50 protein-coding genes and 1 other annotated feature (1 of these 51 running past the window's edge) are annotated in these 57,334 nt (G+C 40.3%); of the genes, 42 read left to right on the top strand and 8 right to left on the bottom strand.

Annotation, left to right across the window (positions count from 1 at the left end; translation table 11 throughout):
• Positions 1-419 precede the first annotated feature (419 nt).
• Both H7U04_RS01635 and H7U04_RS01630 read right to left on the bottom strand, forming a co-directional pair.
• A complete protein-coding gene (locus H7U04_RS01635; RefSeq protein ID WP_201059255.1) occupies positions 420-1,676 on the bottom strand; it encodes a bifunctional folylpolyglutamate synthase/dihydrofolate synthase in 1,257 nt (418 codons plus the stop codon).
• Positions 1,677-1,720: 44 nt separating this feature from the next.
• Positions 1,721-2,182: a DUF6556 family protein gene (locus tag H7U04_RS01630; RefSeq protein WP_002890074.1), complete on the bottom strand. Its 462-nt coding sequence runs from the start codon at positions 2,180-2,182 to the stop codon at positions 1,721-1,723.
• A gap of 108 nt (positions 2,183-2,290) precedes the next feature.
• Between H7U04_RS01630 and H7U04_RS01625 the strand changes: the two genes are divergently transcribed.
• The 13 genes from H7U04_RS01625 to H7U04_RS01565 all read left to right on the top strand — a co-directional run bounded on the left by H7U04_RS01625 (position 2,291) and on the right by H7U04_RS01565 (position 15,212).
• Entirely contained in the window at positions 2,291-3,436 is a 1,146-nt protein-coding gene (locus tag H7U04_RS01625) for a cysteine desulfurase family protein (protein WP_073689966.1), read from the top strand.
• Positions 3,437-3,490: 54 nt separating this feature from the next.
• Complete coding sequence (gene thiI / locus H7U04_RS01620) at positions 3,491-4,714, top strand: tRNA uracil 4-sulfurtransferase ThiI (RefSeq protein ID WP_073685651.1); 1,224 nt, start codon at positions 3,491-3,493, stop codon at positions 4,712-4,714.
• A 104-nt stretch (positions 4,715-4,818) separates the two neighbouring features.
• The gene (gene gtfA, locus H7U04_RS01615; protein WP_201059253.1) at positions 4,819-6,330 is read left to right on the top strand and encodes an accessory Sec system glycosyltransferase GtfA; all 1,512 of its coding nucleotides are present in this window, start codon (positions 4,819-4,821) and stop codon (positions 6,328-6,330) included.
• The gene (gene gtfB / locus H7U04_RS01610; protein WP_002890082.1) at positions 6,323-7,642 is read left to right on the top strand and encodes an accessory Sec system glycosylation chaperone GtfB; all 1,320 of its coding nucleotides are present in this window, start codon (positions 6,323-6,325) and stop codon (positions 7,640-7,642) included. The genes gtfA and gtfB overlap by 8 nt, the downstream gene beginning before the upstream one ends.
• A 4-nt stretch (positions 7,643-7,646) precedes the next feature.
• Complete coding sequence (locus tag H7U04_RS01605; RefSeq protein WP_060973347.1) at positions 7,647-8,183, top strand: GNAT family N-acetyltransferase; 537 nt, start codon at positions 7,647-7,649, stop codon at positions 8,181-8,183.
• A gap of 112 nt (positions 8,184-8,295) precedes the next feature.
• Positions 8,296-8,370, top strand: a sequence feature (ribosomal protein L21 leader region).
• A 40-nt stretch (positions 8,371-8,410) separates the two neighbouring features.
• The gene (gene rplU, locus H7U04_RS01600; RefSeq protein WP_002885597.1) at positions 8,411-8,725 is read left to right on the top strand and encodes a 50S ribosomal protein L21; all 315 of its coding nucleotides are present in this window, start codon (positions 8,411-8,413) and stop codon (positions 8,723-8,725) included.
• A gap of 35 nt (positions 8,726-8,760) precedes the next feature.
• Positions 8,761-9,051 (top strand): 50S ribosomal protein L27, encoded by a 291-nt coding sequence (gene rpmA / locus H7U04_RS01595; protein ID WP_002885483.1) that lies wholly within the window; start codon positions 8,761-8,763, stop codon positions 9,049-9,051.
• Positions 9,052-9,108: 57 nt separating this feature from the next.
• On the top strand, positions 9,109-9,804 hold the full coding sequence (locus tag H7U04_RS01590) for a GNAT family N-acetyltransferase (RefSeq protein ID WP_195414090.1): 696 nt from the start codon (positions 9,109-9,111) through the stop codon (positions 9,802-9,804).
• Between the two features lie 198 nt (positions 9,805-10,002).
• Positions 10,003-10,377, top strand: a complete 375-nt coding sequence (locus tag H7U04_RS01585; RefSeq protein ID WP_002885550.1) for a DUF1149 family protein — start codon at positions 10,003-10,005, stop codon at positions 10,375-10,377.
• Position 10,378: 1 nt separating this feature from the next.
• A complete protein-coding gene (locus H7U04_RS01580) occupies positions 10,379-11,221 on the top strand; it encodes a DegV family protein (protein ID WP_021144637.1) in 843 nt (280 codons plus the stop codon).
• Positions 11,222-11,281: 60 nt separating this feature from the next.
• Positions 11,282-12,049, top strand: coding sequence for a 4-hydroxy-tetrahydrodipicolinate reductase (gene dapB, locus H7U04_RS01575; RefSeq protein WP_049545670.1), 768 nt, complete (start codon positions 11,282-11,284; stop codon positions 12,047-12,049).
• A complete protein-coding gene (locus H7U04_RS01570; RefSeq protein WP_201059251.1) occupies positions 12,046-13,248 on the top strand; it encodes a CCA tRNA nucleotidyltransferase in 1,203 nt (400 codons plus the stop codon). Before dapB ends, H7U04_RS01570 begins: the two co-directional genes overlap by 4 nt.
• An 83-nt stretch (positions 13,249-13,331) precedes the next feature.
• A complete protein-coding gene (locus H7U04_RS01565) occupies positions 13,332-15,212 on the top strand; it encodes an ABC-F family ATP-binding cassette domain-containing protein (RefSeq protein ID WP_201042949.1) in 1,881 nt (626 codons plus the stop codon).
• 85 nt (positions 15,213-15,297) lie between these two features.
• Here the strand turns inward: H7U04_RS01565 and H7U04_RS01560 are convergent, their stop codons facing one another.
• The 3 genes from H7U04_RS01560 to H7U04_RS01550 all read right to left on the bottom strand — a co-directional run bounded on the left by H7U04_RS01560 (position 15,298) and on the right by H7U04_RS01550 (position 17,796).
• Entirely contained in the window at positions 15,298-15,801 is a 504-nt protein-coding gene (locus H7U04_RS01560; RefSeq protein WP_002886681.1) for an HdeD family acid-resistance protein, read from the bottom strand.
• A gap of 68 nt (positions 15,802-15,869) precedes the next feature.
• On the bottom strand, positions 15,870-16,631 hold the full coding sequence (locus H7U04_RS01555; RefSeq protein ID WP_201042948.1) for an NUDIX domain-containing protein: 762 nt from the start codon (positions 16,629-16,631) through the stop codon (positions 15,870-15,872).
• A 58-nt stretch (positions 16,632-16,689) separates the two neighbouring features.
• Positions 16,690-17,796: an AAA family ATPase gene (locus tag H7U04_RS01550; RefSeq protein ID WP_201059250.1), complete on the bottom strand. Its 1,107-nt coding sequence runs from the start codon at positions 17,794-17,796 to the stop codon at positions 16,690-16,692.
• Between the two features lie 357 nt (positions 17,797-18,153).
• Between H7U04_RS01550 and gdhA the strand changes: the two genes are divergently transcribed.
• From gdhA to metG, 20 genes are all read left to right on the top strand, one after another.
• Entirely contained in the window at positions 18,154-19,506 is a 1,353-nt protein-coding gene (gene gdhA / locus H7U04_RS01545; RefSeq protein WP_037597452.1) for an NADP-specific glutamate dehydrogenase, read from the top strand.
• 285 nt (positions 19,507-19,791) lie between these two features.
• On the top strand, positions 19,792-21,333 hold the full coding sequence (locus H7U04_RS01540) for a YfhO family protein (RefSeq protein ID WP_257056752.1): 1,542 nt from the start codon (positions 19,792-19,794) through the stop codon (positions 21,331-21,333).
• 157 nt (positions 21,334-21,490) lie between these two features.
• Positions 21,491-21,901, top strand: a complete 411-nt coding sequence (locus tag H7U04_RS01535; RefSeq protein WP_002886693.1) for a peptide deformylase — start codon at positions 21,491-21,493, stop codon at positions 21,899-21,901.
• A gap of 188 nt (positions 21,902-22,089) precedes the next feature.
• Positions 22,090-22,533 (top strand): MarR family winged helix-turn-helix transcriptional regulator, encoded by a 444-nt coding sequence (locus H7U04_RS01530; RefSeq protein WP_064523740.1) that lies wholly within the window; start codon positions 22,090-22,092, stop codon positions 22,531-22,533.
• Between the two features lie 3 nt (positions 22,534-22,536).
• A complete protein-coding gene (locus H7U04_RS01525; RefSeq protein WP_183135721.1) occupies positions 22,537-24,351 on the top strand; it encodes an ABC transporter ATP-binding protein in 1,815 nt (604 codons plus the stop codon).
• Positions 24,341-26,119: an ABC transporter ATP-binding protein gene (locus H7U04_RS01520; protein WP_110981069.1), complete on the top strand. Its 1,779-nt coding sequence runs from the start codon at positions 24,341-24,343 to the stop codon at positions 26,117-26,119. The genes H7U04_RS01525 and H7U04_RS01520 overlap by 11 nt, the downstream gene beginning before the upstream one ends.
• A gap of 107 nt (positions 26,120-26,226) precedes the next feature.
• Entirely contained in the window at positions 26,227-26,850 is a 624-nt protein-coding gene (locus H7U04_RS01515; RefSeq protein WP_110981068.1) for a GNAT family N-acetyltransferase, read from the top strand.
• Positions 26,851-26,998: 148 nt separating this feature from the next.
• The gene (locus H7U04_RS01510; protein ID WP_110981067.1) at positions 26,999-27,622 is read left to right on the top strand and encodes a GTP pyrophosphokinase family protein; all 624 of its coding nucleotides are present in this window, start codon (positions 26,999-27,001) and stop codon (positions 27,620-27,622) included.
• Position 27,623: 1 nt separating this feature from the next.
• A complete protein-coding gene (locus H7U04_RS01505; protein WP_110981066.1) occupies positions 27,624-28,301 on the top strand; it encodes a response regulator transcription factor in 678 nt (225 codons plus the stop codon).
• A 13-nt stretch (positions 28,302-28,314) separates the two neighbouring features.
• Complete coding sequence (locus H7U04_RS01500) at positions 28,315-29,538, top strand: sensor histidine kinase (protein ID WP_110981065.1); 1,224 nt, start codon at positions 28,315-28,317, stop codon at positions 29,536-29,538.
• 236 nt (positions 29,539-29,774) lie between these two features.
• Complete coding sequence (gene pyrH / locus H7U04_RS01495) at positions 29,775-30,512, top strand: UMP kinase (protein WP_002885551.1); 738 nt, start codon at positions 29,775-29,777, stop codon at positions 30,510-30,512.
• 14 nt (positions 30,513-30,526) lie between these two features.
• Positions 30,527-31,084 carry a ribosome recycling factor gene (frr, locus tag H7U04_RS01490; protein ID WP_002885567.1) on the top strand — a complete coding sequence of 186 codons (558 nt, stop codon included), beginning with the start codon at positions 30,527-30,529 and terminating at the stop codon, positions 31,082-31,084.
• Between the two features lie 90 nt (positions 31,085-31,174).
• Positions 31,175-32,032 carry an RNA-binding virulence regulatory protein CvfB gene (gene cvfB, locus H7U04_RS01485; RefSeq protein ID WP_080610280.1) on the top strand — a complete coding sequence of 286 codons (858 nt, stop codon included), beginning with the start codon at positions 31,175-31,177 and terminating at the stop codon, positions 32,030-32,032.
• An 8-nt stretch (positions 32,033-32,040) separates the two neighbouring features.
• The gene (locus H7U04_RS01480) at positions 32,041-32,256 is read left to right on the top strand and encodes a YozE family protein (RefSeq protein ID WP_002885591.1); all 216 of its coding nucleotides are present in this window, start codon (positions 32,041-32,043) and stop codon (positions 32,254-32,256) included.
• Between the two features lie 238 nt (positions 32,257-32,494).
• Positions 32,495-33,760 carry a LysM peptidoglycan-binding domain-containing protein gene (locus H7U04_RS01475; protein ID WP_110981064.1) on the top strand — a complete coding sequence of 422 codons (1,266 nt, stop codon included), beginning with the start codon at positions 32,495-32,497 and terminating at the stop codon, positions 33,758-33,760.
• Positions 33,761-33,839: 79 nt separating this feature from the next.
• The gene (locus H7U04_RS01470; RefSeq protein ID WP_080610282.1) at positions 33,840-34,901 is read left to right on the top strand and encodes a PhoH family protein; all 1,062 of its coding nucleotides are present in this window, start codon (positions 33,840-33,842) and stop codon (positions 34,899-34,901) included.
• A gap of 126 nt (positions 34,902-35,027) precedes the next feature.
• Positions 35,028-35,726 carry a hypothetical protein gene (locus H7U04_RS01465; RefSeq protein ID WP_080611226.1) on the top strand — a complete coding sequence of 233 codons (699 nt, stop codon included), beginning with the start codon at positions 35,028-35,030 and terminating at the stop codon, positions 35,724-35,726.
• A 152-nt stretch (positions 35,727-35,878) separates the two neighbouring features.
• Entirely contained in the window at positions 35,879-36,967 is a 1,089-nt protein-coding gene (locus H7U04_RS01460) for a hypothetical protein (RefSeq protein WP_002885565.1), read from the top strand.
• 130 nt (positions 36,968-37,097) lie between these two features.
• Complete coding sequence (locus H7U04_RS01455) at positions 37,098-37,976, top strand: hypothetical protein (protein WP_002885540.1); 879 nt, start codon at positions 37,098-37,100, stop codon at positions 37,974-37,976.
• Between the two features lie 109 nt (positions 37,977-38,085).
• Positions 38,086-40,089: a methionine--tRNA ligase gene (metG, locus tag H7U04_RS01450; RefSeq protein ID WP_110981063.1), complete on the top strand. Its 2,004-nt coding sequence runs from the start codon at positions 38,086-38,088 to the stop codon at positions 40,087-40,089.
• Between the two features lie 204 nt (positions 40,090-40,293).
• Here metG and H7U04_RS01445 read toward each other — a convergent pair whose 3' ends face one another.
• The 3 genes from H7U04_RS01445 to H7U04_RS01435 all read right to left on the bottom strand — a co-directional run bounded on the left by H7U04_RS01445 (position 40,294) and on the right by H7U04_RS01435 (position 43,026).
• Positions 40,294-41,139, bottom strand: coding sequence for an aldo/keto reductase (locus tag H7U04_RS01445; protein ID WP_084869777.1), 846 nt, complete (start codon positions 41,137-41,139; stop codon positions 40,294-40,296).
• Between the two features lie 10 nt (positions 41,140-41,149).
• The gene (locus H7U04_RS01440; protein WP_002885507.1) at positions 41,150-42,046 is read right to left on the bottom strand and encodes a LysR family transcriptional regulator; all 897 of its coding nucleotides are present in this window, start codon (positions 42,044-42,046) and stop codon (positions 41,150-41,152) included.
• A 239-nt stretch (positions 42,047-42,285) separates the two neighbouring features.
• Positions 42,286-43,026 (bottom strand): CPBP family intramembrane glutamic endopeptidase, encoded by a 741-nt coding sequence (locus H7U04_RS01435; protein WP_048790168.1) that lies wholly within the window; start codon positions 43,024-43,026, stop codon positions 42,286-42,288.
• Between the two features lie 410 nt (positions 43,027-43,436).
• Between H7U04_RS01435 and H7U04_RS01430 the strand changes: the two genes are divergently transcribed.
• From H7U04_RS01430 to H7U04_RS01390, 9 genes are all read left to right on the top strand, one after another.
• Positions 43,437-45,374: a GbpC/Spa domain-containing protein gene (locus H7U04_RS01430; RefSeq protein ID WP_110981062.1), complete on the top strand. Its 1,938-nt coding sequence runs from the start codon at positions 43,437-43,439 to the stop codon at positions 45,372-45,374.
• 1,299 nt (positions 45,375-46,673) lie between these two features.
• Entirely contained in the window at positions 46,674-47,633 is a 960-nt protein-coding gene (locus H7U04_RS01425) for a competence protein CoiA (protein ID WP_201059248.1), read from the top strand.
• A gap of 10 nt (positions 47,634-47,643) precedes the next feature.
• Positions 47,644-49,449, top strand: coding sequence for an oligoendopeptidase F (pepF, locus tag H7U04_RS01420; RefSeq protein ID WP_101799650.1), 1,806 nt, complete (start codon positions 47,644-47,646; stop codon positions 49,447-49,449).
• A 217-nt stretch (positions 49,450-49,666) separates the two neighbouring features.
• Positions 49,667-50,887, top strand: a complete 1,221-nt coding sequence (locus H7U04_RS01415; RefSeq protein WP_037600476.1) for an OFA family MFS transporter — start codon at positions 49,667-49,669, stop codon at positions 50,885-50,887.
• A 71-nt stretch (positions 50,888-50,958) separates the two neighbouring features.
• Positions 50,959-51,666: an O-methyltransferase gene (locus H7U04_RS01410; protein ID WP_014633986.1), complete on the top strand. Its 708-nt coding sequence runs from the start codon at positions 50,959-50,961 to the stop codon at positions 51,664-51,666.
• Positions 51,667-51,727: 61 nt separating this feature from the next.
• On the top strand, positions 51,728-52,870 hold the full coding sequence (locus H7U04_RS01405) for a peptidyl-prolyl cis-trans isomerase (RefSeq protein WP_002890136.1): 1,143 nt from the start codon (positions 51,728-51,730) through the stop codon (positions 52,868-52,870).
• A gap of 338 nt (positions 52,871-53,208) precedes the next feature.
• Positions 53,209-53,694 carry an LURP-one-related/scramblase family protein gene (locus H7U04_RS01400; protein ID WP_037600473.1) on the top strand — a complete coding sequence of 162 codons (486 nt, stop codon included), beginning with the start codon at positions 53,209-53,211 and terminating at the stop codon, positions 53,692-53,694.
• 24 nt (positions 53,695-53,718) lie between these two features.
• A complete protein-coding gene (gene alaS / locus H7U04_RS01395) occupies positions 53,719-56,337 on the top strand; it encodes an alanine--tRNA ligase (RefSeq protein WP_013990152.1) in 2,619 nt (872 codons plus the stop codon).
• A 178-nt stretch (positions 56,338-56,515) separates the two neighbouring features.
• A protein-coding gene (locus H7U04_RS01390; protein ID WP_037600468.1) for a helix-turn-helix domain-containing protein crosses the window boundary here: on the top strand, positions 56,516-57,334 show its 5' portion. It continues 105 nt past the right edge of the window; 819 of the gene's 924 nt are visible here — the first part of the coding sequence; it begins with the start codon at positions 56,516-56,518; the stop codon falls past the right edge of the window.

Raw genomic sequence — 57,334 nt, 5'->3', positions numbered from 1 at the left:
GTCTGTCTACCTAAATGGATAGACTTTTCTTTGTGTCTGAATGGCCTCAATTGAAAGTGATCGCAAGGAAGTCCCTTACGAATTTCCATAGCCTTTTTGGCTATGGAAACCATTCATCCAACCGGCTCAGAAGAATTTGTAACGATGAGATAAAAAGGTGAAGTCTGTCTACCTAAATGGATAGACTTTTCTTTGTGTCTGAATGGCCTCAATTGAAAGTGATCGCAAGGAAGTCCCTTACGAATTTCCATAGCCTTTTTGGCTATGGAAACCATTCATCCAACCGGCTCAGAAGAATTTGTAACGATGAGATAAAAAGGTGAAGTCTGTCTAGCCAAATAGATAGACTTTTCTTTGTGTTCAAATAACAACCTATATATTTTGTGTGTAACTGTATATTGTCTAAATAAAAAAGACCTTTAGGCCTTTCTTTCGTTTAATAAGTAGTTTCTTACTTCTGAGATAAAGTAAAGGGATCCTGTAACAACAAATAGGTCATCAGGATTTGCTGATTCAGCTTGTGCTAGCCAGTCTCTATAGTCGGCCGCACGTTTGAAGTCTTGGGGATAGTCATCCAAGGGCAGTGCTTCAAAAAAGTCAAAGCTGGTTACCGTTATGTCATACTCTTTCAGTTCTCCTAGTAAGTTTGCTAAAGGTTTTCGTCTAAGTCCTGCAAAGAGGATATGGATTTTACGATTGGCAAAGTTATCTTTTAGTACCTGTTTTAAGCTAGCAATTCCTTGAGGGTTATGGGCACCGTCTAGATAAATATTGTTTCCTATCCACTCACTACGACCAGGCCAGTGTGTGTCACAAATACCATCTTGAATGCTCTTATTAGTAATCTTAGGAAATGCTGGAGTCAAGAGATGGGCAGCAGTGACAGCTAACCCAGCATTGTTTTCTTGATGTCGTCCTAGCATTGGTAGCTTAAGATCTGGACTTTCCCAATGGTCATAAGAAACTTGGATCGTTTGGTTGTCTTTCGGAAGCAGCTGAATTTCCCTATCAATGACGGCTAAAGGAGCTTGTAGGTCATGTGATTTTTGGTTGAAGAAATGTTCAACTTCTGCAGAGACACGACCAAGTAAGATAGGTGTGTTTTCTCGCATGACGCCTGCTTTATGATTGGAGATGTCCAAAAGGCTATTGCCCAAGGTTTCAGTGTGATCAAAGCCAATTGAAGTACAGATGACAAGCTCTGGCGAAAGGACATTGGTCGAATCAAGGCGTCCACCAATACCTGCTTCAATGATAGCCATATCAACCTGTTTAAGGTCGAAGTAGAGGAACATGAGTAAGGTGACCAACTCGAATTCCGTAGGTCGGTCAAAAGCAGTGTGCTCTTCTAAATCATCAAGAAGAACCTGAGCTTTCTCGACAAGGCTAATCAAATCCTTATCAGGGATTTCTGTGCCGTTTATACTAATACGTTCGTTGAAACGAGTAATATAAGGTGAGGTAAAGGTCCCGACCTGATAGCCTGACTTTGTTAGGATATTTTGTAGGTAGCTTGTTGTTGATCCCTTACCGTTGGTACCGACAATATGTACCGTTGGAAAGTGAATCTGAGGATTTCCGGCTTGTTTCAAAAGCCAACGCATACGTTCGAGTTGAGGGCGACGGCCATTGCCCTTGAAAGAATGGATAAAATTTAGAGTTTCTGTATAGTTCATAGGATTATAGAAAAAAGGCAGGGTTTCCTAGCCTTTTACATGTCTTAGTTAGAAGCGGCGTCACCAGTTGTTGCGCCACCAGTAGTCGCATTGCCAGATGTTGTGTCTGCAGTAGCTGCTGATGAAGAGGTAGTCGTATTGCCACCCGTTGTTGTGTCTGCAGATGACGAATAGGTGTTAGTTCCTGCTTGGCTACTTGTTTGTGTTTCTGAATCAGTCGCATTGCCATAACTAGATGAAGCGGCGCTTGATTCTTGAGTCTTATTATTGCCTTCTTTGATGACTACAGTTGATTGATTGGCTGATGAATCAGAAGTGTCCTTATTTTTAGAGGCTGTGAAATTCATGATGGTGATTGAAGCCACGATGATTGACAAAATTGTCCCGACGGCAGTAAGGACTTTTTGGAAGGCAGTGAAGCCTTTTGTAACGTGTTCAGTTACCTTTGGGGCAGATTTTTTTTCTTCTTTTGATGAATGATTACGGCGTGAGTAATTTTCAGACATGATGCTCTCCTTAAAAATATTTCGTACTTTCTATTATATGATTTTCTCGCAAAAATTGCTAAAAAAATTATGCTATAATAAATAGTAAATAAAAATCGAGGAAAAATCATGATTTATTTTGATAATTCAGCCACTACGGTGCCTTATCCAGAGGCACTTAGAACCTATCAAGAAGTGGCTACTAAAATTTTTGGGAACCCATCCAGCCTGCACCAATTAGGAACATCTGCGACACGTATTTTGGAGGCTTCTCGTAAGCAAGTTGCGGACCTCATTGGAAAATCAGCCGATGAGATTTTCTTTACGTCTGGAGGAACCGAAGGCGACAACTGGGTCATTAAAGGAGTTGCTTTTGAAAAAGAGCCTTACGGCAAACACATTATTGTTTCTGATATTGAACATCCTGCGGTGAAAGAGTCTGCCAAATGGCTTTCAGAGCATGGTTTCGAAGTGTCCTATGCACCAGTTAATGAGCAAGGATTTGTGGATGTTGAAGCTCTTGCTGGATTATTACGCCCCGACACGATCTTGGTTTCGGTCATGGCCGTTAATAACGAAATCGGATCAATCCAACCTATTCAAGCTATCTCGGATATATTGGCTGATGAGCCGACGATATCTTTCCATGTGGATGCTGTTCAGGCTATTGGGAAGATTCCTGTATCAGCTTATTTAACAGACCGTGTTGACTTTGCAACTTTTTCTGGTCACAAGTTCCATGCTGTTCGAGGTGTCGGTTTTGTCTACAAAAAGGCAGGGAAAAAGATTACGCCACTCCTAACAGGTGGTGGTCAAGAAAAAGACTTTCGTTCAACGACTGAGAATGTTGCTGGCATTGCGAGTATGGCTAAGGCCTTGCGCTTAGTTACTGACAAAGAGGCGTTTTCTCTTCCGAAAATTGCCAAGATGAAAAAAATTATCTTTGACGAATTGGCTAAGTATGAGGACATTACTATTTTCTCAGGTGAGGGTGAAGACTTTGCGCCCAATATTTTGACCTTTGGAATCAAGGGTGTTCGTGGTGAAGTTATTGTCCATGCTTTTGAAGAGCATCAAATCTATATTTCAACGACATCTGCATGTTCATCTAAGGCGGGAAAACCAGCAGGGACTCTCATTTCTATGGGTGTTCCGACTAAATTAGCTCAAACGGCTGTACGTATCAGTCTTGATGATGACAATGATATGGGACAGGTAGAACAGTTTCTCACAATTTTCAAGCAGGTCTACGCCAAGACACAAAAAGTGAGATAGTAAGATTTAAGCAATTAAACAATAAAACTAAATTCAAATTTAAAAGGAAAAGGAATGACACTAACATATTCAGAAATTATGGTTCGCTATGGTGAATTGTCTACCAAGGGCAAAAACCGTATGCGCTTTATCAATAAACTTAGAAATAACATCAAGGATGTTCTATCCATCTATCCAGATGTTAAAGTGACTTTTGACCGAGACCGTGGTCACATCTACCTCAACGGTACAGACTATGAGCCAGTAGCAGAGTCTTTGAAGCAAATTTTTGGTATTCAAGCCTTTAGTCCTGTTTACAAGTTTGAAAAAGATGTCGAGGTCTTGAAAAAGGCTGTTCAAGACATTATGACTGGGCTCTATCGTGATGGTCTTACCTTTAAAGTGACTGCTAAACGTAGTGACCATGATTTTGTTCTCGATAGTCGTGAGCTCAATCTTACTTTAGGAAATGCAGTTTTTGATGTATTGCCTGACATTAAGGCTCAGATGAAGGGCCCAGATGTCAACCTTAAGGTAGAAATTCGTGCCGAGGCGGCTTATATTTCTCATGAGGAGATTAAAGGAGCTGGTGGCTTGCCTGTAGGGACTGCGGGTAAAGGAATGCTCATGCTTTCAGGTGGGATTGACTCACCAGTGGCAGGCTATCTTGCCCTTAAACGTGGTGTAGATATCGAAGCTGTCCACTTTGCAAGCCCTCCTTATACCAGTCCTGGTGCACTGAAAAAGGCTCAAGATTTGACCCGTAAGTTGACCAAGTTTGGTGGTAATATCCAGTTCATCGAAGTACCATTTACTGAAATCCAAGAGGAAATCAAAGAAAAAGCGCCTGAGGCTTATTTGATGACCTTGACGCGTCGTTTTATGATGCGTATTACTGACCGCATTCGAGAAGAACGTCGAGGTCTTGTGATTATCAATGGTGAGAGTCTTGGTCAGGTTGCTAGTCAGACTATGGAGTCTATGCAGGCGATTAATGCTGTTACATGTACGCCAGTGATTCGTCCAGTTGTCACTATGGACAAGTTGGAAATCATTGATTTGGCACAAAGAATTGATACCTTTGACATTTCCATCCAACCTTTTGAGGATTGCTGTACTATCTTTGCACCTGACCGTCCAAAGACTAATCCAAAAATCAAAAACGTTGAACAATATGAACGTCGTATGGATGTTGAAGCCTTGGTTGAACGTGCGGTTGCGGGAATCATGGTGACTGAAATCACACCTATTGAAGAAGCGCAAGACGAGGTGGATACACTTATTGAAGACTTGCTCTAGTCTAGGAGGATATATACTAACATAGTAGTATTTAGGTGCTACTAGAGTTAGGTATGTCCAAAAAGAAATGTCGATGTTGAGCTTTTACCCAGAAAGGAAAATACATGACTGTTTATAACATCAATTTAGGAATCGGTTGGGCATCAAGTGGTGTTGAGTACGCCCAGGCCTATCGTTCTACAATTTTCAAAAACACAGGTATTAAGGCCAAATTTGTCTTTATGGATATGTTCCTGCAGGACAATCTTTCAGATTTGACCCGTAACATGGGGTTTGAAGATGAAGACGTCATCTGGCTATACAGCTATTTTACAGACCTGAAAATTGCTCCAACGACCTATACTGTCAAGGATTTGGAAAAGGAAATCCCTTATGATATCACGCGTCGTGAGATTAATGGCAAGGTGGTTAAGCTCTTTTGTGCCAAGGAAGATATTTTCTACGCCGCTTATTTGCGTAAAGAGGGTGAAGATATCGTTCACCGTGTGGAAAAAGTATCGCGTGGTTGCTTAATTCGTAAAGACTTTTACTCTTACACTAAGATGTTCACGGAGTACTACACCCCTGTAGATAACAAGGCCCACCTCTATCAACGTCGTTTCTTCAATGAGGATGGTAGTGTTGCTTATGATGAAATTGTTGATGGTAAGGATAGTGTCTTCCGTTTCCCAGATAAGATTTTGTCATCTAAACATGAATTTATCGCCTACTTCATGTCGCAACTTGGTCTAACTGACCAGGATATCGTTATCTTGGACCGTGCCACTGGTACGGGACAGGCTGTTTTCCGTAATACCAAACCTGCTAAGCTTGGGGTTGTGGTCCATGCAGAGCACTTTAGTGAAAATGCTGTGACAGACAAGACTATTCTTTGGAATAACTTCTATGAGTACCAATTCAGCAATGCAGATAAGGTTGATTTCTTCATCACAGCGACAGAACGTCAACGCAGCATTATGCTAGATCAGTTCAACAAATACACACCATTTACACCTAATATCGTAACGATTCCTGTGGGAAGTTTGGATAAACTGAGAGAGCCTGAGGGAGAGCGTAAACCATTCTCAATCATCACAGCTTCACGTTTGGCCAATGAAAAACACGTAGACTGGTTGGCCAAGGCTGTTGTTAAGGCTAAAGAAAGTCTGCCACAAGTGAACTTTGATATCTTTGGTACAGGTGCTGAAGAAGCTAAGCTTAAGGCAATTATTGAGGAAAATCACGCTCAGGATTACATCCATCTTAAGGGTCACCAAGATTTAACAGAAGTCTACAAGGATTACGAACTTTACCTATCAGGTTCTAAGAGTGAAGGTTTTGGCTTGACACTTCTAGAAGCTGTTGGATCGGGCCTTGGTATGATTGGTTTTGATGTCCGTTATGGGAACCAAACTTTTATCAAGGATAATGAAAATGGTTACTTAATCCCTCGATTTGAAAAAGATGACGAGCTTGCTATTGTGGCTGCCTTGGCAGAGAAAATTGTAGCTTTCTTCAATCGTTCAGATTTAAATCATGTTCATCAAGTCTCTTATGATATCGCCAAAGGCTTTTTGACAGAGGAAATCGAGCAGAAGTGGCTTAACTTAGTAAAGGAGATGACTAATCATGATTAATTTATTTGAGAACTATAGTCAAGGTAGTTGGGATCTCCATTACTCGCTGATTGTCGCTGGCTATGTAAATACAACAGTTTGTCTTTCAGATGATGGCTTTCTGCCTAGTGACGTGACCTCACCTTACCTTTATTTCACTGGTTTTGACAAGGTTCAAGGTTCTGCACTTTACTTTAATCAGGTTCCTGTGCCTGACTACTGGGAAATTTTAGGAACAAATAGCAACGCGGAAATCTTCCGTTTTGATAAGAAACGTGGTCATATTCACTATGCGCACCCTGCTCATCAGCGTCTAGTTAAAGCTGTGGATTGGTATGATGAGTCAGGTCGCCTGCGTGTGACTGATCGCTACAATAATAAGGGGTATCGTTTCTCACAAACAACTTACAATGTTAAGCAAGAAGCGACCATTACTAGTTATTTCACTCCAGACAACAAGGAAGTTATCGTCATTAACCATTTGACCAAAGACGTTATCTTGAATTGGAAAGACAAGGTCTACATTTTCAAAAACAAATCGGAGTTTGTAGTCTTTTATCTTAAAGAAGCTGGCTATGATTTGCGACGTATCCTTTATAACTCCTTGTCAACGCCTTTCTTGACAGCTATGAATCTTCCGAATTCTGGTCAAGATGTCCTCTTCTGGCAAGAGCCTATCACTGATTCAGTCCCTGGGAATATGCGCCTCCTTCTTGATAGCAATCACCGTCAAACTAAGATTGTAGTGCAAGAATACACGGCATATACGAATCTTCTAAAGTTGGTTAGTCCAGAGCAGGCTTCTCGCGTGGCCTTTCTCGGATTCATGTATCCATTTGCTCGTCAGAATAATTTCCAAAATCAAGCACTGATCTTGACCAACTCAGATCAGATTGAACACTTGGAAAACATTGTTAGTGAAGTGCCTACCATGCACTACCATATTGGTGCAATCACTGAAATGTCAAGTCGTTTGATGGATTTAGCTAAATATAGTAATGTTAGCCTTTATCCGAATATTACAACAGAACAGGTTAAACGTCTCTATCAAGAGGCTGATTTCTATTTAGATATTAATCACCAAAATGAAATCCTGTCAGCGACACGTGCTGCCTTTGAAAATAACCTGCTTATCCTGGCTTTCACGAACACAAGCCATGGTCCAGATTATACTGCACCAAGCAATATTTTCTCAGCTATGAATGCTGGGCAATTTAAACAAACCCTTAAAGAAGCCTTGGGCAACCGTGACTTCCTTAGTCACTTGCTTGATCGTCAACGTGAGCATGCTCATGTGGCGACACCAGAAGATTATAAGAAGGTTATTGGTTAGGGAAATGACACTAGAGATTCGTAACATTTATCCTCTGACACCAACATTCAAGAAGGTCGCTTCACTTTATGAAGCGGCTTTTCCTGTGGAGGAGCGTCTCCCACTTTGGCAATTGTCTTGGAACAACTTGAAAAGAGGACAATCTTTCTTGGCCTATTTTGATCAGGGAGTCTTCGTTGGCTTGACCTATACCATTTATACTGACAACCTGGTCTACCTACTTTTTCTTGCAGTTGAGGAAAGTAAACAATCTCTGGGATATGGCAGTCAGATTTTGGCACAAGTTAAGAAAGAAGCAGGGGTACGACCGTGTGTGCTTACGATTGAACCCATGGATGAGAAGGATGCTTCTAATCGTAATCAGCGCTTAAAACGTTTGGCATTTTATGAGCGAAATGGCTATCAGTTATTGAATCACTTCTATTTCGAAGGGACTGAACGCTATCAAATTTTGACAACGGATAGGAGCCTTTGTTTAGCTGATTTGGAGCAGGATCTAGCTAAGACCTTCTTAGGAAAATATGGTATAAGGGTTGAGTAGGGGAATCATTACTTGGTTAAAGGTCAATGAGCAGAATAAGAATAATCAAAATAACTTTTTCTCTTGTCATTAGAGGGAAAAAATGATAGAATTGTAACGTTGACTAAATGCACGTCCTGTGCAACCGCACGACTACTGTTTGCAAGTGGGTTCGTCCCCGCAGTACTAGGCGAGTCTTCACAGAGGGAAACCTCAGACACATTAAAAATTTTAATAGGAGGTGCATCATGAGCACATACGCAATCATCAAAACTGGTGGAAAACAAGTTAAAGTTGAAGTAGGTCAAGCAATCTACGTTGAAAAAATCAACGCTGAAGCAGGATCAGAAGTAACTTTTAACGAAGTTGTTCTTGTCGGTGGTGATAAAACTGTAGTAGGTACTCCAGTTGTTGAGGGAGCTACTGTTGTCGGAACTATCGAAAAACAAGGTAAACAAAAGAAAGTTGTTACTTTCAAATACAAACCTAAAAAAGGTAGCCACCGTAAACAAGGTCACCGTCAACCTTATACAAAAGTTGTTATCAACGCTATCAACGCGTAAGTTAGCGACTAATCACTAAGAAAGGACACAATCTTATGTTGAAAACTCTTGAAAACTTGCAACTTTTCGCCCACAAAAAAGGTGGGGGTTCTACTTCCAATGGTCGTGATTCACAAGCTAAACGTCTTGGTGCTAAAGCAGCTGATGGACAAACTGTATCAGGTGGATCAATCCTTTACCGTCAACGCGGTACACACATCTACCCAGGTGTAAACGTAGGCCGTGGTGGTGACGATACACTCTTCGCTAAAGTTGAAGGTGTTGTACGTTTCGAACGTAAAGGTCGCGACAAAAAACAAGTATCTGTATACCCAGTTGCTAAATAATTAAGCTAAAGTCTGCACTTTTGTGTAGGCTTTTCTTTATAAAAAAAGGAGAATCCTATGCCTTTAAATCACTACCAACAAGAAGTGGGGCCAAGTCTCGCGGATGCTAGTCCGGGGAAGATGCCAGATGTTGCCCTATTAGAAGGCCGTTATTGCAGCGTTGAACATTTGACGGTGGCAGAGCATTATGAGGACATTTTAGACTTTTACTTTACTAATCAGATTCTTTCGGATTGGACCTATATGTATGCGGACCCTTTTGAATCTGAAGAAGCTGTACGTCAGTGTTTAGAGGATTATGAGCAATCCCAGAATCCTTATTTCTTTGCCATCAGAGATAAGGCTTCAGGTAAGGTTCTAGGAACCTTTTCACTCATGGCTATTACACCGAAAAATCGCAGTGTTGAGATGGGGCGAGTGATTTTAGCACCTGCCTTACAAAAGACTCGAGCAGCTACAGAAGCTCAATACCTGCTTATGAAATATGTCTTTGAAGATCTTAACTATCGTCGTTATGAGTGGAAATGTGATAGTCTCAACCGCCCTTCTGCCAATGCAGCCATGCGTTTAGGGTTTACCTATGAGGGGCGTTTTCGTAACCATGCTATCTATAAGGGACGTAGCCGTGATACGGACTGGTTCTCGATTATTGACAGTGAGTGGCCAGTACTTAAGAAACGATTTGAGAATTGGTTGTCTCCTGAGAATTTTGATGAACAGGGACAGCAGAAACGTTCTTTGAGGGACTGTTAGCTGTCAATGTAAGGCTCTTTTCTGATGAAGGAGCCTTATTTTAGTGTTCTTAGACCTAAATCAAAGCTCCTACTTTTCTAGTGATTATTATTGCTGTCAAACTCAGTCTAAATACTCATTTTTCTGTCAATAATATTCCCATAATAAAGCATATTTATGCTATAATAAAGAGTAATTGTATCAAGGAGAATATGACTAATGGATTTAATTCGCGAAAAAGTATTTGTTAACCGTTACCACTATGATGTTCGTAACCATGAGTGGGAAAAAGAGAATGGTGTGCCTAAAACAAATGTTGAAGTAACTTTCCAGTTGCACAATAAAGATGAAGAAGCTAACAATACGTCTGTTGTAGCTGTTTTGCAATTTATGATTGTCCGTGATGAGTTTGTTATCTCAGGGATTGTTTCTCAAATGGACCATATTCAAAACCGTATCGTTAATGAACCAAAAGACTTCTCACAAGAAGAAGCAGAAGCCTTGGCTGCACCGCTCTTGGATACGCTTCAACGTTTGACTTATGAAGTAACTGAAATTGCCTTGGATCGCCCAGGTATCAACTTGGAGTTCTAAGATGTCTCTTGCAGTTATTACGGATTCATCGGTTAATCTCCCTGCTGAGATTCAGGGCCATGCTGATGTTTATGTTTTAGATATTCCAGTCATCATTGAGGGGCAGCCTTTTGTTGAAGGAAAAAACTTGGATGTCAATCAGTTTTATGAACAAATGGCAAACTCTGAGGAACTGCTCAAGACGTCACAACCAAATCTAGCTGACTTGGATAACTTGCTTATGGAGTTGGAGGCGGAAGGTTATACCCATGTCATTGGGCTTTTCCTTTCTTCAGGAATCTCTGGTTTTTGGGCCAATAGTCAGTTTTTGATTGAGGACCATGCCAAGTTGAAGATTGCTTTTCCTGATACAAAAATCACAGCAGCTCCTATGGGAGCCATGGTGAGAAACGTTTTGCATTGGTCAGCCCAAGGAATGTCTTTTGAGAACATTTTGAAGAAGCTTGAGGAGCAAGTTGACCAAACGACGGCCTATATTCTTGTGGATGATCTTAATCATCTGGTTAAGGGTGGTCGTTTGTCGAATGGTTCGGCGATTTTAGGAAATCTTTTGTCTATCAAACCTATTTTGAATTTTAATGACGAAGGAAAAATCGTTGTTTTTGAAAAGGTGCGTACAGAGAAGAAAGCTGTGAAACGTTTGGTTGCCCTAGCTGAGGAAAATCGTGAAATGGAGCTTAGTATCCTTCACACTAATGCTCCTGAAAAAGCTGAGGAATTTAAAAGACAGCTAGAAGCACAGGGAATTAGCGTTTCAACAGTGGTATCCTTGTGTGCCGTAATTGCGACACACTTGGGTGAAGGAGCACTAGTGTTAGGTCTAACACCTAAATTTACCAAATAAGTACTATCCATCTGGGATGGGGCTTGTCTATGATTAAGATCAATAGAGAGGAAAAATGACATGTCTATTAAAGTTATTGTTGCTGGATTTAAAGGAAGAATGGGTTCAACTGCGGTTGAGATGGTCAAGGGTGATGATGAATTGACTTTGGCTGCCTTACTTGACCCATTTGCGACAGAAAAAGAAGTGGACGGTATTCCTGTCTTCACAGATAAAGCGGATTTGGTTGGCTTTGATGCAGATGTCTGGGTGGATTTCACTATGCCTGCTGTTGCCTATGAAAATACTCGTTTTGCTTTGGAGAATGGTTTTGCACCAGTTGTGGGTACAACAGGATTTACTGAAGCACAAATTCAGGAATTAACAGACCTTTCTAAAGACAAGTCTATTGGTGGTTTGATTGCTCCTAACTTTGCTATCGGTGCTATCTTACTTATGAAGTTTGCGGCAGAAGCTAGCAAATATTTCCCAGATCTTGAAATCATTGAGCTTCACCATGACAAGAAAAAAGATGCGCCATCAGGTACAGCAGTGAAAACGGCTGAACTTATTCGTGAGGTTCGCGAGACTAAACGTCAGGGAGCTGAGGATGAGGTGGAAACACTTGCTGGGGCACGTGGTGCTGAGTTTGATGGTTTCCGCATTCACAGTGTGCGTTTGCCAGGTCTTGTGGCTCACCAAGAGGTTATCTTTGGTGCCCAAGGAGAAGGATTGACCTTGCGTCACGACTCTTACGACCGCATTTCCTTTATGGGTGGTGTTAATCTTGGGATTAAAGAAGTTGTTAAACGTAATCAGCTTGTTTATGGTTTGGAACATTTACTATGAGATTAAGTTATTTGCCTTCTGAATTTCAGAAGGCTTTACCAATATTAGAGAAAATTAAGGCTGCAGGGTTTGAGGCTTACTTTGTTGGTGGATCGGTACGCGATGCCCTTCTCAACCGTCCTATTCACGATGTTGATATTGCTTCGTCTTCTTATCCTGAGGAGACTAAACAGATTTTTGAGCGTACGGTAGACATTGGTATTGAGCATGGGACCGTTTTGGTCTTGGAAAATGGCGGTGAGTATGAGGTGACGACCTTCCGAACAGAGGACGTCTATGTGGATTACCGTCGTCCGTCTAGCGTGTCCTTTGTGCGTTCATTGGAAGAGGATCTTAAGCGTCGTGATTTTACAGTCAATGCTTTTGCTCTTAATGAAAATGCTGAGATTATTGATAAGTTCAATGGTCTTGCTGATTTGGACAACCGTGTCTTAAGGGCTGTTGGTAAGGCTGAGGAACGCTTTAACGAGGATGCTCTTCGCATCATGCGGGGCCTACGTTTTGCAGCGAGTTTAGACTTTGATATCGAAGAAAAGACTTTTCAGGCTATGGCCAGCCATGCTCCTCTTTTGGAAAAGATTTCGATTGAGCGAAGTTTCATCGAATTTGATAAGTTGCTCTTGGCACCACATTGGAAAAAAGGAATCAAGGCACTTCTAGCAACTAAGGCTTATCAGTATCTTCCAGATTTTCAAGAGACAGCAGAGAAATGGCAGTCTTTTGTATCAGATTATGCTGATGACTTTAGATTTACAAGTTCTGAGCAGGCCTGGGCGGCAACTCTTCTGGCTCTCAAGCACGATAATCCACGCTCTTTTCTTAAAAAATGGAAGACATCTGTTAATTTCCAAAAGACAGTTCAGTCCCTGGTTGACATTTTCAATTTCCGTTTGGAGAGAGCTGTGACCAAGCAAGATGTTTATCAGTATGGTAAGGAACTCTTAGAGGAGGCTGAAACCTTGAGACGGGCTCAGGGCTTGGACGTCGATTATGAGCGTATTGCCGAGTTGGATGGCCAGTTGCTCATCCATGATAAGCACGAAATCGTTGTGAATGGTGGCACACTGATGAAGGAGCTGGGATTCAAACCTGGTCCAGACCTTGGTCGTGCACTTAAGGCTATAGAAAATACCATCGTTGATGGGAAGCTAGCTAATGACAAGGAAGCCATTGTAGCCTTTGTTCAAGCTATGAAATAAGTCTAGAGACGTGATAAAAATGACACACCGCTACAGAGCATGCGTAGGATCCGTAGCGGTGTTATTTGTAAGAAGGAAGTAAGATGTCAGATTTTATTGTTGAAAAATTAACCAAGTCCGTTGGAGATAAGACGGTTTTTAAAGAGATTTCATTCATTATCCATGATTTGGATCGTATTGGGATTATTGGTGTCAATGGGACAGGTAAGACAACCTTGCTAGATGTTGTATCTGAGCGTATTGGTTTTGATGGTGATGTGTCACCTTTCACCAAGGCTAATGGCTATAAGATTGCTTATTTGACTCAAGAGCCAGAATTTGATGATAGCAAGACGGTGCTTGAAACTGTCTTGTCATCAGACCTTCGTGAGATGGCTTTGATTCGAGAATATGAAACCCTTATGGCAGAATATTCTGAGGAGAATCAGGCTCGCTTGGAGAAGGTTATGGCTGAGATGGATAGTCTAGATGCTTGGTCCATTGAGAGCGAGGTTAAGACAGTCTTGTCTAAGTTGGGATTGTCAGACCTCTCGCAAAAGGTCGGGGACCTCTCAGGTGGTCTTCGTCGCCGTGTGCAGTTGGCTCAGGTTCTCTTGAATGATGCAGATCTCTTGCTCTTGGATGAGCCAACTAACCATTTGGATATTGATACTATTGCTTGGTTGACTAATTTTCTCAAGTCTTCTAAAAAAACGGTCCTCTTTATTACCCACGACCGTTATTTCTTGGACAATGTGGCCACACGTATCTTTGAGCTAGACCAGGCTAATCTGATTGAATACCAGGGAAATTATCAAGACTATGTGCGTCTAAAGGCTGAACAAGATGAACGAGATGCAGCGGCTCTTCACAAGAAAAAGCAACTCTATAAGCAGGAGTTGGCATGGATGCGAACGCAACCACAGGCACGCGCGACCAAGCAACAAGCTCGTATTAATCGCTTTAAGGAGCTTAAGGGTGAGGTTCACCAAACGGTTAATAATGACGATCTTGAAATTAATTTTGAGACTAGCCGTATTGGTAAGAAGGTGGTTAACTTTGAGCATGTCGATTTTGCTTATGAAGATGGCAAACAAATTCTCAGTGATTTCAATCTTATCATGCAAAACCGTGATCGTATCGGTATTGTTGGGGATAATGGTGTCGGGAAATCGACCTTGCTCAATCTGATTAATGGCGACCTTGTGCCCACAGCTGGTGTTCTGGATATTGGTGAGACGGTACGTATTGGTTATTTCTCGCAGCAAATTAAGGACATGGATGAAAGCAAGCGTGTCATTAACTACTTGCAAGAAGTGGCAGACGAGGTTAAGACAACGGTTGGAACAACTAGTATCACAGAGCTCTTAGAGCAATTCCTTTTCCCTCGTTCTACCCATGGAACACAGATCTCCAAGCTCTCTGGTGGGGAAAAGAAACGTCTTTATCTACTTAAGATTCTGATTGAAAAGCCTAACGTTCTGCTCTTGGATGAGCCGACAAATGATTTGGACATTGCGACTTTGACAGTTTTGGAAAACTTCCTCAATGGTTTTGGCGGCCCTGTCGTTACCGTAAGTCACGACCGCTATTTCTTGGACAAGGTGGCGAACAAGATTCTAGCCTTTGAAGAGGGTGGTGTGCGAGAGTTCTTTGGTAACTACACTGACTACCTTGATGAAAAAGCCTTCTTCCAAGAGCAAGCAACCCTCTTAGAGAAGGAAAAAGAGCAAGCTAGCGCTAAAGTTGAGAAAGTCAAAGAAGACAAAAAACGCATGAGCTACTTTGAAAAACAAGAGTGGGCGACCATCGAGGATGAGATTGCTGACCTTGAAGCCAAAATCGAAGAGATTGAAGCAGCCATGCTTGAAAATGCTAGCGATTATGGACAGTTAGCCACCCTCCAACGAGACTTGGATGCTGCTAACGAAACCTTGCTTGAAAAGTATGAACGCTATGAGTATTTGAGTGAGCTAGAAGGATAAGCTCTTTAGTAATCAAAGTATGACAAAAGCCCTGCAAATGTGAATTGCAAGGCTTTTTTATGTTTATGTAGTGACTATTTTCTTCCTACCACAAGCGGAACGAAAAGGAGAGGACAGAGACCCCCGCGAAGATAATTAAGGAAGCTACCAAGCGCCCAATAAGAAAGGCTGAGAAAAACGGAGCACTAAAGAGCAGGAGTCCAAAGACTAGACAAATCAAGGCGATTGATAGGGCAGGTTGACCTGAGAAGCCGAATTGACGTTGGCGATAAGCTTGAAAGCCTTGCGTAAATGCTGAGACAAGAAGCCACCAAGCGATAATGGTTACAGCTACGCCCGAGAGCACCCATGCTGATGTTGATAGCAGAATAATACCAAAAACGATGGAAATGATACTCTGAAGCAGTTGGAAGAAGGAGCGGTTTTCGTTATCTCGTTTAAAATAAACCATGAGACTTGAAACACCAGATACTAGCATCACTAGGGCAAATAGCCAACCAACGATGGCAAGAAGATTTGTAGGATTAGCGAAGAAAAAGACACCCAAGAGTGTAATGAGAATTCCACTAATCAATGTAAAACTTTTCATAGGATACCTCTTATTAATTTTCTTAATACTACTATGTAAGTATCAAATTGTCAAACAAAGACCTTACTTTAGAGTGGCTTGATATGATATGTGTAGGTGGCAGCCTTTCTGGTTCTAGTAGCTACCTGACGACCTGTTTTTTGGAAGAGGTGTTTAAAGCGACGCAAGAAATTTGTGGAATCCATCTTGAGGTAGTCTTCATTGAAGGTACCAAAAAGTTGGCGGTAGGTGGTCAAGGTGTTTTCCTCGGGCATAATGGAAAGGATAGTTGGATAGTATTCGAGTCGCCCCTTGATACGTTCCATAGCTGTTAAGAGAATTTCCCAATGGTCAAAGGCAAGGTCATCATGTGACAGCGTCTTATCACCATCAACAAGTTGCAGTTGACCGTCTACCATGGCAATGTCTAACCAATGCGTAGACGCAGCATCGTCGGCAGCCTTTTCCGCTTGAATGTCATTGAAGGTCATGAAGCAGAGGTAAGCCACTGTAATGGTCCACATTCGAGGATCCCGATAAGGTGTTCCCACAGTAATGAGTTGCTCAATATGATCAGGGTTGAGTGTAATGGATGTTTCCTCCTGTACTTCGCGACAGACAGCTAGATTGAGATCTTCTTGCTCCTGAACGAAGCCACCACTGAAGGCGTATTTCCCCATGAAGGGATGGTTTTTTCGCTTGATAAGTAAGGTTTGGACTCTTCCTTCATAATAGCGGAAGATGACCGAGTCAACGGTCACTGAGGGCTTAACGTACTTATCCATTTCCTCTCGCTGATAGATGTCCAAAAATTCCTTTTCGCTACCAGAGTTTTCGAAGGTTCTAGTCATATGTTTCCTCCATGTTTGTATTGTAAGTTTTAAGTGATGATTACGTTGGATTGGTCTTTTAAATCTCTATGTATAGACGTTCTTTGATTGCTTTTTTGGCATTGTGGTAGTTGTCTGCAAAGAAGCTGTCACTATTACTATTTTCCCCTAAAATAACGATTTTATCCTTGAATGGTGATAGGAGGTCTAAGAGATGCTTGGTAAACCAGTCACGTGTTTGGCTATCAGCCATAGTCATGTCACGGAAGCCATCATCCACATAGTTTGATTTTGGCAGAATTATAAAAATCAAATCCCATCTTTCACGAGCTTGAGTTACCTGATAGAGCCGATCCAACATATCAAATTCTTCTTTAGAAATATTTTCTTTCAAATAGTAGTCGATATAAACTTTTGTGACTGTTGAGTTGGTATCGGCAAAGATAAGTCCTGAGTGCTGCCCTTTATCAATGATATCAGAGGTCTGGGCATATTGATCTGTCAGGAGGTGAATATAATCGTTAGTATCTAACTCGTCATCTCGTACATTATACTTTTCTTGATACTCCCTAGCATATTCAAGAGAGCAGGGAGCGTTGTAAGTTCGGGCCAAATCTTTAACAAGAGTAGTTTTTCCACCGCTAGCAGAGCCCACGACAAGAACCTTATGAGTAAAGTGACGACGGAAAGGCTTGGTGATAAAACGCCAATTTTCCATTGGATTGTCGCGAATCTCGGTAGCAGAGATGTTGATAATAGAGCGTTCGATGAGTTCTACCTGAGCTTGAGGATAATAGCGATTGAGCTCGGTCACGTACTCTGGCTCTCCAACATAGAAGGTAATCTTTTCAGGATTATCCGTATTTTTAGAGATAAGCTCTTTGACACGATTAACCCAAGGTACCCATCCCTCGGGATAGGCTGGCATCCCAGCCTCATCCAGTTTATCCACAACGACTAATTCATCATCATAGAAAACTTCTCGAACATAACGGAAACGGCGGTTGAGTGATAGGCCTGCGCGTGTCCCCCGATCTTCTTGTGTGTTGCTGCCACTTACGATGACGAGCACATTGTCATTAGCGCGTTTTGCCTTGGTAATAAGGTCAACGTGCCCAACATGCATTGGAGCGAAAGTTCCAAAAACAATGCCGATGTGCTTTCCTGATAATTGCTTTCTTTTCATAAAAAATGATCCTTTTCAAGATTTAGTAAAATTACTAAATTCATAATAACATAGTTGGGGATATTTGTAAATGTAAAAATAGTAAATTTACTAAATTGTTTTTAGGCTATTTTAGCTTTAAAGTTGAAAAAAAGTTTAAAAAATTTTGGAGAAAAACTAGAAAAATAGAATTCGCTTACATTGTTGAATTGATAACTTTTTAGGAGTAGCTTAAAAAAGATAGATCACTTGCTATGTCATAAAACCTAACATAAAAATCAAAAAAATAGCAGAAAATACTTGACAAGAAGATTCTGAAAATTTATACTATTCATGTAATTAAATTACTAAGGTAATTATTTGAAAGGAAACATTGATATGACAACAGGTAAAGAGTACGTTGCTAGCGTTTTTGAAAAAGTGAAAGCTCAAAATGGCCATGAGGCTGAGTTCCTTCAAGCAGTTGAAGAAGTTTTCGATTCACTTGTTCCTGTCTTCGATAAATATCCTAAATATATTGAAGAAAACCTTTTGGAACGTTTGGTTGAACCAGAACGTATCGTTTCATTCCGTGTGCCATGGGTTGACGATAAAGGACAAGTACAAGTAAACCGTGGTTTCCGTGTACAATTCTCATCAGCTATTGGTCCTTACAAAGGTGGTCTTCGTTTCCACCCATCAGTAAACCAATCAATCATTAAATTCCTTGGTTTCGAACAAATCTTTAAAAACTCATTGACTGGTCAACCAATCGGTGGTGGTAAAGGTGGATCAAACTTCGATCCTAAAGGTAAATCAGATAACGAAATCATGCGTTTCTGCCAAAGCTTCATGACTGAATTGAGCAAACACATTGGTGCAGATACAGACGTACCTGCAGGTGATATCGGTGTTGGTGGACGTGAAATTGGTTACCTCTATGGCCAATACAAACGTCTTCGTAATGAGTACACAGGTGTTCTTACTGGTAAAGGTTTGAACTGGGGTGGATCACTTGCTCGTACAGAAGCAACTGGTTACGGTGCTGTTTACTTTGCAGAACAAATGCTTAATGCACGTGGTGAAAACTTTAACGGTAAAACAGCAGTTGTTTCAGGTGCTGGTAACGTTGCCATCTACGCTATTGAAAAATTGCAAAGCCTAGGTGCTAAAGCTGTAACATGTTCTGACTCATCTGGTTTTGTTTATGATCCAGACGGAATTGACGTTGACTTGTTGAAAGAAATCAAAGAAGTTAAACGTGAACGTATCGTTAAATATGCAGAAGCTCGTCCAAATGCAACCTTCACACCTGCTGGTGGTGAAAAGACAGTTTGGTCTATCAAAGCTGACTTGGCATTCCCATGTGCAACTCAAAATGAATTGGATGAAACAGATGCAGAAACACTTGTAGCAAATGGTGTATTGGCTGTTTCAGAAGGTGCTAACATGCCTTCAACTTTGGGAGCTATTGATGTCTTCCTTAAAGCTGGTGTATCATTTGGTCCTGCCAAAGCTGCTAACGCTGGTGGTGTTGCTGTATCAGCTCTTGAAATGGCACAAAACAGCGGACGTACACAATGGACATTCGAAGAAGTTGATGCTAAACTTTACGATATCATGAAAGGTATCTACGAAAATGCTGCAGCAGCTGCTAAAGAATTTGGTCATGAAGGTAACCTTGTTGTGGGTGCCAACATCGCTGGATTCCTTAAAGTTGCAGACGCTATGTCAGCTCAAGGTATTGTTTAATTAACAGCCTTGCCCTGATTAATAAGCCTCTCGATAAAATAAAAAAAGAAGCCTGCGGGTTTCTTTTTTTGTTTAGACAGACTTAGGAGGAAGAGGTGTTCCGTGCTTTTTTTGGTATAATACCTTGTAAGAAATCTCTTTCTAGAGCAGATTTTTATGAATTAGAATACAAGAGGAATAATTTTGAGTGTTGGAAAGGGTCCCTGTGGGCTAAAAAAGAAGAAGTATACTAATCAGACAATCATTCTAATAAGTTTCTTAATCAGTATGGTGTCAATACTGCCTATGTTCTTTTTTAGGGACAAGCTTTATGGTGATGATATTGTCTTTCACATTAACCGACTGTTATCTTTGGATACTGTCTGGAAGAGTCCTATCAATTTTACGACTAACGGAGGGACCGGACAATTAATCAATACCTTTTATCCCTGGTTAACTTATTATCCTATTTTCATAATCTATAAGCTGACTCAGTCGGTCTTTGTAGCCTGGATGAGTTTTCAGTTTCTTGTTCGCTTTGTAACTTGTTTGCTTAGTTTTTACGGATTACGTTTATTGAAATATTCTGATAAACAGGTGATGATATTTTCTACCTTTTATCTCTTTTCGGGGTATTTCTTGCACAATTCTTATTACCGGGCGGCCGTTGGCGAAACGCTAGCGATGATTTTTCTACCTCTAGTTTTCGTTGGCGTTCGTTTGATAACTTTTGGAGATTACAAGAAATGGTGGATCTTGACTCTTGGGATGCTTGGTTTAGTTTATTCCCATGTCTTATCGGTCCTCTTGGCTTCTGTTGGAATTTTCTTTGCGGTGGTAACTAGTTTTTGGATTTGGGATAATAAAAAAGAACGTGTCCTAGGATTTCTTAAGGCCACCCTTGTCACTCTTAGTATGTCTCTAGCTTTCTTTGTTCCTATGATAGAGCAATTCAAGTATGTCACTCTACGAACGACTTTTAAACCGCTCCTATCAAAGACAGCTTTAAGTCTGGCAGACAACTGGGAGTCGATTCTAAAAAGTGATTTAAGGACTCCATCAGTAAATCTTCTCTATCTCCTGGGCTTATTGCTAAGCCTTATCTTTGCTAAGCGTTTTGTTAAGGTTAGGGAAGCTAGAATTTACCTTTTTATTTCTCTTATTTTAGCTTTTTTAACCTTGAAAAGTTTTCCTTGGCAGTTCTTACAGTCAAGTCCAGTGTCCAACCTTCAATTTCCTTGGAGATTATGGAGTTTTGCTCTGCTTTTCTTCAGTTTAGCTTTGACGAATATCTTAGAAAATATTTCTATAAAGGCATCGACAATACTTGTCTTGTTAGGTCTTTGTCTAAATATGTTTCAGATTGTTACTGTTCAAGATAAGATGACTAAAGCAAAGAATATATTGCCAAGTCATACAAAAGTCACGAGAGAAATGCTGGCCAAGGGAACTTATAAAAATATAAATGGGGATTATACCAATAAAGAAGTGCCTTTTGGCTTTATCTTTGACAAACACCTTTTCTTGGATAATCAGGAAATCAAGCCATTCATCAGCCGTTCCCCCAACGAGCTAGTACTTACGGTGACCAACGAGTCTAAAGAATCTAAGGTCTTGTCGTTGCCAGTTTTCTACTACAAAGGGCAAGAAGCAAGGATTGATGGGAAGCGAGTAACCACTTACTTAGCTAAGGAAAAGAATCCAACTAATCTAGTCTTACCACCAGGTAAACATGGTGTTGTTTTGACCTATAGCTATACTACAGTTGCTAAAGTGGCAATGAGTGTTTCAACTATTAGTCTTTTGGTTTTTATTGGTTATTTGTATAGAGTGAAGAAAGATGACTAAAAAGGAGCCTGCGGGTTTCTTTTTTTTGTCAGTTTTACTAGAGGGCGGGCCTTTTGATATAATAGGTCAAGGTGATTTATTTGAAATGAAAACCTTTGGTTCCGATAAAAGAAGGATATATTATTTCATAGTTTAGATAAGAAAAGGGAGTAAATAGATGATAAAAACTATCGTAAAGGATGTCTTTTTCCTTGGACAAAAATCGACAGAAGCGACTAAAGAAGACCTCTATTTGGCTAAAGATTTGCGTGATACATTGGAGTTTCATAAGGATGCCTGTGTGGGTATGGCTGCCAATATGATTGGAGTTAAAAAGCGTGTCATTATCGTAAATATCGGTTTTGTTAATCTAGTCATGTTTAATCCTGTTTTAGTCAGCAAATCCTCACCTTTTCAAACAGAGGAGTCTTGTTTATCTTTAGAAGGAAGTCGTCCAACCAGACGTTATGAGTCGATTGAGGTAGCTTATTTAGATGAACAATGGATGCCTAAACAGTTAAGTTTTTCTGGCATGCCAGCCCAAATTATTCAACATGAATTGGACCATTTGGAGGGTATTATTATTTAGATAGCCTAGCTCAAGCGTTGTTAGGTTTTAGAGTCCAAAGCCTTAATAATCACAGTTACGGGAGTGAGAGTGGAAAGCAATATTCTTTTTCACTCTTTTTTAGTTCTCATAAGAACTTTTCTTCTTGACAATAGTTCTCATAAGAACTAAAATAGTTTCCATGAGAATTATTTAAGGAGGAACTTGTGATGCATGGAAAAGATCCTTTTAGTGACTTCAGAGAAATCATCAATGCTATGGAATCTCGCGTGCAAGAGTTAGGGAAGGTCCACGGTGTTGAACATTTAGCCGGCCCACAAGGATTTGCTGTCAGGTACTTGTTTGAGAACCAAGATAAAGAAATATTTATCAAAGATATCGAGAAAAGACTATCTATTTCCAAGTCTGTGGCTAGTAATCTGGTCAAACGTATGGAGAAAAATGGTTTTGTTGAATTGGTGACATCGGACAAGGACAAACGCTACAAGTATGTTCATCTGACAGACTTGGGTAAAAAGAAGGCCCAAGATGTTGGACATTTCCGAGAGGCTATCCATGAACAGTTATTAGAAGGCATTTCGAAAGAGGATGCTGAAACAGCTTTTCGGGTCTTTCACCAAATTCATAAGAATTTAGAAAAAAATAAGGAGTAACTTATGTTTAAAATTTTTAAACGTTTGACAGCAAAAGAGTTAAGCATGATTATCTTAGCTGTGATATTTGTTTGTTTGAACGTCTATCTAAACTTGAAAATTCCAGACTATATGTCTGACATTACGACCCTCTTATCAACCAAGGGGACTAAGGCGTCGGATATTTTTGCCTGGAATACAGATGCCCCAGGGATGCGAATGCTTTTAATGTCTTTTGCGGGGTTTATGGCCTCAGTAGTGGTTGGTTTCCTAGCTGCCAGAACAGCAGCAAGTTTTACAACCCGTCTTCGTGATGATATCTTCCATCAAGTTCTAGATTTTTCGGATGCCGAGATTAAGAAATTCTCCATTCCTAGTCTTTTGACCCGCACGACAAATGATATTACCCAATTACAGATGGTACTGACCATGGGACTACAGGTCATTACACAGGGGCCTATCATGGCCATTTGGGCGATTACAAATATTGCCGATAAAAATGGAAATTGGCTCCTTGCCTTGCTTGTCGCTGTGGCAGTGATTGCTATTCTCATGCTTTTCCTCTTAATTATGGTTATGCCTAAGCAACGCTTGATTCAAACTCTGACCGATAAACTGAATAGCGTAACGCGTGAATCTCTTACAGGAATTCGTGTGGTGCGTGCCTACAATGCCGAAAGTTATCAAGAGGATAAATTTGAAAAGGCAAATACTGATTTGACCCAAAACAACCTATTTATCGGTCGTTCTTTTGCTTTGCTAACACCGGTAATGACTGCTGTATCCAGCGGTTTGACACTGGCTATTTATTGGATTGGTGCGCATCTGATTGAAGATGTTAAGATTCCAACAGATCCAACGAAAATTGCTGGTGCCATGGAAGACAAGGTCCATCTCTTCTCAGATATGGTTGTCTATTCGTCTTATGCCATGCAGGTTGTTATGGGATTCATGATGATGATTGTCGTTTTCTTCCTTCTTCCACGTGCCGTTGTAGCAGCTGGCCGTATCAATGAAGTTCTAGATACCCAATCTTCAGTCTCTTACCCTGAAAATAGTTCTGAAAAACCTAAAGACGTGGGCACTGTCGAATTCGATGATGTTTCCTTCCGTTATTCTGAAACTTCAGAGCCTGTTTTGGAGCATGTTAGCTTCAAAGCTAAAAAGGGTGACACGGTTGCCTTTATTGGTTCGACTGGATCTGGTAAATCAACGCTTGTCAACCTTATCCCACGATTTTATGATGCCACGCAAGGAACTATCAAGGTTGACGGTGTGGATGTACGACATTATGACCACGAAACCTTGCACAATATAGTCGGTTATATTCCACAAAAGGCTGTGCTTTTCTCAGGTAATATCACGTCAAATATGACAATGGGAACGAGCAATAATAGTCCCCTAGATGACGCTAAGATTTGGGAAGCTCTCGAATTGGCTCAAGGAAAAGACTTTGTTGAAAATAAAGAAGGCCAACTTAAGGCAGAAGTGGCTCAAGTGGGGTCTAACTTCTCAGGTGGCCAGAAGCAACGTTTGGCTATTGCGCGTGCACTTGCCCGTAAGCCTGAAATCTTGATTTTTGACGATTCCTTCTCAGCTTTGGACTATAAGACCGATCGTAAACTGCGTCAAGAATTGTCTGAAAAAACACAAGATATGACCAAGTTGATTGTTGCTCAACGTATCTCTACTATTATGGATGCTGATCAAATCTTGGTACTTGATCAAGGTAAAGTAGTCGGGCAAGGAACCCACAAGGAACTCTTGGCTAACAATGAGGTTTACCAAGAAATTGCTTATTCACAATTGTCTAAGGAGGAGTTAGAAAATGGAAAATAAGCCAAAAACATCGTCCTATAAACGCTTAAAACCCTATATTAAAGGTTTCCCAATTCCCTTTGTCCTTGCGATTGTTGGAGCAATTATTTCAGCAGTCATTACAGTTATTGGACCAGATAAGCTTAAAGAAATTACCAATACTATTACTGAAGGTATTACACCTACCAAAATGGGGACGATTCCAGGTATTGATTTGGATAAGGTGACAAGTATTGCTATGACCTTGGCTATTCTCTATGCTATTTCAGCGATTGTGGGTTACTTACAAAGCTTTACGGTTGCGACGGTTACACAACGCTTTTCACAACGTTTTCGTACAGCTATCCAAAAGAAAATCAATAGTGTTCCCCTTAATTATTTTGACAGTCATTCTCAAGGGGACACCCTCTCTCGTGTGACTAATGACGTTGACCTTTTGGGACAATCTCTTAGTCAAGGTCTGGGTACCCTAATTACTTCAAGTGTTCTCTTGGTCGCAGCCATTATTATGATGTTTTACTCAAATGTCACTATGGCTTTCACTGCGATTGGTTCTGTCTTGATAGGATTTGTTCTAGTAGCCTTCATCATGGGTTTCTCACAACCCCTTTTCAAACGTCAACAAGAAAATTTGGCTAACATTAATGGATATATTGAAGAAATCTACACAGGTCAAGCAGTTGTAACGAGTTACAATGCATCTGAAGAAAGTAGTCAAGCTTTTAAGGGGCTTAATGATAAACTCTATAAATCGATGTGGCAATCACAGTTTATCTCAGGTATTATGATGCCACTTATGATTTTCATTGGGAACTTTGGTTATGTCATGGTCTGTCTTGTAGGTGCTATCAAAGTTATTGATGGTAGCTTGACTATTGGTGATGTGGTAGCCTTCATGACCTATGTTCGTATCTTCTCACAACCTCTTTCTCAAATTGCCCAAGGAATTACACAACTCCAATCAGCTACTGCAGCCATTGGTCGTATCTTTGAATTTTTGGAAGAAAAAGATATGGACGACGAGTCAGCTAAGACAGCTGAGTTGACAGATACTAAAGGTCAAGTAGTCTTTGACCATGTTTCCTTTGGTTATACTCCTGAAAAGACTATTATTCATGACTTTTCAGCTCTTGCTAAACCAGGTCAAAAGATTGCGATCGTTGGTCCAACGGGTGCTGGTAAGACGACTATTGTTAACCTGCTTATGAAGTTCTATAACATCGACCAAGGTCGTATCACCATTGACGGTGTGGATACTAACGACATGAAGCGTGAAACCGTTCATGACCAATTTTCTATGGTGCTTCAGGACACTTGGCTCTTTGAAGGTACTATTCGTGATAATTTGATTTACAACCAAGAGAATATTTCTGACGAGCAAGTTATTGCTGCAGCCAAGGCCGTCGGTGTTCACCACTTCATTACCACACTTCCAAAGGGTTATGATACTTATTTGGATGATTCTGTGACCTTATCAGTTGGACAGAAGCAGCTCTTGACCATTGCACGTGCGCTTCTTAAGGATGCCCCTCTTCTTATCTTGGATGAAGCGACATCATCGGTTGATACCCGAACAGAAGAATTGATTCAAAAAGCCATGGACAAGCTTATGGAAGGGCGAACTTCCTTTGTTATTGCCCACCGCTTATCAACCATTCGAAATGCTGACCTTATCCTTGTGATGAAAGATGGTAACATTATTGAACAGGGCAATCATGATGAGCTCATGGCAGCAGATGGTTTCTATGCTGATCTTTATAATAGTCAATTTACAGAAGAAGTTGCCTAAACTTTTCTTATAAAATTATAAGATTTTACAAAAATCCATAGAACGTATGACTGTCAGTCATGCGTTTTGTGTTATACTGAAAAAAACAGACAGATTAGGAGATTATGATGCAATATCGCAAAGCAAGACTAGACGAAGTTCAGGAAGTTGCACAAGTATGTGCCGATGCCTTTGAAGATTACCCCTATCTTTCAATGATTGCCAGTAATTTAAAGAAGCCTGAACAGTATAAGGAATTTGTCTTAGCCTTGCAGGAAATATTGGTGCGTTTGGCGATTAAACGGGACTCATGTTTGGTGGCTGAAAAGGACGGTCGCATTGTTGCGGCAGCTATTTTACAGCATCAGACGATTTCTATGCTTAATTATCTTCAAAATGGGGCGACCAAGCTTTTCCGTTTTATAAGCATCACCAAGTTGTTCAAGTATTTTAACTTTGTTGAAGAGTCCGAAAGACATCTGGAAGATTCTGCAGAATACGACTGGTACTTGATGATGTTGGCGGTGACTCCAGATTATCAAAGAAAAGGGATAGGGAGTCGTTTCTTGCTTGAAGGGGTTGAACCTTTTGTACGTAGTACAGGCGGTCGCAGTCTTGGTTTGATTACCAATCGTGATTACAATGTACCTTTCTACGAGAAAAATGGCTACAAGCAATGTGGTTATAAGGTCTTGACCTATGAAACACACAAACTAGGCAACTGGCCTTTTGTTAAATCACTTGATGCATAGCCTTGCGTTAATTAAACTTAGATAAGCAAAATAAATCTGGCTTCGGCTGGATTTTTTTCTTAGCTTTAGAGTCCTTCTTGTCTGGCTCATTCCTTATTTTTAAGCCTAACTATGCTATAATTAGGAAACGCTATTAGAGGAGGTTTATATGTCAACTCCAAGTATTTATGGGGAATATGCTCAGTATCTCCCCAAGATTTTACAAGAAATAACAGACCCGATTATTGCGGCTAATATAACTAGCAAAAAAGAAACAGGCTTTAAACTCTATGAACATTTTATTTCACGAATCAAAGAAAGCGATTCTATGCGTGAAAAGTGTCGTAGGAAAAATTTGCCTGAAACCAGCCAATCTGCTCTCAAGGAAATTCGTGACAGTATTGGGATTCGAATTATTTGTGGTTTTGTCGATGATATTTACAAAACTATTGATGTTATCAAGGATATCCCTGGCGTTTCTATTTATAACGAGAAAGATTACATTTTAAATGCTAAGCCCAATGGCTATCGTTCTTACCACCTCATTTTGGAAATCGAAACCGAGTTTCCAGATGTGCTAGGAAATGAGAGAGGGACCTATTTTGTTGAGGTTCAGCTTCGGACCATCGCTCAGGATTCGTGGGCCAGTTTGGAGCATCAGATGAAGTACAAGCATGACATCAAGAATCCAGAAATGATTACCCGTGAGCTTAAGCGTTGTGCGGATGAATTAGCTTCATGTGATTTGACCATGCAGACCATCCGTAACTTAATTCAAGAAGGAGGGGACTAGAATGGCTTTGAAAATTCTACTAGCTGAGGATGAAGAGGCTCTTTCTCGAGTTTATAAGGCAGCCCTAGAGCATCAAGGTTATGAGGTAGATCAAGCATTTAATGGGCAAGAGGCTGTTGATTTAGCTGCACAGAATGCCTATCAAGTAATGATTATGGATATTATGATGCCTATCAAAACAGGTATTGAGGCCCTGGAAGAGATTCGCTCCTCTGGGAACAGGACGCATGTCATTATGTTGACAGCTATGGCTGAAATTGATGATCGCGTGACCGGGCTTGATGCTGGGGCAGACGATTACTTGACCAAGCCTATTTCCCTTAAGGAGCTTTTGGCACGTCTGCGCTCATTAGAGCGTCGTGTGAGTGAGAGCTTCACTGCCAAAATTTTGACACTTGGTTCTGTACGTTTGGATCAGGAGGAACAGGAGTTGGTAGCTGGTAACGCCATTAGACTTTCGAGCAGAGAGACCAAGTTAATGGCTCACTTCATGCTCAATCCTGCCAAGAAATTAACGACTGAGCACCTTTTTAAGACCATCTGGGATGATGAGGAAGATGTGGACGAATCGATTGTCTGGGTCTATATTTCCTATTTGCGTCAGAAATTGCAAGCCATCCAGGCTGATATCAGCATTCTTGGTGAAAAGGGTGGTGACTTTTGCCTTTTTGCCAATTAGAGAGGAGTAGTTCATGTTTAGACGTTTACGACTTCAATTTATTACGATTGCTTCCTTGGCTATTCTCTTTATCTTGGTTTTTACAGTGGGAATCATCAATACTGTGAGGTCCTTTCAAACAGAACAGGAAATTAGTAAGGTTCTCAACACGCTTACAGAAAATAATGGTAGTTTCGGAAAAACTAAAAAAATTGAGACCAATCAAGGGCATGAAATTCCATCGGATAGTTTTCGTTTTTTCAGTGTGACCTTATCTGGTGATAAAGTGGTCAGTCAGGATACCAGCCATACTTCTTTAATAGATGATGAAGAAGCTGTTAGCTATGCACTTGCAGCTAGCCGTATGACGAATACTCTTGGAACAATTAGAGATAAAAATATCAATCTGAGTTATCAGGTTAGCAAAGTCAGCAAAGATAAGATTCTGGTGGTCTTCCTGGACACGACCTCTTATTACAATTCTTCCCAAGCCCTGCTCAGTCTTTCTATCCTCTTATCACTGTTTGGGTTTATCTTTTTTGTCGTCATTGTCAGTGCCTTATCAGGAATCGTCATTCGTCCCTTCATTCGAAACTACGAAAAGCAACGACGTTTTATCACCAATGCTGGTCATGAATTGAAAACCCCATTAGCTATTATTTCTGCTAATACGGAGTTACAGGAACTCATGACAGGGGAGAATGAATGGACCAAGTCAACTAATGACCAGGTGGCACGTTTGACCAATCTAATCAATTCTCTTGTGGCTCTATCTCGTCTGGAAGAGCAGCCGGACATTGTTCTTCAAGATGTGGATTTTTCCTATATTACAGAGGATGCAGCCGAGGACTTTAAGGGACCTGTCGTCCGAGATGGCAAATCCTTCGTTATGGATATCGCCCCAGATATCCATGTAAAGGCTGAGGAGAAGTCTCTCTTTGAACTTGTAACTCTCCTTGTGGATAATGCTAACAAGTATTGTGATCCAGAAGGGACAGTTACGGTAAGACTTCGTCAGATTGGAAGAACGCGAAAACGGGCTCGTTTAGAAGTGTCAAACACCTATAAAGAAGGTAAGGCTGTTGACTATAGCAAGTTTTTTGAGCGTTTTTATCGTATTGAAGAATCCCATAATAACAAAGAACACAAAGGTTTTGGCATTGGCCTTTCCATGGCTCAAAGTATGGTCAAATTATTTAAGGGGCGTATCTTTGCCTCTTATAAAAATGACACCATCACCTTTACAGTTATCTTGTAAGGATATTTTTTAAATATTTGACTAGGTGAAAACCCTAATTTATGATAAAATAGTAAGGATGAAGATTTAGTGTTTTCTTTGCAAAAAAAGAGAACATTTTCCTATCCTAATCATAAAAAGGAGTTGCTTGAATAAGCCCCTTAACCACCTTAAAAGGATGGTAATTGACGACTTAGGAAAGATGAATCTCAGCTAAGAATTAAATCATAAAACAAAATAGTTAATAGGGAGAAATCATGGCAGAACCAAAATACAAACGTGTCCTCATTAAGCTTTCAGGTGAAGCTCTAGCTGGTGAACGAGGTGTTGGGATTGATCTTCCAACTGTCCAAGCTATGGCTAAAGAAATTGCTGAGGTAGCGGATTCAGGTATTCAAATTGCTCTAGTTATCGGTGGTGGTAACCTTTGGCGTGGGGAACCTGCAGCTGAAGCAGGAATGGATCGTGTTCAAGCAGACTATACTGGTATGCTTGGAACAACTATGAATGCCCTTGTTATGGCAGATAGTTTGAAACAACTCGGTGTTGATACACGTGTTCAGACAGCGATTGATATGAAATCTGTGGCAGAGCCTTATATTCGTGGTCGTGCCCTTCGTCACCTTGAAAAAGGTCGTATTGTTATCTTTGCAGCAGGTATTGGTTCACCGTACTTCTCAACAGATACAACAGCGGCTCTTCGTGCAGCTGAGATTGAAGCTGATGCTATTCTTATGGCTAAAAACGGTGTTGATGGTGTCTACAATGACGACCCTCGTAAAAACGCTGATGCCGTTAAGTTTGACGAGTTGACACACGTGGAAGTTATTAAACGTGGTTTGAAAATCATGGATGCCACAGCTTCTACCCTTTCAATGGATAATGACATTGACCTTGTTGTCTTCAATATGAACGAACCAGGAAACATCAAACGTGTTATCTTTGGTGAACAAATTGGAACAACTGTATCTAACAAAGCAGAATCACACAAATAAGAAAGAGAGAATTTATGACAAACGCAATTATTGAAAAAGCAAAAGAACGTTTCGCCCACTCACATGAGTCATTGGCCCGTGAATTTGGATCTATCCGTGCAGGTCGTGCCAATGCATCACTTCTTGACCGCATCACTGTAGAATACTATGGTGCTCCAACACCACTTAACCAATTGGCTTCAATCACCGTTCCTGAAGCACGTGTCCTTTTGATTTCACCATTTGATAAAGGCTCAATTGCTGATATCGAACGTGCTATCAACGAATCTGACCTTGGTATTAACCCAGCTAACGACGGTTCTGTTGTACGCTTGGTTATCCCAGCACTTACAGAAGAAACACGTAAAGAGTTGGCTAAAGAAGTGAAAAAAGTCGGCGAAAATGCTAAAATTGCTATCCGTAACATCCGCCGTGATGCTATGGATGAAGCTAAGAAGCAAGAAAAAGACAAAGAAATCACAGAAGATCAATTGAAAGCTTTGGAAAAGGATATCCAAAAAGCAACTGATGATGCTGTTAAGAAGATTGACAGCATGACAGCAGAAAAGGAAAAAGAACTCCTTACTGTTTAATCAATAGAAAAATAAGGAGAGTGGGACAGAAGCAAAAGAGCATGGACTATGTTAGCTTCCTTGTCCGACTCTCTTTTTAGAGGAAAAAAGATGAATACATTACTTGGAACAATCATTACTGCACTAGTAGCTGATGAAAATGACAAATTTTACTTTGTTCAAAAGGACGGTGTAACTTTTGCCTTGTCTAAAGAAGAAGGGGAGCACGCTATTGGTGACATGGTGACAGGTTTCGCCTACACAGACAGCAAGCAAAAATCACGTCTAACGCAAAAAGAAATCAAAGCCACTCGTGATTCCTATGATTGGGGAGAAGTTACTGAAGTCCGCAAGGATTTGGGTGTTTTTGTAGACGTAGGAATTCCAGATAAGGAAATCGTAGTCTCTTTAGATGTTTTACCTGAACTCAAAGAGCTTTGGCCTAAGAAAGGTGACAAACTCTATATCAAACTCGATGTTGATAAAAAGGATCGTATTTGGGGACTTCCTGCCGAACCTGAGGTCTTCCAACGTATGGCTGGTCCTGCTTACGATAATATGCAAAACCAAAAATGGCCAGCCATTGCCTACCGTCTCAAACTCTCAGGAACCTTTGTTTATCTACCAGAGAATAACATGCTTGGTTTCATCCATCCATCAGAACGTTATGCGGAGCCACGCTTAGGTCAGGTCCTTGAAGCGCGTGTGATTGGGTTCAGAGAAGTTGACCGTACCCTCAATCTTTCTCTTAAACCACGTTCTTTTGAAATGCTCGGAAATGATTCACAGATGATTTTGACCTATTTAGAGAGCAATGGTGGCTTTATGACACTTAATGACAAGTCATCACCAGCGGATATCAAGGCAACCTTCGGCATTTCTAAGGGACAATTTAAGAAAGCTTTAGGTGGTCTGATGAAGGCAAAAAAAATCAAACAAGATCAGTTTGGAACTGAATTAATCGGTTAGGAGAAGGTATGAGAAAATCCTTTTATACTTGGCTCATGGCCCAGCGTAATCCCAAATCAAATGAACCAGTAGCAATCTTGGCTGACTTGGCTTTTGAAGATTCAACCTTTCCTAAACATACAGATGACTTCGAAGAAGTCAGTCGCTACCTGGAAGATCAAGCTAGTTTCTCATTTAATCTTGGTCAGTTTGATCAGATTTGGGAAGACTATCTTGCTCATTAATAGCGACTAAGTCTAGGATAAGCAAAAAGACTCTTAGCATTTTCTTTTAAAAGCAGTTACCATTTGAGCTAGATGAATTGTTACAATTTTTTACAAATATCTCAGCTGTTTTTCAATAAATTAGGCTTGTTACAACTAGTTAGTAATTGCTTTAAAGTGCAGTAAATCACCCCTTTTTTGACAAAAAGTGTGGTATCATTGTAGATGTTAAAATTGTTAAAAAAGGAATGAATTATACATGTTATCAAAATCTAAAACAACAAAGGCACTTCTTTACTCGACCGCAGCACTTTCACTTTTTGCTGCAAGTCACGTACATGCCGATGAAACTTCAAACTGGGCAGCTCGTTCAGTAGATCAAATCAAAGCAGACATCGCTGTAAGTGACAACCAACAAACTTATACAGTTCAATACGGTGATACTTTGGGAAGTATCGCTGAAGCAATGGGTATCGATGTGAATGTTTTGGCTAACATCAATCAAATCACAAACATTGATTTGATTTACCCTGGAACAGTCTTGACAGCAACTTACAATGCTGATAATCAAGCTGTCTCTGTTAAAGTTGAAGCTCCAGCTTCAGAAACATCAACTACACCTGTAGTTGCAGAAGCTAATTTGACAACTAACGAAGTGACTGTCAATGGTCAATCTGTAGTTGCAGCGGACTTGACAGCTCCAGTTGAAACAGTAAGCACAACAGCTACTCAAGCACCTGCTACAGAAGAATCAACTCAAGCTGTTTCAGAAGTAACAGAAGCTATCGCTTCAGCATCAGAAGCACCAGCATACGCAGAAACTGAACAACCAGTTGCTGATGCTATTGATCATGTCACTGCGTCAGCAGAGGCTACACCTGAAGCAGAAACTACTCCAGCTGCTGAAACACCAGCACAACCTGAAGTAAAAGAAGAAGCTCCAGCGGCAGAACCAGCAGCAACATCAGAAGCGTCTTCAGAAGCACCAGCGACTTCAGAAGCACCAGCAGAGCAACCAGCAGCAACATCAGAAGCTGCTTCAGAGGCACCAGCTGCTTCAGAAGCACCAGCAGAACAGCCAGCGGTAGAACCAGCAGCAACATCAGAAGTGGCATCAGAGGCACCAGCGGCTTCAGAGGCACCAGCAGCACAACCCGCATCAACAAATACACTTCCAACGGATCCACACCTTCAACCACAAGCTGAAGCTTTCCGTCAAGATGTAGCAGCACAATTCGGTCTTACTGACATCGGTGGTTACCGTGAAGGTGACCCACAAGACCATGGTAAAGGACTTGCCGTTGACGTTATGGTACCAGTTGGTTCAGAAGTTGGTAATCAAGTCGCTCAATATGCTGTAGACAATATCTCAAATGCAGGTATTTCATATGTCATCTACAGACAACAATTCTACGCACCAGTAGATAATATCTACGGACCAGCTAACACATGGAACCAAATGCCAGACCGTGGTAGCGTTACTGAAAACCACTATGACCATGTTCACGTGTCATTTAATGAATAAGTCAGAATAATAAAAAGTCACGCCTGGCGTGATTTTTTTGATATAATGGAGAAAAAGACGAAAGAAAGAGGAACTCTATTTGCAAGAGTATTCTGTTGAAATTACCCTAAATCACCCAGATGATGTCTTGTCACTTTTTGGGACCAATGAGCGCCATCTAAAACTTATTGAAGAAAACCTAAATGTTATCATTCATGCTCGAACAGAGCGTGTGCAGATCCTTGGAGATGACGAGGAAAGTGTTGAATTGGCTCGTTTGACCATTCAAGCCCTCCTTGTTTTGGTGGAGCGTGGAATGTTAGTCAACACCTCAGATGTTGTTGCAGCCTTAACCATGGCTCAAGATGGTTCGATTGACAAATTTGTTGCCCTTTACGAAGAAGAAATTATTAAAGACCATAGTGGCAAACCAATCCGAGTGAAGACCTTGGGGCAAAAGGTTTATGTTGATAGCATTAAAAACCATGATGTGGTCTTTGGGATTGGTCCAGCTGGTACAGGGAAGACTTTTTTGGCGGTTACCCTTGCGGTTACAGCTCTTAAACGTGGTCAAGTTAAACGTATAGTTTTGACACGTCCAGCAGTTGAGGCGGGTGAGAGCCTTGGTTTCTTGCCTGGTGATCTCAAGGAAAAGGTGGATCCTTACCTTCGGCCTGTTTATGATGCCCTTTATCAAATTCTCGGCAAGGAGCAGACGACCCGACTTATGGAACGTGAAATTATTGAGATTGCCCCCCTCGCTTATATGCGTGGTCGTACCCTAGAGGATGCCTTTGTTATCCTTGATGAAGCACAAAATACAACCATCATGCAAATGAAAATGTTCTTGACTCGTCTTGGTTTTAATTCTAAGATGATTGTCAATGGGGACATGAGTCAGATTGACTTGCCACGTCGTGTTAAATCAGGCCTGATTGATGCCATGGAGAAATTAAAGGGAATCAAGGCTATTGATTTTGTTCACTTCTCTGCTAGTGATGTCGTACGTCACCCAGTAGTAGCTGATATCATTAATGCTTATGAAAAAGATGCACCTAAGTTTGATCTTGAGAAAAAATCAGAAGAATCAGACCAGGCTAAAGAAGTAGTATCAGGATTGACCGAATACCCAGTCATTGGTGCTGAGGATCTTAAAAAGTAAATAGCTGAAAAGAGGTTTGAGAGTATGAGTTCTCAACCTCTTTTTCTTTGGTAGTCAAGTCACAGATTTCCTCTCTATTTTTGGTAAAATAGTATTAAAGAGTAGGCTAATATGAAGGGGAGAGGTATGATTAAGGCAAAAAAATGGAAGATTGCTATCATTGTATTGCTTGGACTTGTTGCGACAGTCTTGATAGCCATAGGAGAGGGAAGATTTTGGAAGTATCAAGAGAACTATATTCCAGATGGTACCTATCAGATGATAAAATACGAGGATAAATCGGCATATTCCAATGAATTGATAAATAGGACTGAGCGGGGAGAGAATAATGATAGCTTATATGAGGATTTTATAGTTGTTGAGAATATGAAATCTCAATTTTATTATGTTTTTGTGGGAGATGGGGAATCTTTTGTCTCACCATTTGAGCACGATGAAAAGCTCCCACAGACTTTTGACCCACGTACAGGGACTTTGAAACAGGATTTAACAGTTTCTGAATATAAAGCTCTAGTGATTTCTCATATTGATAAGATTTCTAAAAAGGGAGAGGAGTACTCAAACGTAAAGGAAGTATCTGTCCAAAGGTGTGTAGATGATTATAAAAAAATGTTGAAGCAAAAAAGAACTTATGAAAAGCGCCCTAATGGTCTCGTTCTGACTGTTTATACTAATGATGGACATATTGAGTCGCGTAGAACTTTTAAACGATTGAGCTCAGAGGAAGCCAAAGGGGTCAAAAGTGGTTATGATAGGGATTATGAGTATGCCTTGAAGTATTATAATTATTCAAGGCATGATGGGGATTATCTCATCTGGCGCTGATCCACTTATCGTGCAAGCGCCTCTTTACTATCAAGAATCATAGCCTAATGTTTTATTAAAAAACCTTACAGTCTTTATGATAATTGTCAAATACTATTTCACCATTTATTTTGGTACAATAGAACGGTAGACCAATAAAAAAGGAGATTATTATGAACCAGCAAGAGTGGATTGAGTACTTTGAATTAGTCAACGGTCGCAAACCAACTCCCGCAGAGTTAGCTCAAGCTCAAGCAGCAGGCGAGTTTATCCTTGAACGACCTAACCCTAACGTCTTTGGCTCAAATGGACAGGCGACGGAGCAAAGACCGATTAAGCCAGCTGAACCTGTGATAACGATGACACAGCAGCCTCAGTTTGCACAAACAACAGCAACCTTCCAACAAGTCGTACCTGCTAAAAAAGGTATGTCTAAGAAAACTAAGATTATTTTGGCGTCAGTCTTGGGTGCTGTGGCAGTGATTTTACTTTCTGTTGGTGGCTATTCATTATGGCGTTATCAGTCAGGAAAAATTGTAGATGGAACCTATGAAGTAGTTTCTTTCTCTCGTTATGATGAAGACAAAGATAAAATGGTTGATGGCATAGATGAATACAAGGACGAAGGTTTGGACTTGCAGTCTTTTGTAGTTGTAAAGAATAATCAATCTAGAACCTACAATTTAGTAGAGAGTGACAATAAATCATATGTTAGTTTGATGGACTATGAGACAGATGTTCCTCAGGTATTTGATCCGTGGAATAGAACAGAGAGTCAAGTTTTAGATGCGGATCAAGTCGAAGATGTCACAAAAGACTTCATGAAAAAGATGAGAAAAGACTATTCGTTTTATACCAAAGAGGAAGCTGACAAAGTCGTTAAAAAAACAACAAGAGAATATAAAGATACCTTGAAGGAAAAACGTACCTATGTCAAGCATGGCGATGAATACACTCTGACTACTTATGATAAAAAAGGGAAGCTTCAGTCACGTATTACTTATAAACGTATGAGTAAGGGAGACGCTGAGGAGCGCTGGGATGACTATAAGGATGCCATCAAAGATTATAAGAAAGATTTGAAGACTTATAGTGATCAATATGATGACTTCAAGGATTACTATGATTATGGTTATGGCTACAATTATGGCTATGGTTATGGTAATGACTATGGCTATGGTAATAGCGATGACTATGGTAGTGGTTCTAAATCAGGCTCTGACGATAGTAAAAGTAGTAAAAAATCTAGTGATAAAATCTAATCACCCAATGATGTAAATGAGTAAAGTGGTACGAGAAGGAGAGCCAAAACTCCATTCTGGTATCGCTTTTCTTTATATGGAAATAATCAAATAGCCTTGGAGTCTTTTTTCTGTTAGAATGGAAGTATCAATGAAAAAGGGGACTTTTATGAACGAAAAAGAGTGGTTAGATTATTTCGAAACAATCAATAATCGTAAGCCGACAGAGGAAGAAATCCAACAAGCAAAAGCTAATGGGGAATTTATTTCTCAAGAGGCTAAGGACGAGGGTGTTAATCCACAGCAAGCTCAGTTGAGTGACCAAGTGACACAAGCCGTTTCACAAGTTGCTCCTGCTAAGACAGGCTTGTCTAAGAAAGCTAAAATTATTATTGCTTCTGTAGTGGGGGCGATTGTCCTAGTGGCACTTTCATTTGGTGGCTATGCATTTATGCACCTGCAAAGCGGTAAAATACCTGAAGGAACCTATCTACTTGAAACTTATCGCTTTTACCATAAAGATAAGAAGAAAATGGTTGATGGTATGGAATCTTTCAAGGAAAGTGGCCTAGAGGCTCATGATTTTGTTAAAGTCAAAGGTAACAATGTTAAATTTTATTTTTATACCTTAGCTGGCGGGAACAATCTGGTTGACTTTACAGACTATGATACTGACGAAGCATACCGTCCAGATGCTTGGTCTAGAACGCTTAAACCAAACATGTCACTATCTGAATATTCGAAAGTCATTGACCAGGCAGTAGATAATCAATACAAAATAAGTGAATATCGAACTCAGGCTGATAACGATGAAAGTAAAAAGATTTACGTTAAATCCTACAAAGAATCTCTTGAAGAAACCGTTCGATACAAGGTTAAGGGTAATAAATTGATTGTCACTACTTATAATAAGAAAGGCAAACTTACAGAAGAAAGAAGTTTCAAACGCCTATCAGAGGATGACGTGAAGAAATTAGATTATGACTATGAACGTGATGTTAGAGCGGATAAAAAGCTCTTTCAAAACTAGTAATGTTTAAAACCAGCTTAGCTGGTTTTTTTAGTGTCCAAAACGTGCTATAATAAGATGTTATATCATCAGTGTTAGCCCATTTGTTAACATATGAAAGGAAATTAAAATGACAAAAACATTCTACATCACAACACCTATCTACTACCCATCTGGTAAATTGCATATTGGTTCTGCTTATACAACTATTGCTTGTGACGTCTTGGCACGTTACAAACGTATGATGAACTATGATGTCTTCTACCTTACTGGGCTTGATGAACACGGCCAAAAGATTCAACAAAAGGCTGAAGAAGCAGGAATCACACCACAAGAGTATGTGGACGGTATGGCTGTTGGTGTTAAGGACCTCTGGCAACTTTTGGATATCTCATACGATAAATTCATCCGTACGACTGATGATTACCATGAAAAAGTTGTTGCTCAAGTTTTCGAGCGTCTCTTGGAACAAGGAGATATCTACCTTGGTGAATACTCAGGATGGTATTCAGTTTCAGATGAAGAATTTTTCACTGAAAGTCAGTTGGCAGAAGTTTACCGTGATGAAGAAGGTAATGTCATTGGCGGGGTAGCTCCATCAGGACATGAAGTAGAGCTTGTTTCTGAAGAATCATATTTCTTTAAACTTAGTAACTACGCAGACCGTTTGACTGCCTTCTTTAAAGAACATCCAGAATTTATCCAACCTGATGGTCGTATGAATGAAATGCTTAAAAACTTCATCGAGCCAGGCTTGGAAGACTTGGCTGTGTCACGTACAACCTTTACCTGGGGAGTAAAAGTACCATCAGATCCAAAACACGTGGTTTATGTGTGGATTGATGCTCTTATCAACTATATCACTGCCCTTGGTTATGGTCAGGATGAGCATGGTAACTTTGATTTATTCTGGCAAAATGATGAAAACCACGAAATCATCCACATGATTGGTAAGGATATCCTTCGTTTCCACTCAATCTACTGGCCAATCATCCTTATGGCTCTTGATTTGCCATTGCCTACACGTCTTGTTGCCCACGGTTGGTTCGTCATGAAAGATGGTAAGATGTCTAAGTCTAAAGGAAACGTGATTTATCCAGAAATGTTGGTAGAGCGTTTTGGTCTTGATCCACTCCGTTACTACCTCATGCGTAGTCTTCCAGTCGGTTCAGATGGCACCTTCACACCAGAAGACTACGTGGCTCGTATTAACTACGAATTGGCTAACGACCTTGGAAACCTCCTCAACCGTACAGTTGCCATGATTAACAAGTATTTCGGTGGTCAAGTGCCTGCCTATGTTGAGAACGTTACAGACTTTGATGCTGATTTGGCTAAGGTTGTGGCTGAAAATATCGAAGAGTTCCACAAACAAATGAACGCTGTAGATTTCCCACGTGCCTTGGACGCCGTTTGGAATATCATTTCACGTACCAATAAGTATATTGATGAAACAGCTCCATGGGTCCTTGCAAAAGAAGATGGTGACAAGGAACAATTGGCAGCGGTCATGGCTCACTTGGCAGCTAGTCTTCGTGTGGTAGCCCACCTCATCCAACCATTTATGATGACAACTTCAAATGCCATCATGGAACAACTTGGTTTGCCAGTAACATTTGACCTTGAAAATCTTGAACTTTCAGGCTTCCCAGAGAATGTGACAGTCGTTTCAAAAGGAACTCCAATCTTTCCACGTCTGGACATGGATGAAGAGATTGCCTACATCCAATCTCAAATGAACGCAGGCAAACCTCAAGAGAAGGAATGGAACCCAGAAGAGGTTGAACTTAAGTCTGAAAAAGACCAAATCAAATTTGATGACTTTGACAAGGTTGAAATCCGTGTCGCTGAAGTTAAAGAAGTAGAAAAAGTCGAAGGTTCAGACAAATTGCTTCGCTTCCGTCTTGACGCTGGTGACGGTGAAGATCGTCAAATTCTCTCAGGTATCGCTAAATTCTATCCAAACGAACAAGAGTTGGTCGGCAAGAAACTTCAAGTCGTGGCTAATCTCAAACCACGTAAGATGATGAAAAAATATGTCAGCCAAGGTATGATTCTTTCCGCAGAACATGACGGAAAACTCACTGTCTTGACAGTAGATCCATCGGTTCCAAACGGAAGTGTGATTGGGTAAAATATCATAAAAAATAGTTTTTCAATTTTTTGAATTGGGAAACTGTTTTTTACTAATCTTCAGTTGTGAGTAAAGCGCTTGAAACAGATCTTTGTTGAGTGATCGAAAGTTTTGCTTCCTTAAAACCGGAAATCATCTACTCTTAAGGAAAGTCTTAAGAGGACTTGTTGTATAAGAAAACGAGTTCAGTCGAACTCGTTTTTTTTATACACTATATTTCAATAAATGTTTAATGCGTTCCACACTTTCATCAGGTCCATAAGCATTTGGGTATCGGTCTAGTTTACTGATAGCGTCAAGGTCTGCTTGGTCAAGGTGAAAGTCGAAGCTATTAAAGTTTTCCTTCATCCGTTCGATATGGGTACTTTTAGGAATGGTCAAAATCCCTTGTTGGGTTTGCCATCTGAGAATGACCTGGGCAACTGTCTTGCCATGTTTTTCAGCAATAGCAGTTAGAGTTGGGTCCTGAAAAATACCATCCTCTCCTCTATGAAAAGGAGCCCAGGCTTGCGTTAGGGTACCAAATTCCTTATCGGCTTTCTGGATCAGTTTGTGTTGTTTATAGGGATGCAACTCGATTTGATTGACTGCTGGAATGACCGGTGTTTGCAAGGCAAAATCCGCCAAACGCCCTGTTGAGAAGTTAGAAACACCAATGGCTCTAATAAGTTCTTCATGCTTAAGCTCAATCATAGCACGCCAGGCACCATGTAAGTCGCCAAAAGGTTGATGAATCAAATATAAATCAAGATAGTCAGTATCTAGTTTGCGAAGTGTTTCTTTTAGGGCTAATTTGGTATCTTCGTAGCCAAGCTGGCTAATCCAGGCCTTACTAGTCAGGAAAATATCCTCGCGAGGGATACCAGATGCCTTAATGGCACGTCCCACGGCTTCCTCATTTCGATAAAGGCTAGCAGTATCAATCAATCGATAGCCTACAGAAAGAGCGTCTTCAACGGCTTTTTGACATTCTTTTTGATCGAAAATTTGCCAGACACCAAAACCAAGTACGGGTATTTTGATGCCATTATTAAGTGTTTGAAATTCCATTTTCTTCTCCTTAGTGGTGGGGTAGTAAGCTATCCTGAATTTCCTCGATAAATGCTTGAATAATTGCGGATTGTTTCTGTTTATTATTGGTCACAAAACCCAAGGTGTGCTTTGGACTGTTCTTTAGTGGAAGTAAAACAATTTGGTCCTTAATGAAACTATTAACAATACCGAGACCAGAAGCGTAACTATCTGAGGCACAGAGCAGATTCATAACACTGCCTCGGTCATTACTGTAAATTACTTGTTGGTCAGGCAGAACCTCGAGAGGATCTTCGTCAAAATGGATTCCAGAGCTTTCTTGACGAAAGCGGACCTGTGGGTATCCCTCTAAATCTTTGAGATTGAGGGATTTTTTGTGAGCTAGGGGATGTTGGCGACCTAAGAAAATCTTAGTTTCAAACTCTCCAAGTGGGGTGAAAGTCAGATCCATGTGTTGGAAACTGCGTTCAAGGATATGGTCATTGTCTTCATCTAGATAAATAATCCCCAGGTCACTTTCGAAGCTCTCAACGCTTTTGAGAATCTTCCTAGTCGTTGTTTCAATCAGTTGAAATTCTTGATAATCACTACGAAAACGTTGGGCAATGTGAGCCATTGGAAGTGATAAGAAATCGTAGTGGTGACTGGCAACAGTGAATGATTTCTTGAATGATTTACGGTAACGTCCTTCTAGGAGATCTAACTCTCCAAGAATACGTTTGGCGTATTTGAGAAAATCATGACCGTCATCAGTTAGTTTAGCTCCTGTATTGGAACGTTCAAAGAGTTGGACACCAAGTTCTTCCTCTAAGTCACGGATGGATGCTGAGAGATTAGGCTGAGTCAAAAAGAGTTTTTTAGCAGCCTTACTAAAAGACCCTGTTTCAGCGATAGTCTGAACATAGCGACATTGTTGAAAATTCATAAGCATCCCCTTTGAAAAATATGATTGTAGGTCATATTATAACAAAATGAGAAGTCTAAAATCAGCAAAATTCTGATAGGAATAGATGAAGACCTGATATGAAATTTCTATGATTAAATCGTTTTAGGAGTAATTATGGAAATTGAGATAAGTCGTAAGAAAGCAGTTCTGATAAATGAAAAAACTGCATCCACAGGTTAGACACTGAAAATCTAACTTATGGGATGCAGTTTGAAATATTAGTCATTAAGATATCTAATGGCTTTCAATTTTTTAGGACGAATAAGAAAGAGTCCTAGGGCAATTAAAGGTAGCCATAAAATGAAATGCCAAATACTTGTAGCTGGTGCAGCCTGTGTTGATTGCGAGATAAGGACACTGGCAAAATCAATCAAAAAGTGCAGAATAATAGTCCACCACAGGCTACCAGTACGTAAGTAAATAGCCGCATAGAATATACCTATAGCTGTCGCATAATAAACCTGAAACAGAGTAGCATTCAAGGGTTGATGAGTGAGATTTACAAGATGAGCCAACCCAAAGGATAAGGCAGATAGGAGAACGACACCTAAAACCTGTTTTGAAGATTTAACACCATCTTGGAAGGCGATTTTAAGGAAGAGTCCGCGAGAAACATATTCCTCGAAAAAACCAGCCCCTAAGGCAATAGTCAAGGCAGTTCCTATCATGTGAGGTGCCTTAATGATACCAAAAGCACCCGCAGAAAGATAGAAGAAATCTGCTAAAAGAACCAACCAACATACACTTAAGGTTTCAGACCAACTGATCTTTTTAGTTGATTTTATTTTTAATCCTAGTCGCTTATGGACTAGGAAATAGTAGCCACACCCTAGGCCTAGTGTCTTTATGAGAAAGGCTATCTCCTCTGGCAGTGGCTTAAGAAGCAAACGAAGTACAAGGTTCGCAAAAATAATACTAACCCCAAAAAGGATCAGTGTCCTAGTTTCTTTTTTTGTCATTGAAAAGTCCCCCAACTTTCTTAACATTTTTTTCAAGCATACGACGAAAAACGACTAAAGTCAAGGACTTGAAGGTGTTTTTTATGTGTTTTTAGTTATGAAGAGGCCGGTTCTTGATGACCTGCTTCTAATAGAAAGCCTATTCTATCGTTGAAACAGTTTATTATGAGAAAAAAATGAACGGCTGTAAGAAAGTAATAAGTGAAAACTCTGTAAAATCCTTACGAATTATAATTAATTGTAAAGAAATGATTAAATTATAACAAAAGTGTGTCAAATTTTAAAAACATGTAGCAAATATATAATATTTTTTTCAGAAAGCTATTGCCAAATTTTGAAAATCACGGTAGTATATTAAACGGTGAAGAAAATAGGTTAATAAAATGTTAACCAAGAAGGAGAAAGTGTAAATGAAAGTCAATCCATTTAAAACAACATTGTATTCAAGCGTATTGCTTGCAGGACTCGCGGCTACAAGCGTAGCAGCTGCGGATGAAGCTAAAGATGTAACAGCAACTACTGATACTGATGCAACCGTATCAAATACGGCTGCAGAATCAAGTGCTAACCTTGTTAAAACAACAGGTGATGCAGCAGTTGTTACTACAGTACCTGGAACAGAAGAAAAAACTACTACTGAAACAGATACTACTGTAAAAACAACAACTAAAGCTATTGCTGAAGTTTCAAATCCTGACTTCGATAACGCTGTTGAAGCTGCAACAACGACTGCAGCAGCATCAAAAGATTCTGCTGATGTTAAAGCTGTCCAAGAACAAGCAGCTAAAGATGCTCAAGAAGCTTCAAATACAGTTGTTTCTGAAAATAAATTGACTCGTGAAGAAGCTGATGCAGCTCTTACATCTGCTAAAGCAAATGTTGTTGCAACAGGGGGATTCACAGCTACAGAAGAAGCAGGTGTTAAACACACTAGCGTCGAAGCTGCTAACAATGACAACAAAGTTCAAACAACAGCTTTGACAACTGCGGTTTCAGAATATAAACAAAAACTTGCAGATTACAAGACACAATTGGATAAATACTACCAAGACGTTCTTGCTTATGCTGCTTGGGAAAAATCATACAAAGAGTACACTGGTGGAACAACAGCTCGTCTTTTGACAAAAGGCTTGGCTGAAAATGCTACTGGCTTGATCTATAAAACAGAATCTGATGCTACTATGACTGTTGAAAACTCAGCAGGTTCTGTTGACTACTTGGATAAAACAATCCAATCAGGTCACTCAGTAGATGAAATCCTTGAACAATTCAACACATCTCGTTACATTCCAAGTGACTTTAGTGCAGCTAACGGTACACAATACACTATCAATGCTGACGGTGAATACACTGAAGATGTATGGTTGAAGATGGCTACAGGTCAAACATTGACTGTAACATACAACAACCTAAACGGAACATCATTCAATGGTACTCCAGTTAAGAAAATTGTTGCAACTTACACTTTGGTAGAAACACCAAGTACAGATGGTTCAGCCATTGTTAAGTTGTACCACGATCCAACTAAGACACTTTTCATTGGTTCACAAACTGACGACACTAACAAAAAACTTCACGTTAAGATGAACTTGAACTTCTTTGATTCTGAGTCATCAGTGACACCACTTGATTTGTCTAAGAACGGATCAGTTTTGAGTATCTCTTCACTTAACCACTGGAACACTGAGCTTGGAAACCACATTGAAAAAGTTGGTTTGAATGGTAATGAATACGTTCAAATTCCTGGTTCATCTATCACTTTGCATGAAGATGGTTATGCTTATGCAACAAACGATAACGAATTTGTGGCTAACGGTTCACGCTTTAACAGTGACCCAACAGTGGATCCAACAACTGGTGAAGTTACAGATGAAGGTTGGGATGCGATTAACCCAGACGGAACACCTCGTACGAAGAATGCCTACTATGGTGCTGCTGCAACAATCTTCAAGGGTGAACCAATGGACTTCATCGTAAGCGTAAATAACCTTAACGTTCCAACTGCTTACTGGTTCGCAACTAACTCAACAGTAGTTGTTCCTGAATTGCCAGAAGAACCAAACAAACCAGTTCTTCCAAACACTGTTTCAGCAAAAGTTACTTACCACAAAAACTTTGTATCTGTTGAAGAAACAACTGAGAAACCAAAACCTCAAGTACCAACAACTCCAACAGAACCTACACCAGGTAAACCTGTAACACCAACATCAGTACCTGTAAAAGAAGAAGCTCCAGCTCTTCCAGCTACTGGTGAAAAATCAACAGTAGCTTCTGCAGCAGCAGGTGCAGCTATGGTGACATCAGCTTTGGCCTTGTTCGGTATCTCAACTTACAAACGTAAACACTAAGATAATACATAAAAAAGCTAGGAAAATTTCCTAGTTTTTTTAGTTTGGAAAATCAAGTTAACCAGAAATAATAAAGATGAAATTTTCTGACATTTACTGGAATTACTTGATTTAGACTGAAAAAAGAAAAATAGATATACATTTTCTAATTTTTTCAAAATCGCAACTAAAGCCTATATTATAAGCTTTTCTCTATAGTTAACTATGTGTAAAATAAGGGTGTAAATATTATTTTCAAAAAATATGAAATAAATTAATTGACAAAAAATTATAATACAGTATAATAGATTGTGTTAGGAAGAGTTTGTTTTTTGGCAGGGTGACTCCCTAGTCAAAAAGGACTAGCTTGGAATCTGGAATTCTAAGTTATCAAATTCCAATGTTTCATTGTGATGATTTAAAAAAGAGAAGATTTAAACAGCAAAAAATTAGATTAATCGATTTAAAACATCAGCATCATCGTAGCGGGAGCTAGCGGTATTTTTAATCCGTGTAGAGCAAACGACAGATTCAAAAACAGCAGAATCGGTAGAGACTAATCGTCAAAAGCGAAGAGGGAAAGAAAATAAAGCAGTAACTGCTAATATACCTATCAGAAGGTGGACTAAACCTAATGACTGATAGGTGGTATGTTTTGAGAGTGGCATTTTTAGCCAATACTCTTCTAGAAAATAGTATCTTGTAAGCAGTGCGACGTTCTGCGTAAAGAAGCTAGAGGGAAAGTTCTTCAGATTGACTGACTATCAATCACAAGATACTCTTAACTAGAAACCATTTTGGACCAACACGGTTTTGCGTTTGTTGGTATTGAACTGCACCTAGGGAAATGGTGGTTCAATGTTAGTAAATAAAGACTTTAACTTGTAAAAGTCTAAAAATTGTTTTATCTCATTATCAACTCAAGGATTAAGCTTTTATTGGGATTGCGGAACAAAAGGGTGATAAGCATATTGGGATGATGCTTCAGTGACGGAATTTGACCAGATGTTTGTGAGAGCATCTGTCTATGCTACATTAGCTATTTTTAATGGTTATGTGGGATAGAAACTGTTTTCAAAATCCTGATTCCTAGGAAAATTGGGGGATTTTCCTTGAAGAATTGAGATTGTTGAAAAGAGATCAAATGGACTGAGCGGCACTTGTATCCCAAGGTAAGCAATACACCTATAAACCTAAGTTTCCATACAGCAGGGAGCAAGTTTCAGTTTGAATGGGGGACGCATCTAGAGTAATCTAGATGTTTTTTTATTTTGTGAATTCTTTTACGAATAAGTAAGAGAGTGCACAAAGGAGAGAGTCATGTTAATTGCAAAAAATCAGGAGGGGAAGCTCGTTTCAGCTCTAGAAACCAGTTTGCAACGTAAGGAATCCTATAGCTGTCCTGGTTGCCAGGGAGTTGTCCTTCTGAAACATGGCCAGGTAATGTGTCCACATTTTGCTCATAAGTCTTTGCAAGATTGTCAGTTCTTCTCGGAGAATGAATCGGCCCAACATTTATCCCTTAAGGCAGCTTTGTATAAATCTTTGGTTAATCATGGTGAAAAAGTAAGTATTGAAAAGGTTTTGTCTGAGATGGGGCAAATTGCAGATTTATTTGTTGGCGATTCCCTGGCTCTAGAAGTTCAGTGTTCTCGGTTATCTCAGCAACGTTTGAGAGAGAGGACACGCGCCTATCAGCAAGCAGGTTATGAAGTGCGTTGGTTTTTGGGGGAAGACCTATGGTTGGGACGGCGTTTAACAGACTTACAGCGGGACTTTTTCTATTTTACGGCTAAGATAGGATTTCATCTATGGGAGCTTGATTGGAAGAAAGAGGAAATTAGACTTAAGTATCTCATCTATGAGGATATTTTTGGGAAAGTCTATTACTTAACTAAGACCTGGCCTTTAACCGAAAATCTGATGACAGTTCTACGTTATCCTTATCAAGCAGAAAAGGTTGAGACCTATCAAGTGACTCAGCGAAAGAAAGTCTCACATGTAATTCAACGAGAATTAATGGGGAAAAATCCAAGGTGGATGAGAAGACAGGAGGAAGCCTATCTTAAGGGAATGAATTTATTATGCCTGTCTGATCAGGATTTTTTCCCACAAGTAAGATTTCCTGAATCTAGGCAGGGTTTTGTACAAATTAGACAGTCACTTGAAGGTTTTGAAAAGCTTTTTAAGAAATATTATCGAAAAAGGCATTTTTCTTATCGACAAACTCTCTACCCTCCCACCTTTTATGCTAAAATAGAAAAGAATAGACACAATTAAGGAGAATATTATGTCAGACAATCGTACTCATTTAGAAGAAAAATACACATGGGATTTGACGACCATTTTCGCGACAGATGCAGATTGGGAAACCGAATATGAAAGCACTGTTCAGGATTTGAAGAAGGCTAGTGCTTATGCAGGTCATCTCTTGGATTCTGCTAAGAACTTGCTTGAGGCAACAGAACTTTATATGAGCCTTATGCGTCGCTTGGAGAAAATCTATGTCTATGCGTCAATGAAAAATGACCAAGACACAACAGTAGGTCTGTATCAAGAGTACCAAGCAAAGGCCTCAAACCTTTATTCACAGTTGAGTGAAGCCTTTGCTTACTTTGAGCCTGAATTTATGGCCTTGGATGCTGAAAAGTTAACAGCCTTCAAAACAGAGGAACCAGGGCTTGGACTTTATGACCACTATTTCGAACGCCTCTTGGCAAACAAGGACCACGTTCTTTCTCAAGAAGCGGAAGAGCTCTTGGCAGCAGCCGGTGATATTTTCAACGGTCCAACGGATACCTTTAATGTCTTGGATAATGCTGATATCCTCTTCCCATGGGTATCAGATGGCCAAGGGGATGTGGTTGAGTTGACACATGGTAACTTTATCACCCTCATGGAAGCTAAGGACCGTGATATTCGTAAGGGTGCTTATGAAGCGATGTACGGTACTTACGAGCAGTTCCAACATACCTATGCACAAACACTTCAAGGCGTTGTTAAGGTTCACAATTACCAAGCCAAAGTTCGTCACTATAATTCGGCACGTCATGCAGCACTTGCGGCCAATTTTATTCCAGAGAGTGTTTATGACTCACTCTTGGAATCAGTGAATAAGCATTTGCCACTTTTGCACCGTTACCTTGATTTGCGTAAGAAGGTCTTGGGGCTTGACGAGCTTAAGATGTATGACGTCTACACACCACTTTCTGAGACTGAAACTGCTCTTACTTATGAAGAATCCCTCAAGAAAGCAGAAGAAGTCTTGGCAATCTTTGGTGAAGAGTATAGTAAAGGGGTTCATGCAGCCTTTACGGAACGTTGGATTGACGTTCACCCTAACAAAGGAAAACGCTCAGGTGCCTACTCAGGTGGTGCCTATGATACAAATGCTTTCATGCTTTTGAACTGGCAAGATACTCTGGACAATCTCTTTACCTTGGTTCACGAGACTGGCCACAGCTTGCATTCAACGTTCACACGTCAGACACAACCATATGTTTATGGAGATTACCCAATCTTCTTGGCGGAAATTGCGTCTACAACTAATGAAAATATCTTGACAGAAACGCTTCTTAAAGAGGTTAAAGATGACAAGACACGTTTTGCTATTCTTAACCACTATTTGGATGGTTTCAAGGGAACTGTCTTCCGTCAAACCCAATTTGCTGAGTTTGAGCATGCTATCCATGAAGCAGATGCATCTGGTCAAATCTTGACAGCCGACTTCATGAATAAACTTTACGCAGACCTCAATGAGAAATACTATAACCTTAAAGCTGAAGATAACTACGAAATTCAGTTTGAGTGGGAACGTATTCCGCATTTCTACATGAATTACTATGTCTACCAATACGCTACAGGGTTTGCAGCAGCAAGCTACTTGGCTGAAAAAATTGTTCACGGTACTAAGGAGGATAAAGAAGCTTACCTTACTTACCTTAAGGCGGGAAGCTCAGATTATCCTTTGGAAGTTATCAAGAAAGCTGGTGTTGATATGACCAATACCGACTACTTGGATGCTGCCTTCAAAGTTTTTGAAGACCGTCTCGTTGAATTGGAAGCCTTGGTTGAAAAAGGTGTTCACCTTTCTTAAAAAGAAGTTACTATACTATATGAAAGAATCATTCTGAATAAGAGTGGTTCTTTTTACATCTAAAAAAACGAACGTTTATAGCATGCAAGTCCTAATTGCTACGGAAAATGACTAATGAGCATATTTATAGCTCCTTGTTTATATTCATGATAGACTAAAAACCTAACGTTTTATAATTGATAAGTGAACCGTGTTCAGAAATAGAAAGTAGGTTTTTGTGAAAACAACCAATCGTTATCTTGTAGCAACGTGTGGTGTCTTACTCCATCTTATGTTGGGGTCTACCTATGCTTGGAGTATCTATCGTAATCCTATTATGGCCCAGACTGGCTGGGATCAATCTTCAGTTTCTTTTGCCTTTTCATTGGCCATCTTTTGTCTTGGTCTTTCTGCAGCCTTCATGGGACGTTTGGTTGAAAAATTTGGTCCTAGAGTGACTGGGAGTATGTCGGCTGTTCTCTATGCCGGAGGTAACATTCTAACAGGAGTTGCCATTGCTCAGGGAGAGCTGTGGATACTTTATCTTGGTTACGGTATTCTTGGTGGTCTAGGACTGGGTGTGGGGTATATTACGCCTGTTTCAACCATCATTAAGTGGTTTCCTGACAAGCGTGGGCTTGCGACTGGTCTTGCCATTATGGGCTTTGGCTTCGCATCGCTCTTGACTAGCCCTATTGCCCAATATCTGATTCAGGCACGTGGTGTTGAGCAGACCTTTTATATCTTGGGAGTTGTTTATTTTATTGTGATGCTTTTTGTCTCACAATTCATTAAACGACCAAGTGTAGAGGAAGCACAACTGTTGGCTGACGAGAGTCCAAACCGACAGGCTGCTGATTTGAGCAAAGGGGTTACGGCTAATGAAGCTCTGAAATCGTCAACTTTCTACTGGTTATGGCTTATCTTGTTTATCAATATCTCATGTGGCTTAGCCCTTGTCTCTGCTATTTCTCCAATGGCTCAAGATATGGTTGGGATGTCAGCGGAATCAGCAGCAGTTGTTGTCGGTGTTATGGGAATCTTTAATGGTTTTGGTCGCCTTCTGTGGGCAGGCTTGTCGGATTATATTGGGCGTCCGAAGACCTTTATCCTCCTCTTTGCGGTTAATATCGTTATGGCTATCCTCCTAATTGTCCTGCAAGTTCCACTTGTCTTTGTGGTTGCGATGGCTGTTCTGATGACTTGCTACGGGGCAGGATTCTCCTTGATTCCTCCCTACCTTAGCGATATCTTTGGGGCAAAGGAATTGGCTACCCTTCATGGTTATATTCTGACTGCCTGGGCTATGGCAGCCTTAGTGGGACCAATGCTCCTGTCGGTAACCTATGAATTGACAAAATCTTACCAGATGACCTTGCTTGTTTTTATTGCTCTTTACGTGGTAGCTTTAGTTATTGCTTACCTCTTGAAAAAGAGGGTTATTCGTCAAGTAGTCTAATGATGAGGATTTGAGTTATAGATAAGAAAAATCTCTAGCACTCGCTAGGGATTTTTTATATAATAAAACACATGGTTAAATCATATAGTAAAAACGCAAATCACAACATGCGTCGCCCAGTAGTAAACAAGGATATCGTGGATTACATGCGAACGCATCTTCAGGAAAATAAAGGGCATTTGGCTGAGCTGGAGGCCTTTGCTCGTAAGGAAAATATTCCAATTATCCAGCACGAAGTTGTTGCTTATTTCCGATTTTTGTTACAGACCTTGCAGCCTAAGAAAATCCTTGAGGTAGGAACGGCTATTGGTTTTTCAGCCCTTCTTATGGCTGAATATGCGCCTGATGCTCAGATTACAACGGTTGATCGTAATGAAGAAATGATTGGCTTTGCCAAGGAAAATCTAGCCAAGTATGACAGCCGCAAACAAATTACCTTGGTCGAAGGTGATGCAGCAGAAGTTTTGCAAGATTTGGACACTGATTATGATTTTGTTTTTATGGACTCAGCCAAGTCTAAATATATCGTCTTTCTGCCTGAAATCCTAAAACGTCTCAAGGTAGGTGGTGTCATTGTCTTTGATGATATCTTCCAAGGGGGGGATATTGCCAAAGACATCATGGAGGTTCGTCGTGGTCAGCGTACGATTTACCGTGGTTTGCATCGTCTTTTTGATGCGACCTTAGATAACCCTGGTTTGACTGCTAGTTTGGTCCCTATGAGTGACGGACTTCTTATGCTTCGGAAAAATTCTGAAAATATTATCTTGCCAGATTAAGCATTATTTAAGTAAGTGTGGTATAATAACAAAGATATTGACAATTTAAGGAGTAGATAGAATGGCTAAAGAAAATGAAAACCTTGAGTCGACAGAAGAAACTGTTGAAGAGGTTGTAGCAGACAAAGACGCAGAACAAGAGCATCTTGATCGCCAAAAAGAAGAAGAGGAAAGCATCGCCCTCGCTAGTGAAAAAGCGAAAGAAAAAGCTAAACGTGCTAAAACGAAAAAGACACGTGATGCTGGTAAACCAAGCTCAGGTGGCCGCTTCCTCGGAGGTCTTGCCCTTGTAGCTGTTTCAGCTCTCGTTGGTGCAGGTGCTATGTATGTTTCTCTAGGTAACAAAACGACTGAAGAAACAACTTTGGTATCTATGAAAGGTGATACTGTTACTGTCGGTGATGTCTTTGATTCACTTAAAGGTAGCAGCCAAACACAACAAAGTGTTTTGAGTGCAACTTTGCAAAAGGCTCTTGAAAAAGAATATGGTAGCAAAGTCAGCAAAGAAGACGTAGACAAAGCTTATAAGCAAGCTTCAGAACAATACGGAGATCAATTCTCACAAGTACTTGCAGCCTATGGTCAAACAGAAGAGTCATACCGTACTCAAATCCGTACACAAAAATTGGTTGAGTATGCTGTTAACCAAGCCGCACAAAAAGATTTGACTGAAGCAAATTACAAGGCCGCCTATGATAACTACACACCAAATACAGAGGTACAAGTAGTTTCAACTACTGATAAAGCAGTGGCAGATAAGGTAGACTCTGAAGCTAAAGCAGAAGGAGCAGACTTCTCACAAGTTGCTAAAGATAACAGCTTGGAAGTGGCTTCTAAGACAGTTAACTCAGCTTCTCAAGACTTCCCAGCAGATGTTTTGACAGCAGCCTTCAAACAAGATGCTAATGCCGTTTCTGACGTAGTGACCGTTTCAAACAGTTCAACTGGTGCTGCAACTTACTATATCGTCAAAACTGTTTCAAAAGCTGAGAAAAATGCAGATTGGAAAAACTATAAGGATGATTTGACTAAGGTTATCATCAATGGTAAGAAAGCTGATACTAACTTCACTAACTCAGTGATTGCTAAGGTCCTTAAGAAATACAATGTTAAAGTTGTAGACAAGGCCTTCAGCGCAATTCTTGACCAGTATGTGACTGGTTCTGGGGCTTCATCAAGTTCATCATCAAGCTCTAGCAAATAAATCACAAGATAGAGTTGATAATGCTATTATCAGCTTGACCTAAGACCTAAAACACGTTAAAATGGAGAGTGGCTGAAAGTTCTAATATCATGACATTTTTAGCCTTCCCTTTGAGATTGGTAATCATTGCTTCTGATACAGAAAAATGGCGGTCGCTGCGAGCCACGGACGAATCTGATTACTTGCTACTCAAAGTTTACAATTAAAGACAAATAAGAATGACAAGTTCATTGAATGAAGGTGGTACCGCGGTTCACGTCGCCCTTCGTTTAGTGGTCTTGTCTTTTATTCTTTGGGTATTTTCTGAATGCAATGTATGACATTATTGGAGGTGGCGTATGAAAACCTATTTTGTCAAACAGAAGTTTCGATTGGGCGGTGAACGATTTGATATCAAGGATGATCAAGGTAGAGTTGCCTACCAGGTCGAAGGATCCTTTTTTAAGATTCCAAAGACCTTTACGATTTTTGGCGAGGATGGTCGTGAGATCAGTCATATCACCAAGGAGCCTATTAGTCTCTTACCCAAATTTACGGTGGATTTACAGGATGGTTCGAGTTTTTACATTCGTAAAAAATTAACCTTTCTTCGTGATAAGTATGATGTCGATAATCTTGACTTGCGAATAGAGGGGAATATTTGGGACCTGGATTTTCAACTGCTTAATAGTCAAGATCAGGTAGTTGCTAGGATTCAAAAGGAACTCTTCCATCTAACATCGACCTATACTGTTACCGTTTATGAAAATACTTATGCCGATTTAGCCATTTCCCTATGTGTCGCTATTGACTATGTGGAAATGCTCGAGAATAGCTCAAAATAAGAAACAATTGATTAAGGAGAAACAATGAAACAACTTACTTCAGCACAAATTCGTCAAATGTGGCTTGATTTCTGGAAATCAAAAGGTCACGCTGTTGAACCATCAGCTAACTTGGTTCCAGTTAACGATCCAACCCTTCTTTGGATTAACTCAGGGGTTGCCACTTTGAAAAAATACTTTGATGGCTCAGTAATTCCTGAAAATCCACGTATCACTAACTCACAAAAAGCTATCCGTACCAACGATATCGAAAACGTTGGTAAGACAGCTCGTCACCACACTATGTTTGAAATGCTTGGTAACTTCTCAGTTGGTGATTACTTCCGTGATGAAGCTATCGAATGGGGTTATGAGCTTTTGACAAGCCCAGAGTGGTTTGATTTTCCAAAAGACAAACTTTACATGACTTACTATCCAGATGATAAAGATTCATACAACCGCTGGATTGCTTGTGGTGTTGAACCTAGTCATTTGATTCCAATTGAAGATAACTTCTGGGAAATCGGTGCTGGACCTTCAGGACCAGATACTGAAATCTTCTTTGACCGTGGCGAAGACTTTGACCCTGACAATATTGGTATCCGTTTGCTTGAAGAAGATATTGAAAACGACCGTTACATTGAAATTTGGAACATCGTTTTGTCACAATTCAATGCAGACCCAGCTGTTCCACGTTCAGAATACAAGGAACTTCCTAATAAAAACATTGATACGGGCGCAGGTCTTGAACGTCTTGTAGCCGTGATGCAAGGGGCTAAAACAAACTTTGAAACAGACCTCTTCATGCCTATCATTCGTGAAATCGAAAAAATGTCTGGTAAAACTTATGATCCAGATGGTGACACAATGAGCTTCAAGGTTATTGCTGACCACATCCGTTCATTGGCATTTGCCATTGGTGATGGTGCCCTTCCAGGTAATGAAGGTCGTGGTTATGTCCTTCGTCGTCTTCTCCGTCGTGCCGTAATGCACGGCCGTCGTCTCGGCATTTCTGATGCTTTCTTGTACAAACTTGTTCCAACTGTTGGTCAAATCATGGAAAGCTATTACCCAGAAGTTCTTGAGAAGAAAGACTTTATCGAAAAAATCGTTAAACGTGAAGAAGAAACCTTTGCACGTACCATCGATGCAGGTTCAAGCATGCTTGACGAGCTTCTTGCTAACCTTAAGAAATCTGGTAAAGATACGCTTGAAGGTAAAGACATCTTTAAACTTTACGATACTTATGGATTCCCAGTGGAATTGACAGAAGAGTTGGCTGAAGATGAAGGCTTCAAGATTGACCATGAAGGTTTTAAAGCTGCCATGAAAGAACAACAAGAACGTGCGCGTGCTAGCGTGGTTAAAGGTGGTTCTATGGGTATGCAAAATGAAACCCTCGCCAACATCACTGAACCATCTGAGTTCTTGTATGAAGCTGAAACAGCTGAAAGCCGTTTGAGCGTTATCGTTGCTGATGATGCTCGTCATGATAGTGTTAACTCTGGTCAAGCACTCCTTGTCTTTGAACAAACACCATTCTATGCTGAAATGGGTGGACAAGTAGCAGACCACGGTACGATCTCAGATGCAGCTGGTACTGTTGTTGCGCGTGTGGTTGATGTTCAACGTGCACCAAATGGACAAGCCCTTCACACTGTTGAGGTTGAAGGTGAACTTGTTGTAGGTGCTAACTACAAACTTGAAATTGACCACACACGTCGTCACCGTGTTATGAAGAACCACACAGCGACTCACCTCTTGCATGCTGCCCTTCATAATATCGTTGGTGATCATGCTGTTCAAGCTGGTTCTCTTAATGAACAAGAATTCTTGCGTTTCGACTTCACTCACTTTGAGGCTGTAACTCCAGAAGAATTGCGTGCTATCGAAGAACAAGTCAACGAAGAAATCTGGAAAGCCACTCCAGTAACAACTATTGAAACAGACATTGACACTGCTAAATCAATGGGAGCTATGGCCCTTTTTGGTGAAAAATATGGTAAGAATGTTCGTGTCGTTTCAATCGGTGATTACTCTGTTGAGCTTTGTGGTGGTACGCACGTTGCCAACACTGCTGAAATCGGTATGTTCAAGATTGTCAAAGAAGAAGGTATCGGTTCAGGAACACGTCGTATCTTGGCAGTGACATCACGTGAAGCTTACCTTGCTTACCGTGAAGAAGAAGATGCCCTCAAAGCAATCGCAGCAACACTTAAAGCACCACAATTGAAAGAAGTGCCTAACAAGGTTGCTAGCCTTCAAGAGCAATTGCATGCCCTTCAAAAAGAAAATGCTGCGCTTAAAGAAAAGGCAGCTGCAGCTGCAGCTGGTGACGTCTTCAAAGATGTTAAAGAAGCTAACGGTGTTCGTTACATTGCTAGCCAAGTAGAAGTTTCTGATGCAGGTGCCCTTCGTACCTTCGCGGACCAATGGAAACAAGCAGACTACTCTGACGTCCTTGTCCTTGCAGCTCACATTGGCGAAAAAGTTAATGTTCTTGTAGCAAGCAAGTCTAAAGATGTTCACGCAGGTAATGTTATCAAGGTTCTCGCACCAATCGTATCAGGTCGTGGTGGTGGTAAACCAGATATGGCCATGGCCGGTGGTAGCGATGCCAATGGTATCCAAGATCTTCTTTCAGCAGTAGCAGAACAGCTCTAAGATGTGATACAATAAAAGTAACTTGAAAAGATAGGATGAAAATCCTATCTTTTTTTCTTTGTAAGTGGTATTGAAAGTAATGATTATTTTCGTTTCATAATTGAAATAGTGAATACTGGGTGGTATACTATTACAAATCATAAAAATTATAATAGTTTCAAGTAAAAGGGAGCTAGCGATGTTTGGACAAGACTTTGGTCATCGGTTAAGAGAGTTGAGATTAGCACAAGGATTCACTAAAGAAAAATTTTGTGAAGGGGATGAGGTTTTATCAGTACGGCAATTGACACGTATAGAAACAGGGAAGTCTCAACCTAAATTAGAGACCTTAGAGCACTTGGCAAGACGTCTGAATATATCTTTATCGGAATTGCTTGGAGAGAGGGCTATAGGCTCAAAGTTGCCGGTAGAATACCTCAATCTCAAATATCAATTGATGCATGCGACTAGTTTAGATAAGCCAAATAACCTAATGAAACTAGACGAAAAGCTGGGTAAAATTATTGATATCTATTATGATGATTTGCCAGTTGATGAACAGAGGGTCGTTGATATTTTACAGTCAAAACTTTACTCATATACTTCAAAGACACACCAAAAATTTGGCATGAGCATATTGGAGAAGAGTTTACCTTCATTATGTGAGAAAAGGGTATACACTATCAATGACCTACTACTTATAGAACTATATCAAATCTCGTTAGGAGATGGTGATAGTATGCGGTCAGATGGGTTTAGTGAAGGGACCTTTTATACCATTTGTAGGAATCTTATAAATAGTTATGATAGTATTCCCACGGAGTATCTATTTTTACTTAGGGATGCCTTATTAATGGTTCCAATAGTTGAATATGAACGAAAAAAGTTTCATTTATCGGAAGTAGCATTCAATCAACTGCATCACATTATGGAGGAAACTCAAGATTATCAGAAAAAACCAATTTTGAGAATGCTAGAGGGACAGTATCTATATGTTGTAAAGAATGATATTTTTGAG

Origin of the sequence: Streptococcus sp. 22.1 (genome assembly GCF_016648645.1) — a bacterium.
Taxonomy (GTDB): Bacteria; Bacillota; Bacilli; order Lactobacillales; family Streptococcaceae; genus Streptococcus.
The sequence above is the reverse complement of the archived record's forward strand: the minus strand, read 5'-3'. Positions and strand labels throughout refer to the sequence as shown.

Excerpts from the sequence above, each read along its gene's own strand:
- dapB (WP_049545670.1), top strand. The coding sequence starts at position 11,282 with ATGTCTATTAAAGTTATTGTTGCTGGATTTAAAGGAAGAATGGGTTCA.
- rpmA (WP_002885483.1), top strand. The coding sequence starts at position 8,761 with ATGTTGAAAACTCTTGAAAACTTGCAACTTTTCGCCCACAAAAAAGGT.
- gtfA (WP_201059253.1), top strand. The coding sequence starts at position 4,819 with ATGACTGTTTATAACATCAATTTAGGAATCGGTTGGGCATCAAGTGGT.
- H7U04_RS01530 (WP_064523740.1), top strand. The coding sequence starts at position 22,090 with ATGCATGGAAAAGATCCTTTTAGTGACTTCAGAGAAATCATCAATGCT.
- gtfB (WP_002890082.1), top strand. The coding sequence starts at position 6,323 with ATGATTAATTTATTTGAGAACTATAGTCAAGGTAGTTGGGATCTCCAT.
- H7U04_RS01435 (WP_048790168.1), bottom strand. The coding sequence starts at position 43,026 with ATGACAAAAAAAGAAACTAGGACACTGATCCTTTTTGGGGTTAGTATT.
- H7U04_RS01510 (WP_110981067.1), top strand. The coding sequence starts at position 26,999 with ATGTCAACTCCAAGTATTTATGGGGAATATGCTCAGTATCTCCCCAAG.
- cvfB (WP_080610280.1), top strand. The coding sequence starts at position 31,175 with ATGAATACATTACTTGGAACAATCATTACTGCACTAGTAGCTGATGAA.
- H7U04_RS01430 (WP_110981062.1), top strand. The coding sequence starts at position 43,437 with ATGAAAGTCAATCCATTTAAAACAACATTGTATTCAAGCGTATTGCTT.
- H7U04_RS01465 (WP_080611226.1), top strand. The coding sequence starts at position 35,028 with ATGATTAAGGCAAAAAAATGGAAGATTGCTATCATTGTATTGCTTGGA.
- H7U04_RS01555 (WP_201042948.1), bottom strand. The coding sequence starts at position 16,631 with ATGACTAGAACCTTCGAAAACTCTGGTAGCGAAAAGGAATTTTTGGAC.
- H7U04_RS01505 (WP_110981066.1), top strand. The coding sequence starts at position 27,624 with ATGGCTTTGAAAATTCTACTAGCTGAGGATGAAGAGGCTCTTTCTCGA.
- alaS (WP_013990152.1), top strand. The coding sequence starts at position 53,719 with ATGAAACAACTTACTTCAGCACAAATTCGTCAAATGTGGCTTGATTTC.
- H7U04_RS01540 (WP_257056752.1), top strand. The coding sequence starts at position 19,792 with ATGTTCTTTTTTAGGGACAAGCTTTATGGTGATGATATTGTCTTTCAC.
- H7U04_RS01625 (WP_073689966.1), top strand. The coding sequence starts at position 2,291 with ATGATTTATTTTGATAATTCAGCCACTACGGTGCCTTATCCAGAGGCA.
- thiI (WP_073685651.1), top strand. The coding sequence starts at position 3,491 with ATGACACTAACATATTCAGAAATTATGGTTCGCTATGGTGAATTGTCT.
- H7U04_RS01565 (WP_201042949.1), top strand. The coding sequence starts at position 13,332 with ATGTCAGATTTTATTGTTGAAAAATTAACCAAGTCCGTTGGAGATAAG.
- H7U04_RS01445 (WP_084869777.1), bottom strand. The coding sequence starts at position 41,139 with ATGGAATTTCAAACACTTAATAATGGCATCAAAATACCCGTACTTGGT.
- H7U04_RS01590 (WP_195414090.1), top strand. The coding sequence starts at position 9,109 with ATGCCTTTAAATCACTACCAACAAGAAGTGGGGCCAAGTCTCGCGGAT.
- frr (WP_002885567.1), top strand. The coding sequence starts at position 30,527 with ATGACAAACGCAATTATTGAAAAAGCAAAAGAACGTTTCGCCCACTCA.
- H7U04_RS01570 (WP_201059251.1), top strand. The coding sequence starts at position 12,046 with ATGAGATTAAGTTATTTGCCTTCTGAATTTCAGAAGGCTTTACCAATA.
- pepF (WP_101799650.1), top strand. The coding sequence starts at position 47,644 with ATGTCAGACAATCGTACTCATTTAGAAGAAAAATACACATGGGATTTG.
- rplU (WP_002885597.1), top strand. The coding sequence starts at position 8,411 with ATGAGCACATACGCAATCATCAAAACTGGTGGAAAACAAGTTAAAGTT.
- H7U04_RS01410 (WP_014633986.1), top strand. The coding sequence starts at position 50,959 with ATGGTTAAATCATATAGTAAAAACGCAAATCACAACATGCGTCGCCCA.
- H7U04_RS01630 (WP_002890074.1), bottom strand. The coding sequence starts at position 2,182 with ATGTCTGAAAATTACTCACGCCGTAATCATTCATCAAAAGAAGAAAAA.
- H7U04_RS01535 (WP_002886693.1), top strand. The coding sequence starts at position 21,491 with ATGATAAAAACTATCGTAAAGGATGTCTTTTTCCTTGGACAAAAATCG.
- H7U04_RS01605 (WP_060973347.1), top strand. The coding sequence starts at position 7,647 with ATGACACTAGAGATTCGTAACATTTATCCTCTGACACCAACATTCAAG.
- H7U04_RS01440 (WP_002885507.1), bottom strand. The coding sequence starts at position 42,046 with ATGAATTTTCAACAATGTCGCTATGTTCAGACTATCGCTGAAACAGGG.
- H7U04_RS01580 (WP_021144637.1), top strand. The coding sequence starts at position 10,379 with ATGTCTCTTGCAGTTATTACGGATTCATCGGTTAATCTCCCTGCTGAG.
- H7U04_RS01585 (WP_002885550.1), top strand. The coding sequence starts at position 10,003 with ATGGATTTAATTCGCGAAAAAGTATTTGTTAACCGTTACCACTATGAT.
- H7U04_RS01480 (WP_002885591.1), top strand. The coding sequence starts at position 32,041 with ATGAGAAAATCCTTTTATACTTGGCTCATGGCCCAGCGTAATCCCAAA.
- H7U04_RS01475 (WP_110981064.1), top strand. The coding sequence starts at position 32,495 with ATGTTATCAAAATCTAAAACAACAAAGGCACTTCTTTACTCGACCGCA.
- gdhA (WP_037597452.1), top strand. The coding sequence starts at position 18,154 with ATGACAACAGGTAAAGAGTACGTTGCTAGCGTTTTTGAAAAAGTGAAA.
- pyrH (WP_002885551.1), top strand. The coding sequence starts at position 29,775 with ATGGCAGAACCAAAATACAAACGTGTCCTCATTAAGCTTTCAGGTGAA.
- H7U04_RS01520 (WP_110981069.1), top strand. The coding sequence starts at position 24,341 with ATGGAAAATAAGCCAAAAACATCGTCCTATAAACGCTTAAAACCCTAT.
- H7U04_RS01400 (WP_037600473.1), top strand. The coding sequence starts at position 53,209 with ATGAAAACCTATTTTGTCAAACAGAAGTTTCGATTGGGCGGTGAACGA.
- H7U04_RS01460 (WP_002885565.1), top strand. The coding sequence starts at position 35,879 with ATGAACCAGCAAGAGTGGATTGAGTACTTTGAATTAGTCAACGGTCGC.
- H7U04_RS01635 (WP_201059255.1), bottom strand. The coding sequence starts at position 1,676 with ATGAACTATACAGAAACTCTAAATTTTATCCATTCTTTCAAGGGCAAT.
- H7U04_RS01515 (WP_110981068.1), top strand. The coding sequence starts at position 26,227 with ATGCAATATCGCAAAGCAAGACTAGACGAAGTTCAGGAAGTTGCACAA.
- H7U04_RS01525 (WP_183135721.1), top strand. The coding sequence starts at position 22,537 with ATGTTTAAAATTTTTAAACGTTTGACAGCAAAAGAGTTAAGCATGATT.
- metG (WP_110981063.1), top strand. The coding sequence starts at position 38,086 with ATGACAAAAACATTCTACATCACAACACCTATCTACTACCCATCTGGT.
- H7U04_RS01500 (WP_110981065.1), top strand. The coding sequence starts at position 28,315 with ATGTTTAGACGTTTACGACTTCAATTTATTACGATTGCTTCCTTGGCT.
- H7U04_RS01425 (WP_201059248.1), top strand. The coding sequence starts at position 46,674 with ATGTTAATTGCAAAAAATCAGGAGGGGAAGCTCGTTTCAGCTCTAGAA.
- H7U04_RS01560 (WP_002886681.1), bottom strand. The coding sequence starts at position 15,801 with ATGAAAAGTTTTACATTGATTAGTGGAATTCTCATTACACTCTTGGGT.
- H7U04_RS01455 (WP_002885540.1), top strand. The coding sequence starts at position 37,098 with ATGAAAAAGGGGACTTTTATGAACGAAAAAGAGTGGTTAGATTATTTC.
- H7U04_RS01405 (WP_002890136.1), top strand. The coding sequence starts at position 51,728 with ATGGCTAAAGAAAATGAAAACCTTGAGTCGACAGAAGAAACTGTTGAA.
- H7U04_RS01550 (WP_201059250.1), bottom strand. The coding sequence starts at position 17,796 with ATGAAAAGAAAGCAATTATCAGGAAAGCACATCGGCATTGTTTTTGGA.